At 62.5% G+C, this 57,671-nt stretch carries 49 protein-coding genes (2 of these 49 cut by a window edge); 28 read left to right on the top strand and 21 right to left on the bottom strand.

The window, feature by feature from the left end; genetic code table 11:
* A protein-coding gene (locus ACFC20_RS01530; protein WP_375191457.1) for a methyl-accepting chemotaxis protein crosses the window boundary here: on the bottom strand, window positions 1-1,618 show its 5' portion. The gene continues 59 nt to the left of window position 1, outside the view; the window shows 1,618 of its 1,677 coding nt (coding positions 1-1,618); it begins with the start codon at window positions 1,616-1,618; the stop codon falls past the left edge of the window.
* Between the two features lie 118 nt (window positions 1,619-1,736).
* Between ACFC20_RS01530 and ACFC20_RS01525 the strand changes: the two genes are divergently transcribed.
* The gene (locus ACFC20_RS01525; protein ID WP_375183141.1) at window positions 1,737-2,108 is read left to right on the top strand and encodes a thiol-disulfide oxidoreductase DCC family protein; all 372 of its coding nucleotides are present in this window, start codon (window positions 1,737-1,739) and stop codon (window positions 2,106-2,108) included.
* 13 nt (window positions 2,109-2,121) lie between these two features.
* On the opposite strand, the gene ACFC20_RS01520 is transcribed toward ACFC20_RS01525, so the two are convergent.
* Entirely contained in the window at window positions 2,122-2,580 is a 459-nt protein-coding gene (locus ACFC20_RS01520) for a YchJ family protein (protein ID WP_375183140.1), read from the bottom strand.
* Between the two features lie 98 nt (window positions 2,581-2,678).
* Here ACFC20_RS01520 and ACFC20_RS01515 point away from each other — a divergent pair, with 98 nt between their 5' ends.
* Complete coding sequence (locus tag ACFC20_RS01515; protein WP_375183139.1) at window positions 2,679-3,410, top strand: sulfite exporter TauE/SafE family protein; 732 nt, start codon at window positions 2,679-2,681, stop codon at window positions 3,408-3,410.
* Between the two features lie 8 nt (window positions 3,411-3,418).
* On the opposite strand, the gene ACFC20_RS01510 is transcribed toward ACFC20_RS01515, so the two are convergent.
* A complete protein-coding gene (locus ACFC20_RS01510) occupies window positions 3,419-4,096 on the bottom strand; it encodes a hypothetical protein (protein WP_375183138.1) in 678 nt (225 codons plus the stop codon).
* A 149-nt stretch (window positions 4,097-4,245) separates the two neighbouring features.
* Between ACFC20_RS01510 and ACFC20_RS01505 the strand changes: the two genes are divergently transcribed.
* The 8 genes from ACFC20_RS01505 to pelG all read left to right on the top strand — a co-directional run bounded on the left by ACFC20_RS01505 (window position 4,246) and on the right by pelG (window position 17,482).
* Window positions 4,246-5,646, top strand: a complete 1,401-nt coding sequence (locus ACFC20_RS01505; RefSeq protein ID WP_375183137.1) for an HD-GYP domain-containing protein — start codon at window positions 4,246-4,248, stop codon at window positions 5,644-5,646.
* Between the two features lie 99 nt (window positions 5,647-5,745).
* Window positions 5,746-8,505 carry an endo alpha-1,4 polygalactosaminidase gene (locus ACFC20_RS01500; RefSeq protein WP_375183136.1) on the top strand — a complete coding sequence of 920 codons (2,760 nt, stop codon included), beginning with the start codon at window positions 5,746-5,748 and terminating at the stop codon, window positions 8,503-8,505.
* 3 nt (window positions 8,506-8,508) lie between these two features.
* Complete coding sequence (locus ACFC20_RS01495; RefSeq protein ID WP_375191456.1) at window positions 8,509-11,682, top strand: tetratricopeptide repeat protein; 3,174 nt, start codon at window positions 8,509-8,511, stop codon at window positions 11,680-11,682.
* Window positions 11,683-11,694: 12 nt separating this feature from the next.
* Window positions 11,695-12,270 (top strand): hypothetical protein, encoded by a 576-nt coding sequence (locus tag ACFC20_RS01490; protein WP_375191455.1) that lies wholly within the window; start codon window positions 11,695-11,697, stop codon window positions 12,268-12,270.
* 4 nt (window positions 12,271-12,274) lie between these two features.
* A complete protein-coding gene (locus ACFC20_RS01485; protein ID WP_375191454.1) occupies window positions 12,275-13,618 on the top strand; it encodes a PelD GGDEF domain-containing protein in 1,344 nt (447 codons plus the stop codon).
* Complete coding sequence (locus ACFC20_RS01480; RefSeq protein ID WP_375191453.1) at window positions 13,615-14,601, top strand: polysaccharide biosynthesis protein; 987 nt, start codon at window positions 13,615-13,617, stop codon at window positions 14,599-14,601. Before ACFC20_RS01485 ends, ACFC20_RS01480 begins: the two co-directional genes overlap by 4 nt.
* A complete protein-coding gene (gene pelF / locus ACFC20_RS01475) occupies window positions 14,598-16,106 on the top strand; it encodes a GT4 family glycosyltransferase PelF (protein ID WP_375191452.1) in 1,509 nt (502 codons plus the stop codon). The genes ACFC20_RS01480 and pelF overlap by 4 nt, the downstream gene beginning before the upstream one ends.
* On the top strand, window positions 16,106-17,482 hold the full coding sequence (pelG, locus tag ACFC20_RS01470) for an exopolysaccharide Pel transporter PelG (protein WP_375191451.1): 1,377 nt from the start codon (window positions 16,106-16,108) through the stop codon (window positions 17,480-17,482). Before pelF ends, pelG begins: the two co-directional genes overlap by 1 nt.
* Window positions 17,483-17,492: 10 nt before the next feature.
* On the opposite strand, the gene ACFC20_RS01465 is transcribed toward pelG, so the two are convergent.
* The 4 genes from ACFC20_RS01465 to ACFC20_RS01450 all read right to left on the bottom strand — a co-directional run bounded on the left by ACFC20_RS01465 (window position 17,493) and on the right by ACFC20_RS01450 (window position 22,430).
* Complete coding sequence (locus ACFC20_RS01465; protein WP_375191450.1) at window positions 17,493-17,918, bottom strand: hotdog fold thioesterase; 426 nt, start codon at window positions 17,916-17,918, stop codon at window positions 17,493-17,495.
* A 70-nt stretch (window positions 17,919-17,988) separates the two neighbouring features.
* Window positions 17,989-20,253: a putative bifunctional diguanylate cyclase/phosphodiesterase gene (locus ACFC20_RS01460; protein WP_375191449.1), complete on the bottom strand. Its 2,265-nt coding sequence runs from the start codon at window positions 20,251-20,253 to the stop codon at window positions 17,989-17,991.
* Window positions 20,254-20,298: 45 nt separating this feature from the next.
* Window positions 20,299-21,681, bottom strand: a complete 1,383-nt coding sequence (locus tag ACFC20_RS01455) for a ribonuclease J (RefSeq protein ID WP_375191448.1) — start codon at window positions 21,679-21,681, stop codon at window positions 20,299-20,301.
* Window positions 21,678-22,430 (bottom strand): substrate-binding periplasmic protein, encoded by a 753-nt coding sequence (locus ACFC20_RS01450; protein WP_375191447.1) that lies wholly within the window; start codon window positions 22,428-22,430, stop codon window positions 21,678-21,680. The genes ACFC20_RS01455 and ACFC20_RS01450 overlap by 4 nt, the downstream gene beginning before the upstream one ends.
* A 191-nt stretch (window positions 22,431-22,621) precedes the next feature.
* Between ACFC20_RS01450 and ACFC20_RS01445 the strand changes: the two genes are divergently transcribed.
* The 3 genes from ACFC20_RS01445 to ACFC20_RS01435 all read left to right on the top strand — a co-directional run bounded on the left by ACFC20_RS01445 (window position 22,622) and on the right by ACFC20_RS01435 (window position 25,238).
* Window positions 22,622-23,305 (top strand): type 1 glutamine amidotransferase domain-containing protein, encoded by a 684-nt coding sequence (locus ACFC20_RS01445; protein ID WP_375191446.1) that lies wholly within the window; start codon window positions 22,622-22,624, stop codon window positions 23,303-23,305.
* A gap of 182 nt (window positions 23,306-23,487) precedes the next feature.
* Window positions 23,488-24,216 carry a MotA/TolQ/ExbB proton channel family protein gene (locus tag ACFC20_RS01440; protein ID WP_375191445.1) on the top strand — a complete coding sequence of 243 codons (729 nt, stop codon included), beginning with the start codon at window positions 23,488-23,490 and terminating at the stop codon, window positions 24,214-24,216.
* On the top strand, window positions 24,213-25,238 hold the full coding sequence (locus ACFC20_RS01435) for a peptidoglycan -binding protein (protein ID WP_375191444.1): 1,026 nt from the start codon (window positions 24,213-24,215) through the stop codon (window positions 25,236-25,238). Before ACFC20_RS01440 ends, ACFC20_RS01435 begins: the two co-directional genes overlap by 4 nt.
* Window positions 25,239-25,266: 28 nt before the next feature.
* Here ACFC20_RS01435 and ACFC20_RS01430 read toward each other — a convergent pair whose 3' ends face one another.
* Complete coding sequence (locus ACFC20_RS01430; RefSeq protein WP_375183151.1) at window positions 25,267-26,379, bottom strand: S-(hydroxymethyl)glutathione dehydrogenase/class III alcohol dehydrogenase; 1,113 nt, start codon at window positions 26,377-26,379, stop codon at window positions 25,267-25,269.
* 115 nt (window positions 26,380-26,494) lie between these two features.
* On the opposite strand from ACFC20_RS01430, the gene ACFC20_RS01425 reads away from it, so the two are divergent.
* The 12 genes from ACFC20_RS01425 to ACFC20_RS01370 all read left to right on the top strand — a co-directional run bounded on the left by ACFC20_RS01425 (window position 26,495) and on the right by ACFC20_RS01370 (window position 37,446).
* Window positions 26,495-27,082 carry a TetR family transcriptional regulator C-terminal domain-containing protein gene (locus ACFC20_RS01425; RefSeq protein ID WP_375183150.1) on the top strand — a complete coding sequence of 196 codons (588 nt, stop codon included), beginning with the start codon at window positions 26,495-26,497 and terminating at the stop codon, window positions 27,080-27,082.
* Window positions 27,083-27,151: 69 nt separating this feature from the next.
* Entirely contained in the window at window positions 27,152-28,273 is a 1,122-nt protein-coding gene (locus tag ACFC20_RS01420) for an alkene reductase (protein ID WP_069182656.1), read from the top strand.
* A 31-nt stretch (window positions 28,274-28,304) separates the two neighbouring features.
* Entirely contained in the window at window positions 28,305-29,054 is a 750-nt protein-coding gene (locus ACFC20_RS01415; RefSeq protein ID WP_069182655.1) for an SDR family oxidoreductase, read from the top strand.
* A gap of 215 nt (window positions 29,055-29,269) precedes the next feature.
* Window positions 29,270-30,592, top strand: a complete 1,323-nt coding sequence (locus tag ACFC20_RS01410; protein ID WP_375183149.1) for a DASH family cryptochrome — start codon at window positions 29,270-29,272, stop codon at window positions 30,590-30,592.
* Between the two features lie 27 nt (window positions 30,593-30,619).
* Complete coding sequence (locus ACFC20_RS01405; RefSeq protein ID WP_375183148.1) at window positions 30,620-31,117, top strand: DUF6231 family protein; 498 nt, start codon at window positions 30,620-30,622, stop codon at window positions 31,115-31,117.
* Between the two features lie 68 nt (window positions 31,118-31,185).
* Entirely contained in the window at window positions 31,186-32,823 is a 1,638-nt protein-coding gene (locus ACFC20_RS01400; protein ID WP_375191443.1) for a phytoene desaturase family protein, read from the top strand.
* 6 nt (window positions 32,824-32,829) lie between these two features.
* On the top strand, window positions 32,830-33,423 hold the full coding sequence (locus tag ACFC20_RS01395; RefSeq protein WP_375183323.1) for a tRNA-uridine aminocarboxypropyltransferase: 594 nt from the start codon (window positions 32,830-32,832) through the stop codon (window positions 33,421-33,423).
* Window positions 33,424-33,491: 68 nt separating this feature from the next.
* A complete protein-coding gene (locus tag ACFC20_RS01390; protein ID WP_375183322.1) occupies window positions 33,492-33,749 on the top strand; it encodes a TIGR03643 family protein in 258 nt (85 codons plus the stop codon).
* Window positions 33,750-33,836: 87 nt separating this feature from the next.
* The gene (locus tag ACFC20_RS01385; protein WP_375183321.1) at window positions 33,837-34,256 is read left to right on the top strand and encodes a YkvA family protein; all 420 of its coding nucleotides are present in this window, start codon (window positions 33,837-33,839) and stop codon (window positions 34,254-34,256) included.
* Between the two features lie 67 nt (window positions 34,257-34,323).
* Entirely contained in the window at window positions 34,324-35,100 is a 777-nt protein-coding gene (gene pomA, locus ACFC20_RS01380) for a flagellar motor protein PomA (RefSeq protein WP_375183320.1), read from the top strand.
* 2 nt (window positions 35,101-35,102) lie between these two features.
* Complete coding sequence (locus ACFC20_RS01375) at window positions 35,103-36,017, top strand: flagellar motor protein MotB (RefSeq protein WP_375183319.1); 915 nt, start codon at window positions 35,103-35,105, stop codon at window positions 36,015-36,017.
* A 220-nt stretch (window positions 36,018-36,237) separates the two neighbouring features.
* Window positions 36,238-37,446 carry an ammonium transporter gene (locus ACFC20_RS01370; RefSeq protein WP_375191442.1) on the top strand — a complete coding sequence of 403 codons (1,209 nt, stop codon included), beginning with the start codon at window positions 36,238-36,240 and terminating at the stop codon, window positions 37,444-37,446.
* 11 nt (window positions 37,447-37,457) lie between these two features.
* On the opposite strand, the gene ACFC20_RS01365 is transcribed toward ACFC20_RS01370, so the two are convergent.
* The 13 genes from ACFC20_RS01365 to ACFC20_RS01305 all read right to left on the bottom strand — a co-directional run bounded on the left by ACFC20_RS01365 (window position 37,458) and on the right by ACFC20_RS01305 (window position 55,627).
* Window positions 37,458-38,549, bottom strand: a complete 1,092-nt coding sequence (locus ACFC20_RS01365) for a lipocalin-like domain-containing protein (RefSeq protein ID WP_375191441.1) — start codon at window positions 38,547-38,549, stop codon at window positions 37,458-37,460.
* Window positions 38,546-40,810 carry an FtsX-like permease family protein gene (locus ACFC20_RS01360; protein ID WP_375183418.1) on the bottom strand — a complete coding sequence of 755 codons (2,265 nt, stop codon included), beginning with the start codon at window positions 40,808-40,810 and terminating at the stop codon, window positions 38,546-38,548. Before ACFC20_RS01360 ends, ACFC20_RS01365 begins: the two co-directional genes overlap by 4 nt.
* Window positions 40,811-40,817: 7 nt before the next feature.
* Window positions 40,818-41,498 (bottom strand): ABC transporter ATP-binding protein, encoded by a 681-nt coding sequence (locus ACFC20_RS01355; RefSeq protein WP_375183417.1) that lies wholly within the window; start codon window positions 41,496-41,498, stop codon window positions 40,818-40,820.
* Entirely contained in the window at window positions 41,495-44,656 is a 3,162-nt protein-coding gene (locus tag ACFC20_RS01350) for an efflux RND transporter permease subunit (protein ID WP_375191440.1), read from the bottom strand. Before ACFC20_RS01350 ends, ACFC20_RS01355 begins: the two co-directional genes overlap by 4 nt.
* The gene (locus tag ACFC20_RS01345; RefSeq protein WP_375183191.1) at window positions 44,653-45,891 is read right to left on the bottom strand and encodes an efflux RND transporter periplasmic adaptor subunit; all 1,239 of its coding nucleotides are present in this window, start codon (window positions 45,889-45,891) and stop codon (window positions 44,653-44,655) included. Before ACFC20_RS01345 ends, ACFC20_RS01350 begins: the two co-directional genes overlap by 4 nt.
* Before the next feature lie 442 nt (window positions 45,892-46,333).
* Window positions 46,334-46,993 carry an energy-coupling factor ABC transporter permease gene (locus ACFC20_RS01340; protein ID WP_375183192.1) on the bottom strand — a complete coding sequence of 220 codons (660 nt, stop codon included), beginning with the start codon at window positions 46,991-46,993 and terminating at the stop codon, window positions 46,334-46,336.
* 81 nt (window positions 46,994-47,074) lie between these two features.
* Window positions 47,075-48,808: a SulP family inorganic anion transporter gene (locus ACFC20_RS01335; RefSeq protein ID WP_375191439.1), complete on the bottom strand. Its 1,734-nt coding sequence runs from the start codon at window positions 48,806-48,808 to the stop codon at window positions 47,075-47,077.
* 8 nt (window positions 48,809-48,816) lie between these two features.
* Entirely contained in the window at window positions 48,817-49,683 is an 867-nt protein-coding gene (locus ACFC20_RS01330) for an MBL fold metallo-hydrolase (RefSeq protein WP_375191438.1), read from the bottom strand.
* Window positions 49,684-49,774: 91 nt separating this feature from the next.
* Window positions 49,775-51,253: a diguanylate cyclase gene (locus tag ACFC20_RS01325; RefSeq protein ID WP_375191437.1), complete on the bottom strand. Its 1,479-nt coding sequence runs from the start codon at window positions 51,251-51,253 to the stop codon at window positions 49,775-49,777.
* Between the two features lie 122 nt (window positions 51,254-51,375).
* Window positions 51,376-51,996: a tetratricopeptide repeat protein gene (locus tag ACFC20_RS01320; protein WP_375191436.1), complete on the bottom strand. Its 621-nt coding sequence runs from the start codon at window positions 51,994-51,996 to the stop codon at window positions 51,376-51,378.
* Window positions 51,993-52,775: an SDR family oxidoreductase gene (locus ACFC20_RS01315; protein WP_375191435.1), complete on the bottom strand. Its 783-nt coding sequence runs from the start codon at window positions 52,773-52,775 to the stop codon at window positions 51,993-51,995. The genes ACFC20_RS01320 and ACFC20_RS01315 overlap by 4 nt, the downstream gene beginning before the upstream one ends.
* Window positions 52,762-54,936, bottom strand: a complete 2,175-nt coding sequence (locus ACFC20_RS01310) for an AMP-binding protein (protein WP_375191434.1) — start codon at window positions 54,934-54,936, stop codon at window positions 52,762-52,764. The genes ACFC20_RS01315 and ACFC20_RS01310 overlap by 14 nt, the downstream gene beginning before the upstream one ends.
* Entirely contained in the window at window positions 54,920-55,627 is a 708-nt protein-coding gene (locus ACFC20_RS01305) for a thermostable hemolysin (protein WP_375183295.1), read from the bottom strand. Before ACFC20_RS01305 ends, ACFC20_RS01310 begins: the two co-directional genes overlap by 17 nt.
* A gap of 264 nt (window positions 55,628-55,891) precedes the next feature.
* Here ACFC20_RS01305 and ACFC20_RS01300 point away from each other — a divergent pair, with 264 nt between their 5' ends.
* The 3 genes in view from ACFC20_RS01300 to ACFC20_RS01290 are tightly spaced (each overlapping or abutting the next) and all read left to right on the top strand, a layout consistent with a single transcriptional unit that may run on beyond the window.
* The gene (locus ACFC20_RS01300) at window positions 55,892-56,293 is read left to right on the top strand and encodes a GtrA family protein (RefSeq protein ID WP_375191433.1); all 402 of its coding nucleotides are present in this window, start codon (window positions 55,892-55,894) and stop codon (window positions 56,291-56,293) included.
* Window positions 56,265-57,272, top strand: coding sequence for a glycosyltransferase family 2 protein (locus ACFC20_RS01295; RefSeq protein WP_375183297.1), 1,008 nt, complete (start codon window positions 56,265-56,267; stop codon window positions 57,270-57,272). The genes ACFC20_RS01300 and ACFC20_RS01295 overlap by 29 nt, the downstream gene beginning before the upstream one ends.
* On the top strand, window positions 57,256-57,671 hold the 5' portion of the coding sequence (locus ACFC20_RS01290) for an ArnT family glycosyltransferase (RefSeq protein ID WP_375191432.1). It continues 1,132 nt past the right edge of the window; the window shows 416 of its 1,548 coding nt (coding positions 1-416); its start codon is at window positions 57,256-57,258; the stop codon falls past the right edge of the window. The genes ACFC20_RS01295 and ACFC20_RS01290 overlap by 17 nt, the downstream gene beginning before the upstream one ends.

The following is a 57,671-nucleotide window of genomic DNA, read 5'->3' as shown; positions in this document are numbered from 1 at the left end:
GGCTGGCCTCATTGGTCTGGTTAACGCCCGTGTCGCTGCGCTGAGCGGCATCGACAATACGAATCACGTTCTGGTTGATCTCTTCGGCCACCTGGCTCTGCTGCTCGGCGGCCGTAGCAATCTGGGTGACCTGATCATGGATCTGGCCCACCGAGGTTTCAATGGTGCGCAGGGCGTCCGTGGCGTGATTGATCCGCTCAACGGTGGCGTCGGAGCTCTTGCGGGAGTTATTCATCCGATCGACCGCCGAACGGGATTCAGACACAAAGCCGTTGATCATTTCCCGGATCTGGTCCGCGGATTCGGCGCTGCGCTTGGCCAGCTGGCGAACCTCGTCGGCCACCACCGAGAAGCCGCGACCATGTTCGCCCGCACGGGCCGCCTCAATGGCTGCGTTGAGCGCCAACAGGTTGGTCTGCTCGGTTACCGCGTGAATCACGTCCAGTACCTGTTGGATGTCGTCAGATTTCTCCGCCAGTGCGTCGATGCTCCCGGCCGTGCTCTTGATTTCTTCAGACAGCTGGTTAACAGCACCCTGGGCGCTGCCGATGGTCTCGCCACCTTCCCGGGCCATGCGATCTGCGTCTGAGGCGGCACTTTCCACTTCATTGGCGTTGCCGGAAATCTGCTGGATGGTGGCCGCCATTTCGTTGATGGCCGAGGCAATCTGATCGGTCTCCGAGCCCTGCTCCTGCACTGACGCCCGGGTTTCATTCGCCACCCGGCTCAGTTCCTCCGCCGCGGAGGCCACCTGATCGGTGGTGGCTCCCACCTCACGGATGGTGTTCTGGATCTTGATAACAAAGGCGTTGAATCGCTTACCCATTTCAGAGAGTTCATCGGTACCCTCATCCGGCAGGCGCTGGCGCAGATCGCCCTCGCCTTCCGCGATTTCCCGCATCATGTCACTCACATTCTTCAGAGGCACGGTCACACTGCGCCCGACGAGCACACCAATCACCAGTGCAATCGCCACGACGACACAGGTCACCAGCAGGATAAAGCCGAGCGTCTTGGCCATGCTGCTTTCCAGCTTTTCCCTGGCGGCAGCCACCTGTCGGTCGATGTCGGTAATGTAAACCCCGGCACCAATCATCCAGTCCCAGTCCGGGATGAGAGTGGAGTACGACAGTTTGGGCTCCTCATTGCCTGAGGCCGGATTCATCCAGGTGTACCCATAAAAACCGTCGTTCTCGGCCGCAGCAAACAGGTCTCCCACCAGGCGCTTCAGAGTGGGGTTATTGGTGGGACCTTCCTTGGAGGGATCGGGCGCGTAGGCCAGATTGTAAACATCGCGGGTGTAGGCGAAGACATAATTGGTCTTGTCAAACCGGATGGATCTGAGGCGCTCGGCAGCCGCCTCCTTGGCCTCTTCCTCGGTCAGCGTGGGGTCGTTCTTGGCCTCGAGCACGACTGCCCTGGCGGCGTCAATCAGGTTCTGCAGACCCGCTTTGCGCGCCTCCAGCAGGCTCTGCTCCAGCCGCTCAAGCTCCTCTTCCCCGTTCGCCTGAATCTGGCTTGCTGTGATCCACGCAAGCGTGGCCGCCGTAATCAGAACCGGTACAATCACGGCCAGAAGCAGGCGGGTGCGTATTTTTAGATTTGTAAGAACATTCATTGACCGCGGCTCCAGACATTATCTCATGCCGCGAATTATCCACAGACCTTCCGGGTGGATCTGTTCCAGTTTGTTAACAAAGATTTCAATAGAAGGTTTTTAGCCGGCGGAGAATCCCATGGAATCCCGATACGATACGCTGTTCTACGATGGACAATGCCCCCTGTGTGCCCGCGAAATCTCGACGCTGAGAAAGCTGCAACGGGGCCACCTGATCTTTGCCGACATTCATGACCAGCGGCACAGCAGTAACAATCTGCCCAGTCGCGAGGCATTGCTCAGGCGGTTACATCTCATGACCTGGACCGGTGAGTGGGTCACCGGCCTGCACGCCAACGTTCGGGCGTGGTCCCATACGCCTTTCGGGTTCCTGTTCAAACCTCTGCTCTGGCCCGGCATTCACACCATCGCCTCCCGGATTTATGAACGCTGGGCAGACCGGCGCTACGAGCGCAAATACGCTTGCGCCGTAGGACGAAAAGCCGCCTGAACCGGGGCAGAGCTCAAAGACAGCACGCTTTGAATTTTCGGCCGCTGCCACAGGGGCAGGGTTCATTCCTTCCGGGTTTCAGTTGCCCTTCACGGGTATCGCCTCGCAGGTAGAACCAGCGGCCATCCTCCCAGGCAAACCGGGATTCTTCTTCCAGGAAACCCCAGCCCTGGCCAAGGCGATAGACAGCGCGAAAATGCACCGTTCCGGTGTCATCGTTTTCACCGGAGCTCAGGATGTTCAGGGCCGTCCACTCCGGGCTGCTGTCGAGCGACAGGTCCGCAGGGCGCGCACTTTCGTGCCAGGTGTCCCGCAGGTAATCCGGTAGCCCCAGCACAAACGCCGAGTACCGGGAGCGCATCAGGGCCTCGGGCGAGGGCGCAGGCTTGCCAAGATGGAATGGCTGACAGCATTCGTTGTAGGCTTTGCCACTGCCACAGGGGCACGGCCGGGTGTCTGAGTTCTGGGTCATCACGCCTCGGCGGGTTTCAGCTATGCTCGTTGCTGGCAGTGTACCAAGATCAACCCGGCGGCGCTCAAACCCCGCTTTCCAACCCATTGGTGATGTTGTTGACAGATGTAAGTCTGATACAGCTTGTGCTGGCCAATCTGGCGCTAATGGCAGGTGCCTGCCTGCAAGGGGTTGCCGGTTACGGCATCGGCACCCTGGCCGCTCCCCTGCTGTTCCTGATCAGCCCCCTGCTGATTCCGGCGCCGCTGGTGCTGAACGCCACCCTGCTGACGGTGTTCATGCTGGTGCGCAATCGCAGCGCCCTGCAGATCCGGCAGGTGCGTTTCGCCATTGGCGGGGGTGTCGGCGGCGCCATCCTGGCGGCATTAACCTTATTGGTTATCTCCACCCAGGGCTTCGATGTGATTTTCGGCGTTCTGATTCTGCTGGCTGTGGCCCTGAGCGTCGGAGGGCTGAGACCAACCCTGAACGCCCGCAACAGCATTCTCGCTGGCGCCGCTTCCACCTACATGGGCACCATCACCGCGGTGGGAGGACCGCCAATCGCGCTGATTTACCAGAACGAGAAAGGGCCGCTGGTGCGGGCCAACATGTCCGCGTTCTTTCTGGCCGCCAGTTTCCTCAGCCTGTCCGCGCTCTTTACCTCCGGTTACCTGGGGCAGACAGAGCTTATGCTGTTTGTGGCTACATTCCCGGGGGTACTGATCGGTTTCTGGTTGTCTGGCAAGCTGGTCAACCGCATGCCGTTCGAGGGGTTACGCCCGGTCATCCTGGGCGTGGCCGCAGTCGCCGGGCTGGCAGCGCTGGTCAGGGGCCTGCTCGCCCTGTGACAGCTGCTCTATCCGGCCCAGAGACGGAACCGGAAACGGCTTTTGCGCCAGAGCAGGGCAATCCACAAGGCATGGGCGTTGATCAGGAACGCAAGAATCCATTCGAAAGCATCATCCTTGCGGCTGTAAAACTCCGATACCACGCCATTGAGAATTACAGACAGGATGCCCACTCCCAGGGTCAGCTGGCAAAGGTTCAACAAACGCGAACCCGGGTTCGACCAGCGTGGATGGCCGCGGAGCGCGGCGCTCACCAGCAGTTCACAAATAAAGGTCAGGGAAAAATACAGAACCACACCCACACGGCGGATCAGATTGAAACCGTCACCGGCGTGGCCCAGTGCAAGTGTATACGCGGCCAGTGAAACACAGGCAATCAGGCCGAGCCATGGAATCCAGGCAACGCCTGCGGAATGGATGCCCAGCTGTCTCAGCCAGCGCCCGTTCAGCCACCAGAAAAGGATGCCAAGAAGCGCCGCCGGCAGCATGGTGCCCTTGAAGATGAAGTAGGAGGTGCCATGCCGACCGGTCCGGCTGATGCTGGTGCAGCTGTCCCAGTAGGGCACGCACAGGTCAACGTGGCCCTCGAGCACCGAGACCAGAAACGTGGTATGTATGGTCAACAGCGGTATCAGGGCGGCGGCCAGCGCCAGCCACCAGAGATGGAAAAAACGATAATCCATCATTCGCTACCCCCCGGAACAACATTGGCACGCTGGGGCGTACGAGCGCCCGCTATCCGAATGAACAACATTTGACCAGATTTTGCAATTGAGTCCATCCTGATCGGTGTATTTTGCACCAGAATGGTGTGGCAGGGCGCACGGGTGAGGACATGAGCGAACCCCATAAGGAAATCATAGAAAGCCAGATTGACGTGGCAGAGCTTGCCATTGGCATGCACGTTATCCGTCTCGATCGGCCGTGGGAGGATACCGACTTTCTCCTTCAGGGCTTTGTGATCCGGGATCAGACCGAGATCGACGCGCTGCGGGCACAGTGTGATTTTGTGGTTATCGAGGGGCGGGTCACCGGCTCGCCACGGCCCGAACAGGAGCGGATCAAGGCACCCCAACGCTCCGGGTTCATGGACCTGTTCCGAAGGAAAACCCGCGCCACTCTCAACCCCAACTCCAACCCCAACTCCAACCCCAACTCCAACCCCACCCAGAGCCAGCCGGAATCTTCGTTGCCCCGCAAACGGGTGAGCTACATCAACAAGGTGGATGTTGGCCAGGAGATGGAAACGGCGGTGCTCCGGTTTGAGGACGCTCAGCAAACCGCCAAAGCCATCATGTCCGGGCTGCGAGTCGGTCGGGCGCTGGACCTGAACAACGCACGCAACGTGGTTAACCAGTGCGTGGAAAGCGTGCTTAGAAACGAGAGCGCGCTTCTGCTCCTGACCAAGATCAAGCACCAGGATGAGTACACCGCCGAGCACTGCATCAATGTGTCGATTCTCGCAGCAGCCTTTGGCAAGCACCTGGGGCTACTGGAAGGCGAGATCCGGACGCTGGCCCTGTGCGGTCTGTTGCACGACGTGGGCAAGACCCGGATCCCGGACAATGTGCTGAACAAACCGGGCGCGCTAACGCCGCAGGAGTTCGACGTGATGCGGCACCACACGACCCATGGCCGGGACATCCTGATGGCGACAGCACGGTCACTCAGCGCTGCCGTGGACGTTGCCTTCAGCCATCATGAACGGATGGACGGCTCCGGGTATCCCCGTGGCCTCAGGGCCGAGCAAATCCCTTACTTTGCCAAGATCATCGGGCTGGTGGACACCTACGACGCCATCACCAGCAACCGGGTCTACGACAAGGGCCGCGCCTCCATGCAGGCGCTGGATATCATCCACAAACACCGCGGTGCCCAGTTCGACGAGGAACTCGCCAACGCCTTCATCCAGATGATCGGCATCTACCCGCCCGGTTCCATTGTGGAAATGGTGAACGGCGAGGTTGGCATCGTGATTCAGAGCCACCCGAAGCACAAGCTCAAGCCCAGGGTGCTGATGGTGCGGGAGGCGGACAAATCCCCCATGTCGCCTTTCCGGGTTCTGGACCTGAAGACCGGCCCTGTTGATAACGCGGGTACCGTTTACCGCATTGCGCGGGAGGTACCGGACGGCACCCATGGCATCGTGCTTCAGGAATTCGTCGAGCAGGGCCTGATCGTATCGGCACCCGCCGAGCCGGACAGCGACGATCCGGACACCGAATCCGCACCCTGACGAAACTTTCCGGGCGGAACTTCCGTAAAGGACTATACTTGCGGAGCCGTCGCCGTCCGACCTGGCCGGCTTGTTCCATTTACAGCATCGTCCCGGTAAATGATTCGAATCCACCTGCTGATCGTCACTCTGCTTCTCAGTTTTCACGCAGTTCCGGCCCGCGCGTCCGCACCTGACAACGTTGCCTTCTACTACGGCAACGAGGCGCCCATCGGAGCCCTGTATGCCTACGACTGGGTGGTTTTGCAGCAGGGTCAGGCGTCCGATGCCCGTATCCAGTTACTCAGGCAGGGCGGCACCCGACCGCTCAGCTACATCAGCGTGGGTGAGATTGCCCGATCCCACCGCCTGTTCAGGACAGTTCCGGAGCACTGGATCCTGGGCCGCAACACCGCCTGGAAAAGCTCCGTGCTGGATCTGCGACTGCCGGAGGTGCGCCAGTTCATTCTTGAGCAGCTGATCGCGCCCGCCATGGCCCGTGGGTTTCAGGGCCTGTTCCTGGACACCCTCGACAGCCACCTGCTTACCGAGGTAGGAAGAGCCGATGAAGCCGCCTTTGCCGAGGGGCAGGCCAGGCTTCTGGAGCGCATTCGCGACCGCTGGCCGGATTCAACCATCGTGATCAACCGTGGCTTTCATTTGCCACCAGCCAGCCATCAGCTGGTGGACGCGGTGGCCTTTGAATCCTGGCGGGGCGGCTACGACGCCGCCAAAGACCGATATACCCGGCTCTCCAATGCTGACCGTGACTGGCTTCGCGAACAGCTCAACCGGTTCCAGCTCAGTCGCCCTGGCCTGCCGCTGATTGCCATCGATTACCTGCCGGACGGCGCCCCGGCTGACGACCATGCCCGGCAGCTACGGTCCGAGGGTTTCATTCCCTACATTTCCAATGGCGACCTGACCCGGCTTGGGCCGGCGAGTCCCGGCGTCGTAAAACGGCATGTTCTGGTGGTTCACGACCTGGCGCCTGCCGATATGGCCCAGAGCGCTGCCCACCGGCGGCTCGGCATTGTGCTGGAACGCCTGGGTCTGGTGCCGGTATACCGCTCGGCCCAGGCGCCGCCGCCCACAGAACCACTGGATGACCGCTACGCCGGCGTGGTGATCTGGTGGGAAACCGGCACCCGCCAGCCAGGCTTCTGCCAATGGCTCCAGGACCGCCAATCGGAAACCCTGCCAGTGGTCACCTTCGGATTGCCGCCGGTGCAGCAGGCGTGTCAGGCCCTGCTGGCAACCCGGACCATGGCTGTCCCTGAGCCACCGCTCGCCTTTGGTGAACGGCACGCGTCTGTCGGCAAATACGAGGGCGGTCGTCTGCCTCTGGCGCCCCTGAACCCGCTGCCCACGATGACCAACGGCACCGCCTGGCTGACCGCCAGCAGCAATGGCCACCAATACCACCCCATTTACACCTTTGCCGGCGGCGGTGCCGCGCTCGCGCCTTTCGTGCTGGAGACTGGCCCGGATGACGAAGCCTTCTGGCTGTTCAACCCGTTCGAGTTCCTGAGGGAAGCGCTGAGCCTTGATCACTTTCCGGCAGCCGACAGCACCACGGAGGCCGGTCGACGAATCCTCACCGCTCACATTGATGGCGACGGCCTGGTCTCACGGGCCGAACTGCCGGGCAGCCCATTGAGTGCCGAGGTGATCCTGAATCGCATAATCGCCCGCTACAACGTTCCGCACACGGTATCGGTGATTGAGGCAGAAACCGCCCCTGAGGGGCTCTATCCGGCCATCAGTGGAGAAGCCGAGGCACTGGCACGGCGTGTGTTTCGGCAGGGCAATGTGGAGATTGCCTCCCACACCTACAGCCATCCGTTTTTCTGGTCTGCCGTCGACGGTGGCAAAGCGCCCAGGGCCGAAAACACACTGTATGGCTATGCCCTCGACATCCCGGGCTACACGCCGTCACTTGAGCGCGAGATTGTCGGGTCCGTTGCCTATGTGGACCGCAGGCTTGCACCGCCGGACAAGCCGGTTTCCGTTTTCCTCTGGACCGGTGACGCCCGGCCTGGGGAAAAGGCCCTGGCCATGGTCCGGGAACTGGGGCTGGTCAATGTCAACGGCGGCGACACCCATCCCATGCCCTACGAATCGGGACTGGCCGGTACCTGGCCCGACGCACGACCTGTCGGCGACGAGCTCCAGATTTACGCGCCCGTGATGAACGAGAACGTCTATACCAACCTGTGGACGGGCCCCTTCTATGGCTTCCGCAACGTGATCGACACGTTTGAAATACTGGAAGCCCGGGGCCGACTCAAGCCCGTGGGGATCTATTACCATTTCTATTCCGGAACCAAGCCCGAGGCCATATCCACGCTTGAGGAGATCTACCGCTACGCCCTGGATCAACCGGTCACGCCGCTGTTCCTGAGCGATTATGCCCACCGCGTGCAGGCGCAGTACTATTCAGCCCTCACCGTTGACGACGACGGCGGCTTCGCATGGCGCGGCCTGCAGATACCCCGGACGGTGCGACTGACCGGCAACCTCTATCCGGACCTGGAGCGCAGCGTCGGCGTGGCGGGCTACAACGACGTGGCCGGGCAGCGCTTTGTGCACCTGGCTGGCCCTGAGCCCCGGCTCCACCTGACGCCCTCGCCGGCCGCCGGACCTTATCTGCAGAGCGCAAACGCCACGGTCGACCATTGGCAACGCCGCCGCGAAGGCAACGCCTGGCGTTTGAGCGGGCAGTTTACCGGTCATCGCCCCCTGGAGCTGGTCGTGGCCGGCACCGCGCAATGCCGGGTACTCGGTGGCCCGGGCATGACCCAGAAGAGCGCATCCGGAACCGTGACCCTGACCACCAAATCGGCGACAGCCGGCCAGGTTGAGCTGGAGTGCCGGTAACCGATGCAGCAACGTCGACCGTCCTTTTTCAGTCTGCCGGCCCTGTTGGTGATGGGGGTGTTGCTGTCCCTGGTACTGTACATTCTGTTTCCCAGGCAGGCGGCCTTCGATGACCTGCGTTACCTGGAAAACCCGGACGCGGTTTCCATTGCTTACCTGGAAACCCTGCTGAAATCCGACCAGGACAACATTCCCCTTCGCATAAACCTCGGCCGCATGCAGCGCCAGGCCGGGCAGCTGGACAAGGCCAGGAAGACGCTTGCGCCCTTGCTTGATGAGGCCCGGGTGCCCTCGAGAGCCATGGAGACCTACCTGGAACTGCTCGTTGACCAGTACAACGCGGCATCCAAAGAAGAGCTCCGTGGAGAGGTGCGCAACGAACTCGAGCGGGCCCTGCAACGGCTGGTCGAATCCGATTACCCGTTGGAGCGTAAGCTGTCGCTGGCCAAACGCCCGTTGACACTACTGGCGGCCGAGCAACAGCTGGCTATCCGGGAACGGCTGTTCGAGCAGGCCTCGGGCAGGAACCGCGTGGCCCTGGCCCAAGAGCTGGCGCAGCTGTACGAAGCCAGGGGCGAGCCGGCACGGGCCGTTGCCACCCTAGAATCGGTACTTGGCCAGGTGCCTGCCGCGCAGCAGGACCGGTTTGCCGACAACCTTATACGTCTGGAGCTCGCCGCCGGCCGACCCGGCCGGGCCCTGGACCTGTTTCGTCAGCGCTTCCCCTCGGGCCCCACGACCTCCGAACAGTTGCGGGAAGGTATCCGGCTGGCGAACCTGGCCGGCGACGACAATCTCAGCCGTCAGTGGCTTGGCGCACTTGCCCGCGCCGAGCCCGGTGATCTCGAGGTTCAACGCCGGTGGCTGCGTACCCAGCTCGGCACCGGCGACATCAAGGGGGCACTGGTAACCCTCCGTGTCATGGAGCGTCAGCCCAACCAGCTGACCACCGAAGACCGCGTTTTGGCGGCCCAGATTCTCGAGTGGAACGGCAAACCCACCGAGGCCCTGGCCTACTGGCGCGACGTCTACCGCACCAGCGGTTCCGACCAGGCGTTTGCCCGGGCCACGGCGCTGGCCCGGGAGCTCTTCCTGTGGGAGCCGCTGGTATCGATTCTCGACCGGGCCCGTGAACGCAGGCAACTGGGCGCCGACGGATACCGGCAGTTGGCCGACAGCCTGGTGCGGCTGGGCCAGCTGGACCAGGCCGAGGCACGTCTGCGGGAGGGCATGAGCCGTTACAGGGGGGATCAACCCCTGCGAGAGCGCCTGCTGACCCTGCTGATCAACCGTCGCAAACTGCCCGAGGCCATCAGCCTGATCGAATCGGCGCCCTCGCTTTCGCCCCGGGAGCAGGTGGAACTGGCCAGACTCTACTGGCGAACCCGCGACCCGGAAAGCGCATTCGAGCGGCTACGCTCGCTGGAAACGGACGACCCGGAGCTGCAGGCCGAGGCGGCGACCCTGCGCCTTGAGCTGGCCACGCTTCTTGGCCGAACCGACTTCCTGCAGGCCGAATACCGCCGGCTCGCCAATCTGCCGGTAGCGTCGCTGACGCCCGCTCAGCAGGAGCAGTTGCTGAACCTTGCGGTGATGTTCAACGACTACCCTGAAGCCCTGCGGCTGTCCCGCGGGCGCTTCGAAACCACCGGCGAGCCGCGCTATCTGGCGGCCATGGCGGAATATCAGTTCGCGCTTGGCGACTGGGACGGCCTGGCAGACACCCTTGAGCGCTGGCAACAGCGCCCGGGCGCCGCCAGCAATCCCCGCTACTGGACCCTGAAGGCGCTACTGCACCAGGAGCGCAATGAAGACGATGCCGCCGCAGCCGCGTTCGAGACGGCGGCGACACTGGCTCCGGAGAACACCGAGGCGTTGATCAGTTGGGGCTGGTTTCTTGCCGGGCATCCGGAGCGCCAGCCCGGGGTACTGCCAGACCTGCTGGCCCGGCTCTCAAACAACCCCTCACCCGAGGCTTACGGCCTGCTGGCCTGGGGCTATCAGGCTCTGGGTGATGAAAAACGGGCCCTGGCCTGGCTGGGCCAGGGCAGGGATGCCCACGGTAATAACGGCGAATGGCTGCTGGCGATGGCGCCCCTTGCCGAGCAGAACGGAGCCATGGCCGAAGGCAGCGCGATGCGACGGCAGGCGGTTGCCCTGGGTGAATACCCCAGGAAACGCTCTGTCACCGACATTCTGTACCCGCCCCCCTCACCGACTGGCGAAGTCTCAGGGCCTCTCTATCGCTTCAACAACCGGGCGTTACAGGCCGGCTTCTCGGCCCGGGACCTTGGCAACTTCTCGGTCCACGGTACCGGCGTTCGGGGGCAGTTCAGCCACGACCGGCTGAGCTGGCTGTTCAGCGCAGAAAGCCTGAAAGCAAGGAGCCAGGGTTTGCTGAGGGCCACGCCGAACACCGGCCAGGATGTGCGGCTTCAGGTTCAGAACAACAGCGCCAATACGCTGCTGACCTTCAGCCTTGCCCAACTCACCGGCTATGGCGGCACCCGTACCGCTGGCAGTGCCGAGATCACCGGCCAGCCCGGGGACCGGTTCTCCCTGAGCGCGGGTGTGGCCGTGGCCGAACGCGCCTACGACAGCGCCGAAGCCTGGTGGCTGAGCAACCGGGATGCCCTGTATGCAGGCTTGCAGTACCGTCCCTTTCCCCGGCTGGAACTGACTGGCCGGCTCGAGCAGCTCGGATATCAAAGCAATACCGGCGGCTCTCTGGGCGAGGGCCTGGGATTTGATGCCACCGGCACCTATACGCTGTTTCATCAGGATCCGGCCTGGCAGGTTTCGCTGGGCTATCGGCGCCAGACCCTCGACCTTGCCAGCGAACTGGATGCCCGAACCGCCGGCGCCTTTGCCGGGGGAGCGTCGCCCGGCACTTTTCTGGCCGAAAACTACGAGCGCATCGGCCTGACGACGAGATGGCAGCATGGCGAGCCCGGCGCCCTCTACCGGACAACGCCGGAGCCGCGATATTTTGTCGGACTGGGCGCCGGTTATGTACTATCCACCTCAAGTCCCGATTTTGGCATCGACATCGGAGTCGGCTGGCGAGTGGTGGGTGACGACGATCTGGCGCTCTCGCTCGGTTACACCTCGGACGGTCTGGACGGCAACAGCCGAACGGATCTCAACCTCACTTACACTCTGTACTTCGGTCGCTGAAGGAGACCCGTGATGACCCCTCGACTCGCTCTGAACCTTCCACTCACCGGTCGTTGCACCCGCCTGGCACTGGTATCGCTGCTGGCCCTGGTGTGGCTCTCGGGCTGCTCGGTCATGCACAGCCAGCAGGGCACCACGCCGATTGAACTGGACAGCCAGTTTGCAGTGATCCCCCTCACCAACCTCTCCCAGACACCCCAGGCCGGCGACCAGGCAGCCAGCATCCTGAGCGCGCTGCTGCGGGCCCGCGGGGCGTCGGAGGTGGAACTGTACCTGCCAGCGGACGAGAACCCGCTGGCCTATGACAACCGGGCACGCCAGCAGCAGGCCACGGCACAGGCACTGGAAAGTGGCGCCGACCTGATTGTGGCCGGCACGGTGGACGAGTGGCGTTACAAGAACGGCCTGGACGGGGAACCTGCGGTGAGCATCACCCTGGAAATCCGAGATCCGGCCGACAGTACCGTGGTCTGGTCGGGCACCGCAGCCCGCACCGGCTGGGGCCACGAAGGTCTGGGTGTGGCCGGTCACAAAGTGCTCCAGTCGTTGATAGAAGCAGCACCGTTCACCGCTGGCAGCGGACAGTAAACCCATGAGCGAAGTGCCGGCGAACCAGTTTGAGCCAGAGGATAGCCAGAGCCAGCCGGCGCCGGCATGGCTGCGCTGGCTTGAAACGCTGGCGGTCACCGCACTGTTTCTGGGCCTTGGGGCCTGGAACCGGCCGGAAGATCCCTTTTACCTGACCGGCAATTTCCCCTGGCCAGCCCTGGCACCAGTGCTGGCAGGCCTGCGCTACGGTTTTTTCACTGCCCTGGTGTCCGCCCTTCTGGTGCTCGGCGCCCTGGGCATGAGTTACCGGACGGGGCTGGTCCCCGTTGCGGACTTCCCCTACGTCTGGTGCATCGGCGTGCTGGCCTTCAGCCTGCTGGCGGGTGAATTCCGGGATTTCTGGGGACGGCGGCTCGAGAAGCTCGAGGCCAGCAACCGTTACCGGGAGGTGCGCCTCGAGGAATTCACACGCAACTTCTACCTGCTGAAGGTCTCCCATGACCGCCTCGAGCAGCAGATTGCCGGCAGCACCGGCAGTCTTCGGGAAGCATTGCGAAGGCTGTACCAGGAAACGGCCTACGCCCGGGGCGCCGGGCTCACCCAGGAAACCGGTGAGCTGCTCCTGAACATGCTGATCCGCTACGGCCAGTTGCAGAGCGCGGCCATCTATCCGGTGGTTGGCCCGGGACTGGCAGACACCCCGATTGCCCACATCGGCGCCTATCACGACGTTCGGCCAGACGACCCGCTGCTCTTGCACGCAGTGGAAGAGAAGAAGCTGGTATCCATACAGACCGAATACCGTGACAAGCTGTCGGATCTGGACACCGATCTTCTTCTGGCGCTGCCGCTAATAGATTCCCGCCAGACCCTGATCGGCATGGTCGCGATCAAGGCGATGCCGTTCTTCAATTTCCAGCCCCGCACACTCCGGCTGCTGGCCATCCTGACAGGACACATGGCCGACATGATTCAGGAGCAGCAACAGCAACCGGATGCCGCCACCGCCGAATGGCGTCATTTCCTGTTCCAGTTGAGCCGATCCAGCCACGATGCCGCCCAACACGGCCTGCCCGCGTCGCTGATTCGCCTGGGCTTTGCTCAGGATGGCCCGTTTGAGCGGGTCGCTGAACGGGTACAACGGCTTCGCAGGGGGCTGGATGTGATCGCCGAGCTGCCCGCAGAGCTCGGTAAAGGCCTCGCCCTGCTGCTGCCGCTGACCGACGAACTTGGACAGGCAGCCTATCTGCAGCGACTGGACGAGGATCTCCGGGAGCACACCGGCCAGACTCTCGCCGAACAGGCCGAGGTGCGCACCGGCATGGTCAGCGGCAACCCCGGTGACAACGCCTGGCTGACGACCGCCAGGGGAGTGGACACACCGTGACCAGCACCTGGCTCACCCTGCTGGCGCTGGCCCTCGAAGCCGGCGGCATAGCCGCACTGGCCTCGGCGTTGCCGGCGGCTCCGGCTTTGGCCGGCTACCTGTTCGCCCACGCCCTGGCCTGCGGCCTGCTGACCCTGGTTCTTCTGCCCCTGCTGCCACCACGGTATCGGGGCCGGGTTCTCAGGCCGGCCCTATTCCTGTTCACCCTGCAGTTTGCCATTCCGTTTATCGGCAGCCTTGGCGTGTTCACCGGCGTTCTGATGGCCCTGTATCTGCCCCGGGTTGAACGGGACGTGCCCTGGCAGAAACTGGCCATACCCGAGCTGCCGTTTCAGCCGGTCAATATGGATCAGCAGGTCATATACAGTGAAGGCGGGCTGCGCCAGATCCTCCGGGAGGCGGGCAGTATCGACAAACGCCTCAAGGCCCTGCTGGCAACGCGGCAAATGGCGGAGCGGGATGCCGTGGAACTGCTGCGCGAAGCCCTGAAAGACCCGGCGGATGACGTCCGGCTGCTGGCCTACTCGATGCTGGAGCAGAAGGAAAAGGCCCTGGCCAGCCAGTCCCGTCGCCTGCAACTGGAGCTGGAATCGCCTGAGGTGGACGAGGAACCCAGACTGAAACGTCGGCTGGCCCAGGTGTGGTGGGAAATGGCCTACCTCGGGCTCGCCCAGGGAAGCCTGCGAAGCTATTACCTGACGAGCGCCCGCCGCCTGCTGCAGGAGTTGACCGACCGATTCTCCATGCACAACGACTGGCGGCTTCTTGGACGCATTGAGCTGGATATGGGCAACATTATTGCCGCCAAACGCGCCTTCGACTTCGCGGTGGAGAAAGGCGCGCCCCAGGAACTGATTCTCCCGTACCTGGCAGAAGTGGCCTTTCTGGAGCGAGACTTCCAGCGGGTTCGTTACTTTCTCGCCAGCCTGGCACGCCATCGTCCACACCCGAGGCTCCGGACGCTGATCGAGGGCTGGCTATGAAGACGGACATTACCCTGCTGCTGGAAGGTACCTACCCGTTCATCCGGGGTGGTGTGTCGTCCTGGGTTCACCAGATCATTACCGGATTGCCCGACTACAGTTTCTCACTGGTTTTTCTGGGCGGCGACCCGGCCCACTACGGCGAGCAGCAGTACCGCTTGCCGGAGAACGTAAAGCACCTGGAATGCCACTACCTCATGGATACCCGGGCGCCACACAAGCCCACCGCCCGCCGTGGCAATGCCGAGGCGTTTCGCCACCAGCGCGCGCTCCATGACAAGTTCCGGGCGGGCACGCCGGTGCCGCCGGATGTTCTGCACGAGGTGTTCCGAAGCCTCGGTACTCGCAAGGGCATCAGCCACGAGGACTTCCTGTACAGCGAAGAAAGCTGGGCAATGATTGGTGACAGTTACCAGAAATTCTGCACCGAACCCTCGTTCGTCGATTACTTCTGGACCATCCGGATCATGCATTCGCCGCTGTTCCAGCTGGCTGACATTGCCCGCAAACTGCCCGACACCGGCATGGTGCATAGCATATCCACCGGCTACGCCGGGCTTCTGGGAGCCATGGTCAGCGAGCAGCGGAGCATTCCCTTCGCGCTGAGCGAACATGGCATCTACACAAAGGAGCGCAAGATTGACCTGTCGCAGGCCGAGTGGATTCGCGATCCCAGCGACCAGGTCAGTGCCAACATCAACGACCAGCTGGGCTACATACGCCGACTCTGGATCCGGTTTTTCGAGGCCCTGGGCCGACTCACCTATCAGCAGGCAGACCCTATTGTGTCCCTCTACCGGGGCAATCGCGACCGCCAGCTGGCCGACGGCGCGGAACCGGAGCGCACCCGGATCATTCCCAACGGTATTGACCCCACGCGTTTCGAGGCCGCCAGGGCCGCGCGCCCAGAGGCCATCCCGAAGGTCCTCGGACTGGTGGGCCGGGTGGTGCCGATCAAGGACATCAAAACCTTCATTCGGGCCATGCGCTCCGTGTGCGAGGTGGTGCCGGATGCCGAGGGCTGGATTGTAGGGCCTGAGGATGAGGACCCGGTGTACGTGTCCGAGTGCCGCGAGCTGGTTGAAAGCCTGGGCCTTGAAGGGCAGGTGCGGTTTCTGGGGTTCCAGAACGTCAACGATATCCTGCCAAAGCTGGGCCTGATGGTACTGACGTCGATTTCCGAGGCACTGCCGCTGGTGATCCTGGAAGCCCACGCCGCCGGCCTGCCCTGCCTGGCCACCGACGTAGGCGCGTGCCGCGAACTGCTGGAGGGCATGTCACCGGAAGACCAGGCCCTGGGCCGCAGCGGCTCGGTGGTGCCCATTGCAGACCCCGAGGCCACCGCCAGAGAAGCCATCCGCCTGCTGCTGGATGAACGGCTCTGGTACCAGGCCCAGAAGGCCGGCCTGGAACGGGTGCAGCGTTACTACACCCTGGAGAGTATGTTTGGCGCCTACCGGGAGGTTTATGACGAGGCACTTCGGGCAACGGAGGATCGTCACTGATGGCGGGCATTGGCTTTGAACTGCGCCGGATCCTCAAGCGCGACAGCTTTACCGGACTGCTCGGCGCCTATGGTCTGGCCGGCGTGATCAGCTCGGGACCCTGGGTGCTGTCGGTGCTGGGCGTCATGCTCATCGGTATCGTCAGCTTCAATCTCGCGGTGGCCGGATCCGATGTCGTGCAGTTCCTGGTCTCGGTGACCTATCTGATGGCGGTGTCGCTGACGCTGTCGGGCCTGTTCCAGCATGTCTTCACCCGCTGGGTGGCAGATCGGCTCTATGAGCAGAACCGGGGGCGGATCCTGCCCAACCTGATGGGCGTCATCTGGGTGTCGACGTTGCTTGCGCTGGCCGTGGGCCTACCAGCGGTACTGTTGCTTTTTCCCGGCACCAGCAACCTATACAAACTGCTGATGCTCGCCAACTTCGTGGTGCTCTGTAACCTGTGGCCGGTGACCATCTTCCTTTCCAGCATGAAGTCCTACCGCCGGATCGTGGTGATCTTCGCACTGGGCTACGCCACCGCCATCACGGCGTCGCTGCTGTTTGCCCGGTTTGGCCTGGAAGGCCTGCTGGCGGGACTGCTCCTGGGCCACAGCCTGCTGTTCTTCAGTTTTTTCTACACCATTATCCGCCAGTACCCCGGCGACGAACTGATACACTTCGACTTCACCCGCCGCCGGCAGATCTTTCCCACGCTGATCTTCACCGGCCTGCTGTTCAATGCCGCGGTGTGGGCGGACAAATTCATTTTCTGGTTTCACCCGGACACCTCCCAGCCGATCATCGGCGCCCTGCGCGCGTCGGTCATCTACGACCTGCCCATCTTTCTCGCCTACCTGGCCATTATTCCGGGCATGGCGGTGTTTCTGGTGCGCATGGAAACGGACTTTTCGGAAGCCTACGACCGTTTCTACAACGCCGTTCGGGACGGCGACACCCTGGCGCGGATCAGCGGGTTTCGCAATGACATGGTACTGGTGGCACGCAATGGGATTTACGAGATCTGCAAGGTTCAGGGGCTGACGGTGATCATCCTGTTCCTCTGGGGCGAACAGCTCCTCGCCGCCATCGGCATTTCTACGCTCTATCTGCCGCTGTTCTACATCGACCTGGTGGCGGTGAGCATCCAGCTCATCCTGCTGGCCATACAGAACGTGCTGTTCTACCTGGATGCCCGGGGCATCAACGTCAGCCTCTGCGTGCTGTTCTTTGCCACCAACATCCTGTTTACCTTCACCACCATAGAGCTGGGGGCGGCCTTCTACGGCTACGGCTACGCCGGCGCAACTCTGGTGTCCGCCCTCGCAGGCCTGGCCCTGCTATCCCGAAAGTTTGACCGGCTGGAGTACGAGACCTTCATGCTGCAGGGCCGGTGAGGCTCCCGCCTCAGGGTCGCTTGGTGACCGCCATGGTGAGGCGGGAAATGCAGGTGGTCTTGCCGGCTTCGTTTTCCAGCAGGATTTCCCAGACCTGGGTGGCACTGCCAATGTGGATGGGCCTGGCGGTGCCGTACACCCAGCCTTTCGTCACCGGCCGGATGTGGTTGGCGTTGATATCCAGGCCCACGGCCACGGTCTCGGGATCTTTCAGGCAGCAGTTAGCGGCCATACTGCCCAGGGTTTCAGCGAGCAACACCGAGGCGCCACCGTGCAGGATGCCAAAGGGTTGCACCGTTCGCTCATCCACCGGCATGCGGCCCTTCACGAAGTCGTCGCCAATCTCAAGATACTCGATGCCCAGGTGGTTGACGGCGGTGTTCTCGCTGGCTTTTGCCAGTTGCTCCAGGTTCGGGGTTCGGGTCCAGATCGCCATTCAGAAGCTGCCTCATTGTTGGTTGAAACGAACGCTGTCTGTTGGCGAGTGTATACAGGTAGGATGCGAACTACCAAGACTTTTTCTGTCGCGCTGACGCCGCTTTTGTTACCTGCTGCTCGAACTCCTGGGCCGGCACCGGTCGACCGAAAAAATACCCCTGGAAGTGTCGGCACCCCATGGCGACCAGTCGCTCGAGTTGCCCCCGGCTCTCGACGCCCTCGGCAACCGCAGACAGTTTCAGGGCGGAAGCGAGGGCGAGGATGGTTTCGGCGATGGCGGCATCGTTGGGATCGTCCAGGATGTCCCGGACAAACCCCTGGTCTATTTTGAGCTCGTCCAGCGACAGGCGTTTGAGATAGCCCAGCGAGGAATAGCCGGTACCAAAATCGTCCAGGGATATGCGCAGCCCCATGCTCCGGAGCGTTCTCAGCGTCTGCTCCACCAACTCGAGGTCGTAGGCCAGTGCGCTCTCGGTGATCTCGATTTTCAACCTGCGCGGTGATGCACCGGTTTTACGGAGCAGCCCCATCACCGTTGTGCAGAAGGAAGGAAGATGAAACTGCCGGGCGCTGACATTGATGGACACCTGCATACAGGCGAAGGGCTCTCCGAGAGCCTGCCAGCGGGCAACCTGGGCCATCACCTCCGCCATTACCCAGTAACCAATCTGTTCGATCAGGCCGGTTTCCTCAGCCAGCGGAATGAATTCGGCCGGAGACACCGGACCCTTGCCGGGCCGCGTCCAGCGAAGCAGCGCTTCGGCACCCTCGGGTACACCTTTCTGATCAACCAGTATCTGATAATACACCTCCAGCTGGTTTTTCCGGATGGCGCTGCGAAGATCCGACTCCATGGCCAGTCGCTCCGCCACCTTTTTCTGCATCATGCCATCGTAGAAGCGGATACGGTCCCGGCCATCCGCCTTGGCCCGGAACATGGCCATATCCGCCTGGCTCAGCAACTCTTCCAGGGAGGTGTCGTGGTTGAAGAACAGCGTCACCCCCATGCTGGCTGAGCCGGTGTAATCGCATCCATCAAGCCGGTAAGGTTGGCTGAGTACGTCCCGGACCTTCTCGCAGACCTTCTCCACTTTGGTGGCCGCGTCTGCCGGGTCTTCGGAAAAACCCTTCAGGATGAGCACGAACTCGTCGCCGCCCAGGCGGGCAACGGTATCCCACTCCCGTACCACGCCTTCCAGGCGCCGGGCCACCTGCACCAGCAGCCCGTCGCCCACCTGGTGCCCGGCGGTGTCGTTGATGTCCTTGAAATTGTCCAGATCTATGAACACCAGCGCGCCATGCTCGCTGTCCCGGTTGCTGCCCGAGAGCGCCTGGGCCAGCCGGTCCCGCAGCAGCCGGCGGTTGGGCAGGTTCGTCAAGGGATCGTAGAAGGCCAGCTGCTCGATCTCGGTTTCCGAGCGTTTGCGGTCGGTTACGTCGTAGAAATAGCCATGCCAGACGATGCTCTGATCCGCCAGCATCGCCGGAACGGAGCGGGCCTCGATCCAGGCCACGCTGCCGTCCTTCTTGATGGCGCGGAAATCCGTCTCGAACGGGCTCATGTCCCGACGGGAGTGCTGCACCTGCGCGAAGAAGTCCGCCTTGTCGTCGGCGGCGATCAATTCCAGCAAGGCCCGGGCATCCGGACGCAGGGCTTCCACCGACAGGCCGAACATGTCCTCCACCTTGCGGCTGATGAAGGGGAAACACACCCGGCCATCCGGGTACATGCGGAACTGGAAGATCACCCCGGGGAACTGGCCGGAGTATCGGTACAGACTGTGCTCGAAGCGCTCATTCCTGTGCGCCAGGATCTGCCGGTGAAGGGAGGCGCCGAGCACTGCCGCCAGCGGTCCGAGTATGGCGTGATCTCGCTTCCCGGGTACTTGCTGGCCGGCATCCAGGTAATCCAGGCCCAGAACCGCGGCCAGTTTGCCTTCCAGGGCGATAGCCACTCGTACCAGCGTATTCGACGCTACGGAATCCTCGCCTCGGCTGTCTCCCGGGCTACTGACGAACCCATCGGGCGTGTCGGTGGAGACAATGCTATGGGATTCGAGGGCCTGCCACAGCGGCGCAAATTCGTCCCAGGGGCGGTTGCGGACGCTGTCGCCAAGGGAGGCAATGCCCTCGCCGCAGACTTCATGGGTGACCGACACCGTCTGGGTGGCATCGTCCAGCACCAGCAGAAAACCTCGATCAGCAAGGAAGTCCCTGGTGATCTCGCCAATAACCTGATCGAACGCTTGGCCCAGCTTTTCCGTGGGGGCCTGCGCTAACGCCAGTGCCATCCGGCAAACCAGATCAGATCGATTCGCTTTTCGCTGTGCCATGCCTTCGGACTCCTTCCGCAAGTGCTGTCCTTTTGATACTCCGGGCTAGTCAACTCGTATCAGTTCTTCTTTTTGCCAGCCGAGCCGGCCAGTCTCGACGACCTGCCGCCGGATACCCGGCACCGGGCGGATCATGAACAGGTCGCCGTTGCGACCGACCATGGCCCGGGGCACACCCTGGGACCGGGCAATGTCCGCGTGGGCCTCCATGTGCTCGGCTTCACCATGAACCGGAATGGCAATGCGCGGCTCAATCCACTGGTACATTAACGCCAGTTCCGCCTGCGCGGGGTGACCGGATGCATGAATCGGCCAATCGGCCTCTTCCGCGGTAACGACCTTCACACCCAGGGCATTCAGGTTGCTGATCAGGGCCTCGATCGATTCCTCGTTACCGGGAATGGCCCGGGCGCTGAAGATGACGGTGTCGCCCGCCTCCAGCTCAAAATCCGGATGATTGCCTGCGGCCAGCCGACGCAGGGCGGTTCTCGGCTCACCCTGGCTGCCTGTGGCGACGGCCAGCACCTCATGTCGGGGCAGATAGCCCAGGTGCGAGGGCTGGATCAGCTGGTCCGAACTGTCCCAGAGTCCCGCCGCCCGGGCCGCGTTGGTCATGTTGACCAGCGATCGGCCGAGCAGCCCCATGTACCGCCCGGTCTGCCGGGCAATCCGCGCGAGCGTGTGCAACCGGGCAATGTTGCTGCCAAAGCAGGTGACCACCACGCGGCCCTCCGCCCCGGCGACCGCCTCCAGCAGGCCCCGTTGCAAGGTCGCCTCGGAGACCGAGTGGCCCGGAACCGTGGCATTGGTGGAATCACACACCATGGCGGCCACACCCTCGCGGGCCAGCGCCGTGAAGGTGTCCGGAGAATATCCGTGGCCCACCAGGGGCTCGTCGTCGAGTTTCCAGTCGCCGCTGTGGAAGATGTTCCCCTGCCCGGTGCGAATCATCAGGGCATTGGGATCGGGAATGGAGTGGGTCAGGGCCAGCCACTGCACATTGAAAGGGCCGATCTGGCGGCACTCGCCGGTGTCCACTTCGATGATGGGCACCCGGTGCAGCAGATCGAATTCCGCCAGTTTGCGTTTGAGAATCTCGGCCGTGAATCGGCTGGTGTAAATGGGACATTGCAACAGCGGCCAGAGGTAGGGCACCGCACCCACATGATCTTCATGGCCGTGCGTGATGATCAGTCCCGCCAGGCGGTCGCGGCGATCCGCGATGAACGCCGGATCGGCCATCTGTACGGACGGCTCACCCCGGTGGTGGACGGTGCCATCCGCCGAGACGCGACCCGGTTTGGGAAAGGTGACGCCGCAGTCCACCATCAGCCAGGCTCCGTCGTGGCCATACAGATTGAGATTCATGCCAATTTCGCCGGTACCCCCTAACGGCAGGAACCAGAGATCTGTTTGTTCCGGAGTCATTTGATCGGGTTTTCCAGGTATTTCAGCACCAGGTCTTCGTGGATGCCTTCCATTTCGATGAGTTTCAGAGCAGCCCGGATATCGTCTGCATAACGGAGGGCCGGTGAGGTCTTGCTCACCGCGATGTAGGAACGCTCGCCCGGTACGAAGAAAGGCGAGACGCTCACATCCATGCCCAGCTTCTGGACGGTGTACAGACCCACGAGTTCGGGCGCAATCACCACGTCCACCCGGCCCTTCTGCATCATGAGCATGAGGTTTTCGTAGCGGGGCGCCGACTCCTTGAGCAGCTCCGGATCGTCGTCAAAACGCGGAAAATAGGAAGCGCCTTCCAGCACGCCGATCGCCCGGCCATAGAGATCGGAGTAGCCATCGATACGGTGACGCTCATCCATATAGAAGAACAGTCTTCTCTCGGGCGGGAAGGCCGGCGCCACAAACTCCATCATGCGGGTCCGGTCCTCGGTTTCCAGCGGGCCCAGCATGATATCCACCTGGCCCTGCTGGACCATCCGAAGGACACGACGGAACGGCGCCTCCCGGTAGTTCACGTCCCAGCCCAGGCGATCGGCAATTTCCTCGAAAATATCAATGTACAGACCGGTAGCCTTGCCGCCTTCCAGGATCCGGTAAGGAGGGGCATGGTTGGCACCCACGGTGACCGTCAGCGCCTCCACTGTTTCCGTACCCTGCTGGGCCCATCCCGGCAGGCCCAGAGCAAAGATCAGGGCACCCATTAACACTCGCATGCACGCCATCCTTGTTCGAGTTCTTGATGTATTGTTAGCAAGACCGACCCGACGCCTCAAGTATAGCCGCTTCAAGATCCGTCGCTCCCGGATTTACGTAACCACGGTTGAATTCAGTCACCGGCGACACAAGGTTTTTCACATCAAGAGCCTTGCAAGTCATCCACTGTTTAGCCAAGAGGACGGAACACATGAAGATTCTGATGGTTCTCACATCCCACGACCAGATGGGCGATACCGGCCACAAGACCGGCTTCTGGCTTGAGGAATTCACATCTCCGTATTACGTGTTCAAGGACGCGGGTGCCGACATCACCATCGCGAGCCCGAAGGGTGGTCAACCACCGGTGGACCCGAACAGCGAGGCGGACGACGCGCTGACCGAATCCACTCGCCGCTTCCAGGAAGACGCCCACGCCAAAGAATCCCTCGCCAGCACCAAAAAACTGGCGGACGTGGACATGAACGATTTCGACGCCATCTTTTACCCCGGCGGCCACGGCCCGCTCTGGGACCTGGCGAACGACCAGAAGTCCATTGCCCTGATCAAGACCGCCTACGAGCAGGACAAGGTCATCGGTGCCGTGTGCCACGCGCCGGCCGTGTTCAAGAACGTGGAAGTGAAGCCGGGCCAGAACATCGTGGGTGGCCGCGAAGTGACCGGCTTCAGCAACAGCGAGGAAGAAGCCGTTGGCCTAAGCAAGGTGGTGCCGTTCCTGCTGGAAGACATGCTCAAGCAGAACACCGCCACCTATACCCGGGGCGATGACTGGGCACCGCACATTGTGGTGGACGGCAAGCTGATTACCGGGCAGAACCCGGCCTCATCCGAGGGCACAGCGAAAGCCGTCGTTCAGGCCCTCCAAGGCGCCTGATGCCGGCCTGAGACTGCCCGCAACCAGGGACAGGCCGACACATCGGTCTGTCCCTCCCTCAGTTTTGCATCCTGCAAACCAGCCCCCCCACGTTCTGCAATTAAACTTCCGTTACTGCCCCGACGCCCCGTGGTATCTGTGCTAACGTTTTGAGGAACCTCTCAAAAAAACGGGCCACAGGCATGAGCAACCCCAAACATACCCTGTTCTGGATGACACTGTTTCTGGGCGTCGTCGTGGTTGTCGGCGCGCTGATTCACAAGCCGTTGATTGAGGCCTTCATGGCCAACTGGGTGTTCAACCTGCTGATCGTGTGCGTGCTGATCGTGGGAATCGCCCTGACGTACCGGCAGGTGTTTGTATTGTTTCCCGAACTCAAGTGGATTGCCCAGTTCCGAACCGGCCACGCCGGGCTGTCGGTGGTTCAGGAGCCCCGACTGCTCAAACCCCTGGCCCGCCAGCTGGGCGAAGACGCCAAGCGCGACCGCTTCACGCTCTCCACTCTTTCACTGCGCACGGTGCTCGACGGCATTCACTCGCGCATGGACGAGCAACGGGAGATCACCCGCTATTTCATCAGTCTGCTGGTGTTCCTGGGCCTGCTGGGCACCTTCTGGGGATTACTGGGCACCATCAACTCCGTAGGCCAGGTGATTACCGGCCTGGACATGAGCCAGGAAGATTTCGGCAAGGTGTTCGCCGAACTCCAGCAAGGGTTGCTGACCCCTCTGCAGGGCATGGGCACGGCCTTCAGTTCCTCTCTGCTGGGCCTGGGCGGATCACTGATCCTGGGTTTTCTGGACATCCAGGCCGGGCATGCCCAGAACCGGTTCTACGACGGCCTGGAGGAGTGGCTGACCGGCGTCACCAACCTGGTTGACCGCGTCGACACAGAGAAAGACCTGTCATGATCGGATCCCGCCGCCGCTCCCGCAGCACCACCAACGTCTGGCCCGGGTATGTGGATGCCCTTTCGGCCCTGCTGATGCTGGTGATCTTCATGCTGCTGGTGTACGTGGTGAGCCAGCTGTACCTGTCCCAGACCCTGTCCGACCGGGACACCCAGCTGGCACGGCTGAACGCCCAGCTGGATGAGCTTTCCGAGCTGCTGGGGCTGGAGGAAAACCGGAGCGAGGCGCTTGAGGACCAGCTAACCAGCCTGCAGGAGCGCAACAGCAGCCTGGTGAATCAGCTGGAATCCACCCGCGAACAGTTGATGCGCCAGACCGCCATGGCCGATGCCCAAACCGAGCGCATCGCCAGCCTGGAAGAGTCCATGGATGAGCAGGACGAAGTGTCGGCCAGCCAGCAGGCGATGATACTGAGGCTGTCGAACCAGATCGCCTCACTGCGCGAACAGCTGCGCCAGATTGCCTCTGCGCTCAAGCTGCAGGAGCAGATGACGGCCGAGAAAGAACAGGAACTGGAGCAAGTGAGCCGGCGCCTGAACACGCTGCTGGCCGAAAGGGTCAACCAGCTGGAAAAATACCAGTCCGAATTCTTTGCACGCCTGCGGGATATCCTCGCAGGCAACGAGAACGTTCGGATCGTCGGCGACCGCTTCCTGCTGCCCTCGGAGCTGCTGTTTGCATCCGGCTCGGCGGATCTGGGCGAGGCAGGCCGGCGCGAGCTGGACAAACTGGCTGGCATCCTCCTCGATGTGGCCGACCGGATTCCTGACGACGTGGACTGGATTCTGCGGGTGGACGGCCACACCGACAAAATTCCCATCAACACTCCCCGGTTCCCCTCCAACTGGGAGCTTTCCACGGCCCGCGCTGTGGCCGTGGTCCGCTATCTCGCCGCCCAGGGCGTGCCGGAGCGACGCATGGTCGCGGCAGGCTTTGGCGAATTCTTCCCGGTGGCGGAGGGCAACTCGCCCGAGGCCTTACGGAAGAACCGGCGGATTGAGCTTAAGTTGACGGATAGGTAGGGGCCCTGGTTCCGGGCCCCTCTGGCCATCAGAAATGAATAACCGACCGGATACTCTTGCCCTCATGCATCAGATCAAACGCCTTGTTGATGTCTTCCAGAGGCATCTCATGGGTAATGAACACGTCCAGTGGTATCTCGCCTTTCTCGGCCTTTTCCACATAGCCCGGCAGCTCGGTACGGCCTTTCACGCCACCGAACGCTGAGCCTTTCCACACCCGGCCGGTCACCAGCTGGAAGGGGCGGGTACTGATCTCTTCGCCGGCACCGGCCACGCCAATGATGATGGACTCGCCCCAGCCCTTGTGGCAGCACTCCAGGGCCGCGCGCATAACTTTCACGTTGCCGATGCACTCGAAGGAGTAGTCCACGCCGCCGTCGGTCATCTCGATGATCACTTCCTGGATCGGCTTGTCGTAGTCGTTCGGGTTGACCACGTCGGTGGCGCCCAGCTGTTTGGCGATGTCGAATTTGCTGGGGTTGATATCAATGGCGATGATCCGGCCAGCCTTGGCCATGGTGGCGCCAATGATCGCCGCCAGACCGATTCCGCCCAGACCAAAGATCGCGACGGTTGCGCCCTCTTCCACCTTGGCCGTGTTCATCACCGCACCGATGCCGGTGGTCACGCCGCAACCGAGCAGACACACCTTCTCAAGGGGCGCTTCCTTGGGGATCTTGGCCAGGGAGATCTCGGGCAACACGGTGTACTCGGAGAAGGTGGAGCAACCCATGTAGTGGTACAGCGGCTTGCCCTGGTAGGAGAAGCGGGAGGTGCCGTCCGGCATCACGCCCTTGCCCTGGGTAGCCCGAACCGCGCCGCACAGGTTGGTCTTGCCGGAGGTACAGAACTTACACTCCCCGCACTCGGCGGTGTAGAGCGGAATCACGTGGTCGCCCACTTCCAGATTCTTCACGCCCGGGCCCACGGCTTCGACAATGCCGCCGCCCTCATGGCCGAGGATGGTCGGGAACAGGCCCTCCGGGTCGGCACCGGAGAGGGTGTAGGCATCAGTATGGCAGACGCCGGTGGCAACGATGCGCACCAGCACTTCACCTTTTTGCGGCGGGGCGACATCCACTTCAACGATCTCAAGCGGCTTGTTGGCTTCAAAGGCCACCGCGGCACGGGATTTGATCACTGGCATGCTCCTCTGGTTCTGTCAGGAATCTCGGGCATTGCTGATTCCCTTTGTATGATGAATTGACAGATTGACGGTTTGACGATTACTAGACGACTGGTCTAATATAGCAAATATGACGTCAACCGACACCCGCACTCACATTATTCACACCGGCGCCGACCTGATCGGCCATAAAGGCTTTGGTGCGACAGGCATCAACGCCGTGCTGACCGCAGCTGGCGTACCCAAGGGGTCGTTCTACCACTACTTTAGCAGCAAGAATGATTTCGGCCTGGCGGTCATTGATACCTTCGCGGAGGAATACGACGCCAAACTGGATCGGATTCTCAATGACACCAGCCGCTCCTGCGTCGACCGGCTGCGCGCCTACTTCGACACCGGCTTTGAAACCATAACCAGCTGCGAGTACACCCGGGGCTGTCTGATCGGCAACCTGGGCCAGGAACTGGCGGGACAGAACGAAGCCTTCCGGCAGAGGCTGGACTCGGTCTTCGCCAGCTGGGAAAGACGCTTTGAGCATTGCATCCGTGCTGCCCAGCAGGCCGGAGACATCAGCGCCGACATCGACGCGGCAGACGCCGCCAGTTTTCTTCTGTCCGGCTGGGAAGGCGCCATCCTGCGTTCGAAGGTCCTCAAGTCCACCGAACCCATGGAGAGGTTCGTGCGAGTCTTTTTCAAACACTGCCTGAACATCGGCTGAAATTTTTTTCGATTGCCGACTAGTAGACTGGTCTAATTAATATCATTTGATCCTGAAGGAGGATGCCCGATGAGCAACCAGAACGATCCACTTTTTCAACCGCACCATCTGGGCGAACTGGCCCTGCCCAACCGGATTCTGATGTCACCACTGACACGTTCCCGCTCAAGCCAGCCCGGGGATATCCCCAACGACATGAACGCCCGCTACTATCAGCAGCGGGCCAGCGCTGGCCTGATTCTCAGTGAAGCCACCCAGGTTTCGCCGCAAGGCAAGGGCTATGCCTTTACCCCCGGCATTCATTCGCAGGAACAGATTGAAGGCTGGAAGAAAGTAACCGGGGCGGTGCACATGGCCGGCGGCCGAATTCACATGCAACTGTGGCACGTGGGCCGGATTTCCCATCCGGACCTGCAACCGAACGGTGAAAAGCCCGTTGCGCCTTCTGCCATCAAGCCCGAAGGTGCCAAGACCTTCATCAGTGCCGACTCCGGCATGGTGGATATCCCGGAGCCCCGGGCCCTGGAAACCGCGGAAATGACCGACATCGTCGAGCAGTACCGCCAGGGTGCGCTGAACGCAAAAGAAGCCGGCTTTGACGGCGTTGAAGTCCATGCGGCCAACGGCTATCTGCTGGACCAGTTCATCAAGAGCGGCAGTAACCATCGCACTGACGAATACGGTGGCTCGGTGGAAAACCGTCTGCGCCTGCCATTGATGGTCGTCGAAGCGGTTATCGACGTCTGGGGCAAGGACAAGGTCGGCGTCCGCGTCAGCCCCACGGGTAGTTTCAATGCCATGGACGACGACAACCCGGCCGAAACCTTCGGTACCTTCGCCCGGCACCTGAACGACCTGGGCATTGCCTACATCGAAGTGGTGGAAGACTCCTTCCAGGGCAATCACGCGAACGGCCGCCCGGAAGAAGTCATCGACGCGATCCGCGCCGGCTTCAAGGGCACCTACATTGCCAATGGCGCCTACACCGCCGACGAGGCCCGAAAGCGTATCGACGAAGGCCGGTGCGATCTGGTCACCTTCGGCCGCCCGTTTATCGCCAACCCGGATCTGCCGGAGCGCTTCCGCCAGAACGCGCCCCTGAACGACTGGGACGACAGCACCTTCTATGGCGGTGATGAACACGGTTACACCGACTACCCGACACTGATAGAACTCGAAAAAAGCGCCTGAACAGCGCTTTCATTCCCAAAGGAGACAAACCATGAGCAACACCAATGACCCGATCAACAGCAAAGTAGTGATTATTACCGGCGCCAGCAGTGGTCTCGGTGAAGCCACGGCCCGCCGCCTGGCAGACCGGGGCGCCAAGCTGGTACTCGCAGCACGCCGGGAGGACCGCCTGAAAGACCTGACGGAAGATCTCAAATCCCGGGGCGCCGAAGCCATCTGGCAGGTCACCGACGTGACCGACCGCAATCAGGTTGAGTCTCTGGCCGCTGCGGCAAAAGAGGCGTTTGGCAGGATCGATGTGCTGGTCAACAACGCCGGGCTGATGCCCCTGGCACCGCTGGACGCCCTCAAGGTTGATGAGTGGGAACAGATGGTAGACGTCAACATCAAGGGCGTGATGTATGGTATCGCCGCTGTACTGCCGACCATGCGGGAACAGCACAGCGGGCACATCCTCAACCTGTCGTCGGTCGCCGGGCACAAGGTCTTCCCCGGTGCCGCCGTCTACTGCGCCACCAAATATGCGGTGAAGGCGCTGTCCGAAGGCGTTCGTATGGAAGGCGGCGACGAGATCCGCAGCACCAACATCTCGCCGGGTGCCGTCGCCACCGAGCTCACCAGCACCATCACCGATCCCGACGCGAAAAAGGCGGCGGATGAGCTCTACGAAGTCGCCATTGATTCCGATGCCGTGGCCCGGGCAGTTGTCTATGCCATCGAGCAGCCGGCGGATGTCGATATCAATGAAATCATCCTGCGGCCGACGGCTCAGGAGCTGTAGAACTTCTCTCGATCCTCGAACCCTGCACCATGCTGCCCCGCAAGGGCAGCGTTGGTGCAAGAGATCCACGGCCAGTCTCATCAAAATCCTCGAAAGATCACCACCTACCTGCGAAGTTCCCACGCACATCACATATCATTGTTGCGCCCCCAAAAACTTTTCCGAATCTGGTACGTATCTAAAGGGTTGAATCAAAAGGCCAAGGAGCATCAACCTTGCATACGCTTTACTGGTTTACCCGGGATCTTCGCCTGCACGACAACGCCGCGTTGCTGGCGGCCTCGAAGTCCGACGTGCTTTTATGTGTCTACGTTGTTGATCCCCGCTGGTTCGCACCGGGGCCACTGCAAAGCAAAGCCATGGGCGATCATCGCTGGCGCTTCCTCTGGCAGAGCCTGATGACGCTGGAGCGAACCCTGCGGACGCTTGGCCAGCGCCTGCATATTGCCTATGGCGAGCCGGAAGCCGTGGTCCCCGAGCTGGTGCATGCCCACCGTATTGCCCGGGTTGTCCGGTCGCGGTTGCCGGGCACCCGGGAAGCTGGCCAGTGGCGCGCGATCAAGGACAAACTGCCACAGACCCTGTTCCAGCAATTCGAAACCCTGAGCCTGTTTACCGAGGGCTCCCTGCCCATGACCCTGCAGGATCTGCCGGACACCTTTTCCCAGTTCCGCAAGCAAGTAGACAAAACCGGCGAACGCTGCTCCGAACGGCTGAGAATCCGGACCCTCACGGCCCTGCCCCCGCCACCGGGCTTTCCGGAAGACAACCGGGGCGACTGCCCGGCCATCGCCGAACCGGTGCACCCCCTGCAGTTCATGGGCGGGGAGGCCGCTGGCCTGGAGCGGTTGCAGCAGTTCACCTTCGAGAGCCACTGCATCGATCGCTACAAGGAAACCCGCAACGCGCTGGACACCTGGGATGCGTCCTCCAAGTTCTCGCCCTGGCTGGCCAACGGCTGCCTGTCGGTGCGGGAGGTGGCGGAAACCATCACAGAGTACGAGGCCAGGGAGACGAAAAACGAGTCCACCTACTGGCTCTGGTTCGAGCTGCTGTGGCGCGAATATTTCTATTGGTACGCGCTACGGCACGGCGCCAACCTGTTCCGCCGGGACGGCGTGCAGCGAAAACACCGCCACGGCACCTTCTACGGCCATCGTTTCAAAGCCTGGTGCCAGGGCAACACCGAATACCCCCTCGTGAACGCTGCCATGAATCAGCTTCGGGAAACCGGTTACATGAGCAACCGCGCCCGCCAACTGGTGGCCAGCTGTTTTGTGAATGAGCTCGGCCTGGACTGGCGCTATGGCGCCGCATGGTTTGAAGAGCAATTGATCGACTATGATGTAGCAAGCAACTACGGCAACTGGCAGTACCTGGCCGGCGTGGGTGCCGACCCGAGGGGCCTGCGGCAGTTCAACCTGGAAAAGCAGGCGCAACAGTACGATCCCGCAGGCACGTTTGTGGACCGGTGGGGCGGGCATTCGGACCAGCCCGTTGGCCTGCACACCGTGGACGCCGCCGACTGGCCCCTCTAAACCGATCAGCAGAATGGAACGATCGTTATGGCGGAAATCGAATCAGTCCCCACGGCACGGGAGACCCTTGCCCGCATCATTGACACCTGCGCACCGGGCGCGGTGCTGAGCTGCGGCTGGCTAGCCAACGAGGTGGCGAGCGTATGGCAGGATCACCGCCCGGACGTGCGACGGCACATCCTCGACAGCCACGATCCGAACGCCCATCTGCCCCTGCCGCACGTGGTCGACCTGGCCCTGATTACCGGAACCCTGGAACACCTGCCCCACGACGAAGGCGCCCTGCTCCTTGGCCAGCTCAGGAACTACGGCACCCACCAGATCGCCGTGCTGGTGGCGGAAACGCCGGACTGGGCCTTTACCGACTTTATCGGCCTGGGCTTCCGGCGCCATGCGGAACTGGACAACGATCACGGACCGCTGACGCTCTACACCTATAATCTGGATTCCTACAACCACAAGCGGGCCTGGAACAACCCCGAGAACTGGGCCAACCCGGAAATGTGGGGCAAGGCCTGGTGGTAAAAAAGCGAGTTGGAACCAAACTGGGCGCGGCCTTGAAGCGACTTTGAAGCGAACCTTAAGAGAACAGCGTGGCAACAAACCCGAAAACCCTGAAACCCAGCACCCTCCGCATTGGCACCCGCTATCGGGCCAACCGCCTCAAAGGCCCCTACGACGCCATCGTGATCGGCTCTGGCATTGGCGGCCTTACCACCGCCGCCTGCCTGGCCAAAGCGGGTAAGAAGGTGCTGGTGCTGGAACAGCACTACACCGCCGGCGGCTATACCCACAGTTACGCCCGAAACGGCTACGAGTGGGACGTGGGCGTTCACTACATTGGCGACATGGGCTCGCCCCACACCCTGGGCCGCCGCCTGTTCGACTACATCACGGATGGCAAGCTCGAATGGGCGCCCATGGATGAAAACTACGACCGGTTCTTCCTGGGTGAGAAAGTGGTCAACCTGCGTGCCGGTAAAGAAGGCCTGAGGCATTCGCTGATCTCTGCCTTCCCCGAGGAGCGGGAGGCCATAGATCAGTACCTGGCCTTGCTGGGCAAGGTGGCCGATGGCATGCAGTGGTACACCCTCTCAAAGCTGACACCCGGGATCCTCAGCCCGGTGGTCCGCAAGGGGCTGGACCTGGCCCTGCCGGATTGCTTCAACAGAACCACCTGGGACGTGCTGAGCGAACTCACCGATAATGAGGAGCTGATTGGCGCCATCACTGGCCAGTGGGGCGACTGCGGGGTAACACCGAAGCAGTCCAGCTTTATGGTGCACGCACTGATCGCCAAGCACTACCTCTACGGCGGCTTTTACCCGGTGGGCGGTGCCTCGGAAATCGCCAACACCATCATTCCGGTGATCCAGCAGCCCGGCGGCGAGGTGTTGACCTACGCCGATGTCACCGACATCCTGGTGGAGGACGGCCAGGCCACCGGCGTGCGCATGGCCGACGGCGAGGAGATCCGGGCCCCGCTGGTAATCAGCAACGCCGGGGTGATCAACACCTTTGAAAACCTGCTGCCCGCAGACGTGGCGGCGCAGGCTGGCTACCAAGAGAAACGTCGGCACATCGTTCCATCGATGCCACACATCGGCCTGTACATCGGTCTGGAGGGAACTCCGGAGCAACTGGGGCTGCCCCGAACCAATTTCTGGATTTACCCCAGCGCCGACCACGACGGCAACGTGCAGCGCTTTCTCGCCGACCCGCACCACGCCGAGTTCCCGGTGGTGTATATCTCCTTCCCGGCCGCCAAGGACCCGGACTACCAGAACCGCTGGCCGGGCACCTCCACCATCGAGATCGTGGCACCCACCACCTGGGAGATGTTCGAGCCCTGGCAGGGCACCACCTGGGGCAAGCGGGGCGAAGATTATGAGGCGCTGAAAGAGACCATCACCAACCAGCTCCTGGACGTCATGTACCAGAAGCTGCCCCAGCTGCGGGGCAAGGTGGATTACGTGGAAACCTCCACCCCTCTTTCCACCGCCTGGTTCTGTCGTTACGGCCGGGGCGAACTCTACGGCCTGGACCACAACCCCGAGCGCTTCGAACAGGACTGGCTGCGGCCAAAAACCGACATACCCGGTCTCTACCTGACCGGTCAGGACGTGCTCACCTGCGGTGTAGTGGGCGCCATGATCGGCGGCCTGGTAACCACCCTGGCGATCCGGGGCTGGCGCGGCGCTGGTCTGGCCAAACGCATTTTCGTGGGGTAGTCGGCCTTGCCAAGACCGATCTGTCTCCGCTGCGGCGTACATGCGGCGATCTGTGTCTGCGCCGATTGCGCGCCGGTTGCCAACAGGACCGAGCTCACAGTGCTGCAACATCCGTCCGAAGTGGCTCACGCCAAAGGCACCGTGCGCATACTCAGACAATGCCTGAGCCGCCTGGAGGTGTTTGTGGGCGAAACGCCGGACGACTTCCGCCAGGTGGGGTTTGATCCGATCAATGACTCGCGTGCCTCGGCGCTGCTGTTCCCCGGCCCCGACAGCCAGGATCTGGAAACGGCCGATACCGGCGAACTCCGGCGCTGGATCCTGCTTGATGGCACCTGGCGCAAGGCGGCCAGAATCCTTCACCAGAATCCGGCGCTGGCAGCGCTGCCCCGCTTCCACTTTGCCAGCCCTCCCACCTCCGTGTATGCGATCCGGAAGGCCCCCGGGGAAGGTCATCTGGCCACGGCCGAAGCCGCCGCCTACCTGCTTAACCGGGTGGAGCCGGGGCTGGATACCCGTCCCTTATCCCGGGCCATGCAGGCGCTCGTCGACCGCCAGCTCGCGCAGATTCCAGAACGACTGCACAAATACTATCGATAACCCTTGCCGGTGAGACGACGGCCCGGTTACGGCGTAAAAGTCCACGAGTAATACACGGGGACCAGCCGATGACCACAGACTTCGACCCAGCCGACCTCTCCCGCATCATCGAGATGGCCTGGGAAGATCGAACGCCCTTCGAGGCAATCGAACAGCTTTACGGCTTGCCGGAGAAATCGGTAATCCAGCTCATGCGACGGGAACTCAAGCCCTCCAGCTTCCGGCTCTGGCGTAAACGGGTGACCGGCCGTTCCACCAAGCACAGGCAGCTGCGCCCGGCGGGGGTCAGTCGGGGCTACTGCCCCACCCAGTACAAGCACCGCTAGCGCGCCGCTGTTGGCAAATGCTGCGCCAGTGCGCGATCATGGCGATTGATATCCGCAGGCCAAGAGAACGAGAAGGAACCTTCATCCATGGCATTGTTCAGCCGTAAGAACGCCGAAAAGCAGCTCAAGGCAGAAGCCGACCGGGTGCACCGGCAAGACCTGGAGAAACTGCTGGAGCGCCAGCGCGCCATTGAGGAAAAGGTGAAGGGCAGCGGCAAGCTCAAGCGCTTCGGGGCCGATATCCGGCTCATGTTTTCGATGATCCGGGATTACTGGTACGGCGACTACCGGAGCGTTCCCTGGAAAACCATCGCCGCGGTGGCGGGTGCGCTGCTGTATGTTCTGAATCCTCTGGATTTCATTCCCGACCTGATTCTTGGATTCGGCTTTATCGACGATGCCGGCGTGGTAGCCCTGTGCCTGAAGCTGGTGGAATCCGATTTGCACCGATACGCGGCCTGGAAAGAGCATCAGGAAGAACCGAAGCCGGTGGCCAGCACGGATTGATTAATTTCTGAACTGGCGGTAATCTCAGCCGCCTCACCGAAACCCCCGTTCAGCCCCTGGAGTTCCTGTGGATTTTGCCACTCTCATAGGCCTTGTCGGCGCCATTCTGATCATCGCATCGGCGGTTATTCTAGGCACGTCTCCGTCCGTGTTTATCAATCCGCCCTCGCTGCTGATCGTGGTCGGCGGCACGCTGCTTGTGGTTCTCGCCAAGTTCAGCTTTGCCCAGTTTTTCGGCGCTTTCAAAGCGGCTGCCCGGGCCTTCAAATTCAAACTTCCGGAAACCCAGGCGAGCATCGAGGAACTGGTGGACGTGGCGCAGGTCGCCCGCAAACAGGGCGTGCTCGGGCTTGAAGGCCGGGAAGTCAGCACCCCGTTCCTGGGCCAGGGCATCCAGATGCTGGTGGACGGCCAGACGGGCAAAACCATCAAGCAGTTGTTGAGCAAAGAGCGGCTGATGACCCTCGACCATAACCGATCCGGCGCCAAGGTGTTCCAGGCCATGGCCGATGTAGCTCCGGCCATGGGTATGATCGGCACCCTGGTCGGCCTGGTGCAGATGCTCTCCAACATGGACGATCCGAAATCCATCGGCCCGGCCATGGCGGTGGCGCTACTGACCACTCTCTACGGTGCCATGATCGCCACCATGATCGCCACACCGATCGCCGACAAACTGTCCCTGCGCATGACTGAGGAAGCGCGACTGCAGTCCCTGTACATCGACGCTCTCGTGGCCATCCAGGAAGGCACCAACCCCCGAATCATCGAACAGATGCTCTCCAGTTATCTGCCGCCCAAAGAACGTGAGAAAAACGGAGAGGCGGAAACCGCCAGCGGCTAGCCATGGACGAACTGCCAGAAGAGGAAAAACCGGGCATCCCGGCCTGGGTGGTCACCTTTGCCGACCTGATGTCGCTGCTGATGTGCTTCTTCGTGCTGCTGCTGTCCTTTTCGGAGATCGACGCCCAGAAGTTCAAGCAGATTGCCGGCGAGCTCTCCAAGGCATTCGGCGTGCAACGTGATGTGCCTGCCCTGGAAATCCCCAAAGGCACCAGCCCGATCTTCGACAAATTCTCGCCCGCGCCACCGGAGCCGACGGTGGTCAACGAGGTCAAGCAGACCACCACCGAGGAAGCTCCGGAGCTGCAGACCCTCAAAAGCCCCACCGATGTTGCGGTAGAGGCGGCCATGGACGAGCAGATGCAGGAAACCATGGATGAGATCCTCCAGGTGCTGGAGCCGGCCATTGCCGACGGTCGCATCAATGTCAGCGAAGATCAGCGGCGGATCGTGATCCGGGTGGAAGAGAAAGGCTCGTTCCCCTCCGGTTCCGCAGACCTGACCTGGGAGTTCGAAGGTCTGCTGCTGGATATGGCGGAAGTGATCGAAGGCATTCCCGGGGATCTGACCATCGAGGGCCACACGGATAACGTGCCGATCCGCACCGACCGGTTCTACAGCAACTGGGATCTCTCGGCCGCCCGCGCGGCTGCAGTCGCCAATGTCCTCGTGGCCCGGGATCAGGTTGAACCCACCCGGCTGAAGGTGACCGGCCTGGCCGATACCGAGCCCCGGGTACCCAACACGTCACCGGAAAATCGCGCCAGGAACCGCCGGGTGGAAATCATCATCGACCTGTCCGGCCCGCTTCAGGAACGGGAAATTCAGCTACGCGAGTTGATTGATGCCGAAGCGACCAACGGGGCGTCCGAGATTCAAATTGAGTCGGCGCCGGCCTCCGGCGACATCAACTGGTAAAGCCAACCATTTTGGTGCGCACCGACCTGTGACGCACCTGTTTAGTGCATAAAAACCACAGAAACTGCCCCGGCGGCCTCCACCGTTTCCTCCAAAGCCCTTCCCGCTCTTGAAATGCATTGTTTTGGAACAGCTCTTGCTTTGCATGCCCTCCAACAATGCACAACCCAATCAAAAGGCCCGAAAGAGGCCGAAAACACAACATCAGGAGCGAAAACCCGTGGACATCACGAGTGCAGTACATACCCTGACCGAAAGCGCCAACACGCTGTTCATCCTCATCGGCGCCATCATGGTGCTGGCCATGCATGCCGGCTTTGCCTTTCTGGAAGTGGGCACTGTCCGTCACAAGAACCAGGTCAATGCCCTGGTGAAGATCATGACCGACTTTGGCGTTTCCGCCTTAGCCTACTTTTTCATTGGCTACTACATTGCCTACGGCAGCCATTTCATGACCGGAGCGGCCGAGCTCACCGCATCGAACGGCTATGAACTGGTCAAGTTCTTCTTCCTCATGACCTTCGCGGCGGCCATTCCGGCCATCGTTTCCGGCGGTATTGCGGAACGAGCCAAGTTCTACCCCATGCTGATTGCCTCCGGACTGATCGTGGCCTTCGTGTACCCGTTCTTTGAAGGTCTGATCTGGAATGGCAACTACGGCTTCCAGTCCTGGCTGGAGAACCAGTTTGGTGCATCCTTCCACGACTTCGCCGGCTCTGTTGTGGTGCACGCCGTCGGTGGCTGGATTGCCCTGGCCGCGGTGCTCATGCTGGGCGCCCGCAATGGCCGTTATCGGAATGGCCGTGTGGTCGCATTTGCGCCCTCCAACATTCCGTTCCTGGCTCTCGGCGCCTGGATCCTCACGGTCGGCTGGTTTGGCTTCAACGTGATGTCCGCGCAAACCCTCGACGGCATCAGCGGTCTGGTGGCGGTCAACAGCCTGATGGCGATGGTCGGCGGTATCCTGGTATCCATGCTGCTGGGCCGCAAGGACCCGGGCTTTATCCACAACGGCCCCCTGGCCGGGTTGGTGGCGGTATGCGCGGGCTCCGATCTGATGCACCCGGTCGGTGCGCTGATCACCGGCGGCGTGGCCGGCGCCATTTTTGTGTACCTGTTTGAATGGGCCCAGGCCAAGATCGAACGCCTGGACGACGTGCTCGGTGTGTGGCCGCTGCACGGTGTCTGCGGCGTCTGGGGCGCCATCGCCTGCGGTATCTTCGGTCAGGAAGCCCTGGGCGGCCTCGGCGGGGTCAGCCTGATGTCCCAGATCGTCGGCTCCATTGCCGGTGTGTTGGTGGCCTTCGTGGGTGGCCTGATCGTATACGGCGTAATCAGCGCAATCTCAGGCCTGCGTCTGACCGAAGAGGAAGAGTTCAACGGCGCCGATCTGAGTATTCACCGCATTGGTGCCAACGCGGTCGAGTAAGCGCCCACCGCTCACTCGCGGTAGCCGGTGAGCTCCATGTAGCCAACCCCGGTGTGGCTGCCGGTAACACTCACCGGGCTCTCCCAGTAGGGATAGAGCCCGGTGTTCATATAATCTCCCTCAGGCACCGAGACCGTCAGCCCCACTCCAAGATCCGGCACCGCCAGACGCCAACTTCGGGGCACACCCTCGTCGTCAGAATCCATTGGCGCGATGCGCAACTGGTCGCCCTGCAGCGCCACGGGCTCGCCTTCCGCCGGAACCCAGGTGCCCGCCTGAAAAGCACCCTCATTCTGCCTCAACCGGAAGGCCATCAGCTTGTCGCCCGAGTCCAGATGCAGGGCAAACCAGTCCCAGCCCTGCTGGCCGGCCTTGAGAAACTGGCTGCTCCATTCCCGGTCGAACCAGCCCTGGCCGGATACCTCGAAGTCCTGATCCCCCAGCCTTACCCGGCCCTCTATGGCCAGATCCACCAGGCTGAAATACATGGAGCCTTCGCCACTGTCGGATTTGGCACTGAAGCCCTGGTTACCGTGGGCCACCGGCGCCCGGTTCTGGTTGAGCGTGAGGTCGTACGACCATTTCCCTGCGTCCACCTGCAGTCGCCAGCGCTTGTCGTCGAGGGCGGTCAACTGCCAGTCGTCCAGCCACACCGACATGGGCGCTGCCCGGGCCCCCGCCTGGCCAATATCACCCCGGGCCAGTTTTTCGGCGAAAACGTGGTTACCGGAATAACTCACCGCCGCGTGGGCCATCCAGGCGGCGTCCAGGGGCCAACCGGTGGCCGGTGGCGGTTCGGCTCCGGCGGGCCGGGGTCGCAGGGCCTGGCGGAACTGCGTCCATTGCAACCCCAGCGGCTCGCCGGCTGCCGTTTTCAGATTGGCGGTGAGATACCACCACTCGATCCGGTGCTGGGGGTGCGGGCCAAAATCCCGCGGAAAGCTCAGGCGATCTCCCGGCCCCGGCTGCAGGAACGGCACCTCATGCTCCGATTCGGCAACGCCGGCCAAGCCGGCGAAACCTTCGGATCCAGGGCGCTCTGAGCAGCCTGCGAGCACCCAGGCCAATGCGCCGAAAACGAGCCAAAGGTGAGCACGATTCATCGTTCACCCCCGATTGATGCATTGGCATGGGCGGGTGCCGGATTTCCATGCAGCAGTTGCCGGCGCATGAGCCATGCGATGCTCAGGCCAATGGCCAGGCTCAGCACGCCCAGCTCCAGCCAGAAGCCGGGGTACACGGCCATCGGCAGGGACCAGCCGAAAGCCAGCGGGTTGATGCGGTGCACCAGCACCCAGGTCAGCCATACGCCCAGCGGCAGCGCCAGCAGCGCGACGAGGCCGGTCAGGGCAACGGAGAGCCGGGTGAGTTGGCGCGCGGCCTGGCCACGGGACATACCCCACACCACAAGCAGCCGGAAATACCCGGCCCGGGTGGAGAAGAACACCCAGCCCATCAGCAGCAAGGCCGTGGCCGCAAGTACCAGGGTGAGTAGCGTCATCGCCCGGGTGAGCAGGAAGGTCTGGTCGAAGATCGCTGTCGCCAGTGCCTTGACCGAGCGATTATCCCTGACGGTAAGTTGCCCCTGTTGCCAGATCCCGCGCAGTTGGCTGGTTACTCCATCGATGGACATCGCCCCCGGGGACACCGACAGGCTGCGAAACGTCGGTGAAAACTCCGTTGGCAAGATGGCGGCGCCCAGCAACAGCTCGCCCGCAGGCCGACCGTAATCCGGATAGATCGCCAGTATCGGCAGCTCGACGGTCTGCCCCGCCAGTCTCACCGTCAAGCTCTCTCCGATGTCCAGCGCCTGTCGCCGGGCCAGTTGCTCGTTCACCATCAGACCGTTGCCGGCCGCCAGTTTCGGCCAGGCGTCGCCGGTGGCTTCGAGCAGTCGCCAGTCGGTCACCAGCGGCCCCACGGGCGCGATTGCCAGAACATCTACCTGAGTATCGGACCCCTCAGTACCACCGGCGAGGGTGGCGGTGCCACGAATCACACGGTGCCATTGGCCGCCGGCGTCCGGTATCCGTTCGGCCAGCCAAGCGCCGGCCGGGTCGATATCCGCCTGTGGTGGCACCTCAATGTAGAAATCCGCCGCCAGCCGCTGGGCCAGCCAACGATCGAAGGTACTCTCGAAGGTCGTGACAAGGGCCTGCACTGCCAACACCATGGCCATGGCAAACTGCAAAGCCACCAGCGGCAAGGCCAGACGCCGCACCAGCACCGAGAGTTCCAGGTATCGCCAGCGCGCGAGGGGGTCCCGGGTGCGTCCGGCCCGCGCCTCGGCAAATCCGCCAATCAGCCCGGGCAGCCACAGACCCACGGCCACAAACACCAGCGCCACGCCCAGGAACAGCGCCGGCAGGGACTCAACGAGCATCGACAGCCCAAGACCTGCGCCCATCAGTGCCGGCGGCCACCAGCGGCGACTTTTCTCACGGGGCAACAGACCACGCAGCGTCGGCCCGAGAAAATCCATCAGGCAGGCCGCCAGTACCACCGCCAGCATGATGCCCACGGGCATCAGCCAGCCACCGCCCTGCCCGGCGTAGAGGGGCGCGTCGAACAGGCCCTCCAGCGCCCGGCCAAAGCCATCACCGAGCATGGCGGCCAGGAGCCGGCCCAACCACACGCCCGGAAGAATGCACACCAGCGCCAGCAGCGATAGCTCCAGAACCAGCAACCGCCGGATACGCCGGGGGGGAACACCAAAACGCCGCAGCAGCGCCAGGCTGTCCCGACGCTGTGCCAGCCCGAGCAGATACACGCTGCGCACGAGCAGCGCGGTGATCAGCAACACAAGGACCCCGAGGGCATCGAGGTTCAGCAGGAAGCTTTCACCCAGTTCGCCGGTATCCGGCCCCACGGAAAAGGGTGCTGTCCGGTAACCCGCGGGCATCGGCTCAGCCGATTCGGATCGATCAATCAGCAGGGAAAGCGAGGCCTGGCCGCCGGCCCGCCCTGTGGCCTCGCTGATGTCCACAAAGGGCTGGCCATTCAGTTCACCCTGCCAGGGCGCCTCGGCGTCGGTGTCCGTGCCAAAGCAGGCCGCCGCCAGGGGGTCGATGCCAACCACCCGCCCGGTGTCCGGCCCGGACACCTCCAACCAGGGCATCACACACAGACCTTCACGTCGCAGGTAGGCAAAGTCAGTCACCGAGACCGGCTGGCCGTCGGCCCGCACCACCTGCCGACGCTCGGCCACGGCGGCCTCGCTCTGGTCCAGACTGGCCCGGGCCTGGCTGGTGAGGTGATGCACGCCGGTCCAGAGCATGGTGGCCAGCAGGATCATAACGGCCAGCGCAAACAATTGAAGAGGGTGGCGTCGATAGTGGCTGGTGAGGGCGGAAAAAACCGTCATGGCAGATTCACCGGGCCTGGCGATGGCCAAGATCCAGGGTACGGTCACAGCGTTCGGCCAGCTCGGTATCGTGGGTGGCCAGAATCAGGCCACAACCATGGCGGGACTGGAGATTGAACAGAACCTCGGCAACCTCCTCGGCGGTGCGACGATCCAGGCTTCCCGTGGGCTCATCGGCGAGAATGAGGTCCGGCTGCATGGCGAACACCATGGCCAGGGCGGCCCTCTGGCGCTGGCCGCCGGACACCTGGTCCGGATAGCGATCGGCCAGTTCGCCAATACCCAGGCGCTCCAGCCAGTCCCGACAGGGCGTTTCGTCCCTGTTGGCCAGTCGCGAGCGCAGACGCACGTTATCAAGCAACGACAGCGCCGGCATCAGGTTGGTTTCCTGAAACACCACGCCCACACGGCGACGCCGGAGTTCTCCCCACAGGGTTTCAGCCCGCCCGTGGGGGTGCGATTGTGCTTCGAACGACTCGCCGAGTATGCGGAGGCTGCCGGCATCCGGCCACTCCAGACCACACAGCACATTGAGCAGGGTGCTCTTGCCCGAGCCCGAGCGGCCAATCAACGCCAGGGACTCGCCCCGGCCAAGGTCCAGCGACAGCCCGTCGAAAACAGTGACCGGCTCGTTGCCGCTTCTGAACTGCTTGCGCAGGCCCTGGGCCGAGATCAACAGATCACTCATTCCGATGCTCCCAGGGGCTCTGCGGTCGAGCCGTGGCGCTGCGCCCGCCACTCTCGGAACTGCTCGAGCCAGGAGAGCAGGGCCGGTATCACCACCAGCACCAGCAGGGTCGACAGCCCCAGCCCGAAGGCGATGGACGTTGCCATGGGAATCAGGAACTGGGCCTGCAGCGAGGTCTCGAACATCAGTGGCAGAAGGCCGCCAATGGTGGTCAGGGAGGTGAGCAGCACCGCGCGAACCCGCTGAACCGCTGCCTCATTGAGGGCATCGGTAATACCCAGACCCTTCTTCCGCTGCTGGTTGTAGAAAGCTACGAGGATAATCGCGTTATTGACCACAATGCCGGACAGCCCGAACAGGCCAAACAGCGACAGGATGGTCAGTTGCAGCCCCATCACCCAGTGGCCCAGTAACGCCCCCACCAGCGCAAACGGAATGATCGCCATCACGATCAACGGCAGGCTCCAGGAGGCGAAAACCCAGGCCAGTACCACGTACATCAGACCCAGCCCGATCACCAGGCCGGTCTGCATGTCGCCCAGGGTTTCCCTCTGGTCGGCCGCCCGGCCCTCGAAGCTGTATCGCACGTTGTAGCGGCTGGCGATGTCCGGCAGGGCTTCGGCCTGCAGGCTTTCCAGGATCTGGTCGGTAGTGCTCACCCGGGTGTTCAGGCCTGATGTCACTTCCACCGCCAGCTTGCCGTCGGCGTGGCGCAGGGCCTGGAAGCCCTGCCGGTGGTCCAGGTTCATCACCTGGGTCAGTGGCACGAAACGGCCATCCGGCACCCGGACGGTCACCCTCGACAGTGTGGAAAGCCGTTCACGCTGATCCTTCGGCAACTGTACCCGCACCTCGATTTCATCCCGACCGTCCTGGTAGATCTGGGCAATCCGGCCGTCAAACGCCGCCCGCAGTTGTCGCCCGAGATCCGCCGTGGTCAGCCCCAGGGCCTGGCCGTGGGCGCTTACCTGGTAAATCAGCTGCTCACGGCCCCAGGGCATGTCGTCCTCAACATCCAGCACTCCGGGTAAGGTCGACAGCGCCTGGCTGAGCTCGTCCGCCGCCCGCTTGAGCTGTTCGGCGTCCTCCCCGGTCAGGCGCACGTTCACATCACGGCCCGGCGGCCCGGCCTGGCGCTCGGAAATGGTCAGGTTATCCAGACCCGCCGGCAACGCCAGGCGTTCGCGCCACTCGGTGATGAACTCCGGGTTGCGCACCGAGCGCCGATCGGACGGTACCAGCTCAATCATCATGGATCCCAGCTCATCACCGCTTCGTGAGCTGCCCTCGGCACCCTGGGTGGCGCCCACGGTGGTAACCGCATGCAGGATGAAATCGCCACCCAGGGCCTGCTCGGTCTCGTTCAGCGTTCGCTGCATCTGATGCAGAAAATCCTCCACGGTGCCCCGGTCGGTGCCGGCCACAAAACTGGCGTTGGCATAGAACACCGAAGGCTCCGGCGTGGGGAAGAAATTGAACCCGAGCCGGCCACCGGCCAGGAGGCCTACCGTGACGATGGCCAGTGCCACGGCACCGGCCACGGTCGCGCCCCGGTGCTGCAGACTGTACCGGGAGAATCGCCGGAACGGCCCCTCACGGAAATGGTCGAAACGCTGTTCAAAGCCCTGGCGGAAACGCTCCACCCGACCGGGCCGGGCGGGCTCGGCAACGGCACATCGGCTTTTCCGGCGAGGTACGAAGGCATGGCGCAAGTGGGCGGGCAGCACGATAAAGCACTCCAGCAGGGAGGCCACCAGCACGCAGATCATCACCAGGGGAATGTCCCCGAGGATATTGCCAATCACGCCCCCCACCACCAGCAACGGCATGAAGGCAGCAACCGTGGTCAGGGACGACGCCAGTACCGGCCACACCATACGTTTGGCGGCGCCCTCGGAGGCGTATATGGATTCCTCACCCATGCGGGCATGGGCGTCGGCGTCCTCGCCCACCACGATGGCATCGTCGACAATCACCCCCAGGGCCATGATCAGGGCAAACAGGGAGATCATGTTGATGGAGCCACCGATCAGCCAGAGCACCGCCATCGCCGCCAGGAAAGCAGTGGGAATGCCCACCGCCACCCACAGTGCCACCCGCCCGGGCAGGAACAGGTACAGCAGGCAGATCACCAGCACCAGGCCGCCCAGGCCGTTGTTCACCAGCAGCGAAATCCGGTCGTCCAGCAGTTGCCAGGTTTCGTCGTACACCTCCAGTTGCACGGTCGGCGGCAGGGCCGGGCGGGTGTCCGCCAGCCAGCGCTCCAGTATCCGCGCGGCGGCCAGGGAATTGCCGTTCTCCGCCCGCTGCAGCTGCAATTCCACCGCCGGCTGACCGTCCTTTTCCAGGGTCACCTGGCTCTCACGGGCCTGCTGCCGAATGATGGCAACGTCACCCAGGTTGAGCTGAATGCGCTCACCACTGAGCACGGGAATGTTCTCGAACGCCTGGGGACTGCGCCGCTGCTCCACCGCCCGCAGTTCGCGGGTGGCGTCCTGCTGGGCCATCATGCCGGCGGGCAGATCCCGGGAAATGGCCGCCACCCGCTCTGCAATCTGCTCCAGGGACAACCCGAGGGTCTCAAGGCGCTCCACCGGCACGTCAATACTGATCTGCTGTTCAGGCAGCCCCCGGATGGACACCCGGTCTATGCCCCGCTGCAGCAGCTCGTCTTCGAACCGGTACGCCAGTTGCCGCAGCTCATCCCGCGCCACCGGGCCCGACACCAGCAGGCGCGCCACTGGCTCGTAGCGCTCCACCCGGGTTACCTGGGGTTCTTCCGCCTCCGCCGGGAAATTGGTGAACTCGTCCACCTGCTGCTGCACATCGTCCAGAGCCTGGATCGGATTGGTGCCCTCCTCGAATTCCAGAGTGATGGACGACACCCCCTGGGCGGAGGTGGACGTCATCTTCTTCAGGCCATCAATGCTCCGCAGCCGCTGCTCCAGCGGGTTGGTGATGCCCTGTTCGATGTCCTCGGCAGAGGCGCCACTCCACACCACCCGAACGCTGACAATATCCAGGGCAAAGGTGGGGAAAAACTGAATATTCATCCGGGTCAGCGCCAGCACACCGCCCAGCAGCATCACCAGCATCACCAGGTTGGCCGCAACCCGATGATGGACGAAGAAGCCGATCACGCCCTTGTTGCGTCTCATTGGGCCGGGGCCTCCGTGCCGGCCGCATCCACCTTGAGACCGGTGAGCGCATTGGGCAGATGAGTGGTGATCAACCGGGCGCCGGAGACCAGGGCATCACCCGACACCAGCAGGCGTCGCTCACCGTCATCGGCCCGGGCTTCGCCAATCCGGTTCACGCTGACCTGCCGCATGCGGCCTTCATCCGTCATCAGGTACACCCGATCCGCGCCGTACAGGGCACTGAACGGAATGGCCACGGTCTGTTCCCTGGGCGCGCGCTCCAGGGTTACCGGCAGCAGGCCACCTGGCCGCAGCCCGCCCGGATCGCCCGACAGCCGCAATATGGCCTCGGTACCCGAGGCATCGCTGGTGCCGGCAAAACGCACCAGGCGGAAGCTGTGCTGGCCGTCAGCGCTGGTGGCGGTCAGGGTCTCGCCTCGGGCCAGGGAGTCGAGCAGTTCGGCCCGGAACATGTCGGGCACACGGGCCCGGAGTTCAAGGCCCCGGGCAGGGTACAGCGACAGCACCACCTGGTTACGGCTGACCTGGTCGCCTTCGGCTACCCGGATATCGGTCACCACGCCGTCAAAGGGCGCCACCATGCGTGCTCGTTCGGCGTCCCGCTCGGTGTTGGCCAGGCTGGCCTGCGCCTGGGCCAGCTTTGATTCCAGGCTTTGCAGCCGCGACGGGTGTTCATCAATCGAGCGTTGCCGGGCGCTGACCGTCAGTTCTGCCCGGGCGGCCGCATCGTTCGCCGCCTCCAGGGCTTCACGTGAGGCCAGGTTGCGTTCCACCAGCGATCGCGTGCGTTCAAGCTGTCGCCGGGCATTCTCGAGAATGGTTTTTTCGCTCGCCAGGGCCGCCTGGTCGTTGCGGTAACGCACCTGCTCGGACCGGATCTGCGCTTCCAGATCCCGGACCTGAGCCCGGACCTGGGCGAGGGCCGGCTCAATGTCGGCCTCAGACAGCGCCACCAGCAGATCCCCGGCGTTCACCCGCTCACCCTCGGTCACCGGCCGAGCACCGATCCGGCCCGGCAATGTGGCGGTCACGGTAACCTGTTCCGGTGCCACCAGTTCACCGTATAGCGGAAGTACGGGAGTATGGGTACCAGGCTCCAGGGTCTGAACCTGAACGCGCCAGCTTCGCTCGGTGGCGGTTACTTCGGCGGGTTCCGGGCGGGTCATTTTCAGGAACGCAAATCCGGCAATGCCGATGGCAATGATCAGGGCGGGTATCAATCGTTTCAGCATAGGGTCCGGGCCAACCAGAGATTAAAGCGCCGTTCAGGCGGTCAAATTCCGACTACTATACAATCAACAGAATTTCAGACTCAGCTCCGATTTCTGTCATCACAGGGAACCATAGAGCAGCGGAACACCTCCTGCACACCCTGAATGCCATTAGTTCGGCCAGTAACGCACTTCGATAGAGGAACAACGAGAGAGCCAACAAAAGTCTGATGGTCGAAAAAAGCCCCGAATGGAGGAGTGGGGTCCACCCGGGGCAGAATGTCACCCGCTGGCTGTGGGACGCGGGTAACCGCCATGCACTTAAACTCTGGCAGCGAGCGCGGCACGCAGGGTCCGGCCAGAGTCACCGAGGAATACGACTCCCGCCAGAAACGGATCACCCGGAGCTGCAACACTCGCCCATCAGGGACGGGCTCTCGTGAGCGGTGAGACAAACCTGAGGTTAACGGTACCTACGCTGGTCGAGGGTAGTGAGGCGGTCCGGATGGAACACCATCAGGCCGGTGACGAAGGTGCCGTTCACAAAGCCTTCGGGAATCATGAACAATGGCAGGTAGCGGAGGTATTCGTGCACCAGCTCGTCGAAGGTGTAGACCCCGCTGCTCCAGAGCATCAGGCACATGACGATGCCGGCCGCGGCTACCGCAAGACCCGCCCCGAAAAAGCCGCAGAAGAAAATATAGGCGAAAAAATTCCGGAAATTGCGACGCCGCTCCCAGAGCATGATGCCGTGGCTCACAATGGCCGGCACCATAACCGTGATCAGGCCATTGGCGGCAAACATGACCAGGGGTTCACGACCGGTGATCACGGTAATCACCAGCGCCAGCAGCCCGGCCATGACCGCCAGTGCCCAGCCCAGCATGAGCGTGATCACGGTGATGCCGAACACATGAATGGCCAGGCCCGGTGAGAGGCCCGCCCGCAGTTGCCAGACAAACCCCAGCACAACCGCCGCGCCAAAGAACGAATGCTGCAGTGCGTTGTCCCGCCGGAAACCCTGCCAGTCGATGGTCCGGGCCGCACGAACCAGAATGGCCAGGAAAATCAACAGGGTGAGAATCCACTGGCTGGTGGATAACAGGTTTTCGGTCATGCCCATAGGGAATCTACCGGAGCGATCGCGTCAAGGTGTCCATCATATAGGCTTGCCCCACCCCGGGCGCAAGCCGGCTTTGTAAGCCTAGGCGGGTTGGCCGTCGAGTCGGCTCCGGTCGGTCAGGCGCTGCCAGGCTTCGTAAGTGCTCAGGAACACCTGGCCGCCCAGGTGCGACAGCAGTTCGGTGCCCTGCAGGCGGTCCATCACCGGCCCTTTCACCTCAGAGAGGTGGAGCCGAACGCCCGCGTCTTTCATACGTTCGTTGATGGCTTCCAGGCTTTCCAGGGCGGAAGCATCCACCAGATTCACCGCCGGGCACACCAGTACCAGATCCCGCAGTTCCGGCTGCCGGGTCACCAGATCCATCACCGTTTCTTCCAGGAACCGGGCGTTGGCAAAGTAAAGGCTCTCGTCCACCCGCAGGAAAGTCACCCGGGGGCACAGCTCCACCTGGTGTCGAAGCACATTGCGGAAGTGCTCGGTGCCCGGAACGCGACCCACCACGGCACTGTGGGGCCGGCTGGTGCGGTACAGGAACAGCCCGATCGACAGCGCCACCCCGGCAACGATGCCCGCTTCCACGCTGTGCACCAGGGTCAGCACGATGGTGGCGAGCATGGCACCGAAATCCGGCCGGGAATAGCGCCAGGTGCGCCCCAACGCGGGCAGGTCAATCAAGGTGGACACCGCCACAATGATGGTGGCCGCCAGAGTGGCCTGGGGCAGATAGGCGATGGCCGGCGTCAGGTACAGCGTGGCCAGGGCAATACCCACGGCGGCATAGGCGCCGGCCGCAGGTGTTTCTGCACCCGCATCGAAGTTCACCACCGACCTGGAAAATCCACCGGTTACCGGCAGCCCGCCGGACAGGCCGGCGCTCAGGTTGGCTGTACCCAGGCCGATCAGCTCCTGGTCCGGGTCAATGGTCTGGCGGCGCTTGGCCGCGAGGGTCTGCCCCACCGACACCGATTCCACAAATCCGACAACGCCGATCAGCAGGGCGCTGACTGCCAGCTGCTGCCACAGCCCCGGGTCCAGGCTTGGCAGGGTCAGCTCCGGCAACCCCCGGGGCACCTCGCCCACCAGCCTCACGCCGGCGCTTTCCAGGTTCAGCTGCCAGGCTAGCAGGGTGGTGACTACCACCGCCACAATGGGGGCGGTCCGGCTCAGGATATCCGCCACCCTGGGCAACAAACCGAGGGTCACCAGCAAGGGTTTGAGGCCCTTACGAGCGAAGACGAGGAACACCAGGGTTCCGCCGCCCAGCAGCAGGGTAACGCCATTGAACTGGCTGATCGTAAGCCACAGGGACCGGCCAATCTCCAGCAGATTATGGCCGGAGGCCTGAACGCCAAACAGGTGCTTGAGCTGACTGGCGGCGATCACCAGTCCGGACGCGGTGATAAAGCCGGAAATCACCGGATGGCTGAGAAAGTTGGCCAGAAAGCCTAGCCGCAGGACGCCCATCATCGTGAGCATCAGCCCTGACATCACCGCCAGCAATACCGCACCGGCAAGGTATTCCGGGCTGCCCACCTCCGCCAGCGGCGCCAGGGCGGCTGCGGTCATCAGCGAGGCCACCGCCACCGGGCCCACAGACAGCGTACGGCTGGTGCCAAAGACCGCGTACACCATCAGCGGCAGGATGCTCGCGTACAGCCCCACGTAGGCCGGCAGCCCCGCCAGCAGGGCGTAGGCAAGCGACTGAGGAATGAGCATCACGGTCACGATGATCGCGGCCACCAGATCGCTGGTGGCCTGGTCCCGGCCATACCCCGGCGCCCACTGCAGAATGGGCAGGTAACGTTTGAGGCCCATGGTCGGTGTCAGAACCGGTTGATCGGCACTTTCAGGTACACCTGGCCGTTACTCTCCGCCGACGGCATGTGCCCTGCACGCATGTTGACCTGGACCGAGGGAATGATCAGGCGCGGCATGCCCAGGGTGGCGTCGCGCTCGGTGCGCATCTTCACAAACGCATCCTCGGAGATGCCCTCGTGCACGTGGACATTGCCCCGCCGCTGCTCGGCCACGGTGGTCATGCACTGGTATTCCTCACGGTCCGGGCCCTTGTAGTCGTGACAGAGGAACAGGCGGGTTTCCGGCGGCAGCGCCAGCACTTTGCCAATGGACCGGTACAGGGTTCGGGCATCGCCGCCGGGGAAGTCGCAGCGTGCGGTCCCGTAATCGGGCATGAACAGGGTGTCGCCCACAAAGGCGGCGTCACCGATCACGTAGGTGAGACAGGCCGGGGTGTGTCCTGGGGTATGCAGCACACGCGCGGTCAGGCCACCAATGTTGAAGCTGTCACCCTCCTCGAACAGCCGGTCAAACTGGCTGCCATCGCGCTGGAACTCGGTACCTGCATTGAAAGCCTTGCCAAAGATTTCCTGAACATCTCGGATATGGGCACCAATGCCGGTTCTACCGCCCAGTTGCTCATGCAGGTAAGGCGCCGCCGACAGGTGATCGGCATGGACGTGGGTTTCCAGAATCCACTCGACCTTCAGGTTGTTGCGTTGAACAAACTCGATGATGGCATCGGCCGAGCGCACGTCGGTGCGACCGGCGGCGTAATCGAAGTCCAGCACGGAATCGAGGATGGCGCAGGAGTGACTGTCCGGATCGCGCACCACGTAGCTGAAGGTGTTGGTCGGTTCATCAAAGAACGGCTGCACGGTGGGATTGCTCATGACGTTCACCTCTCTGAATCTGTCGCAAAGCCAGAATTACTTTTGATCTAAGGATATATCATTAAGTAATATGAGGTGAAATCATCTTTTTTCATATGCGCACTGTCCCTGATGCATCCACCAGGCAGTTCCGACCGCTCTCCTTGGCCAGGTAGAGCCGATGGTCCGCCAGGCCTATCAGCGCCTCCGGAGTGGCCGGCGTGGCCGTAAACTCATCAATGCCGGCAACGCCGGCGCTGAGCGTTACCGGCACAGGCCGGCGTTCAAACACGAACTGCTCATCACGTACCGATTGCAGAATCCGCATTACCAGCTGCGGCACGTCGGTCTGTTCCAGGGCATTGAACACCACCAGGAACTCTTCCCCGCCAAAGCGCGCAATCACGTCCATGGTGCGGGTCTGGCTGGTCAGGATCGCCGCGATTCTCTGTAGTATGTAGTCGCCCCCCAGGTGGCCGATGGAGTCGTTGATTTCCTTGAAGTGGTCAACATCGAACATCGCCAGGGCAAACTTCTCGCCCCGACGGTTGCTGCGCCCCAGGAGCTCCTCAAGGCGGGGCATCAGGTAGCGGCGATTATGCAGGCCCGTCAGCGGATCACGGATGGACTGGTTGAGCAATTCCTCTTCCAGTCGGTGCCTTTCCAGGGCGCCGGACAACAGGCCCGAAACAATGATCAGCAAGTCTGCCTGATCCCGCCGCCAGGATCGTCGCCGCAGGGAATCCACACCAAAAAAGCCGATGACCCGGCCCCGCACCCGAATGGGCACCGAAAACATGGACGATACGCCCTGCGCCTGCAGCAAGGCGCGCTCGGAGGCGGCTTCCGGTGGTAACCGGTCGACGTCTTCGATAAACACCACCCGGTTATCGCTCACCATCGCTTCGATTTGGTCCTGCCACCAGTGAAAGTGCTCTATCGTTACGTCCTTTTGACTGTCTTTCAGGGCGGGCACGCCTGCACGGCACCACTCATGGGTGTTGGTCATCCGCTGGTAATCGTCAGAAAATTCGTACAAATAGGCACGATCCACATCAAAAAACTCGCCAATGGTTCGCAACAGCTCATCAAGGCACTGGTCTATGTTGCCAAACCCGAGGTTGATGAATTCGGTGGAGAGCCGGGCGATCAGCCTCTGAAATCCAGCCTGGAACGAGAATTCGGCCTCGCTTTCACGCAGACTTTGTTCCAGAACTTTGTAGGGCTGGATGTTGTGGAACTGGCCATACCACAGGGTGCTTCCATCGGTCTGGCGCTCCGGAACCGAATGTGCCTCGAACCACTGATACTGCCCGTCGGCGAGCCTCAGTCGCGCACGGTAGCGCCAGGGCTCCAGCGTAGCGGCGGATTGCCGGATGCTTTCGATGATGGCACCGGTGTCCTCGGGATGGATCATTGAGAAGATGGCATCGGCATTGGCGTTGAGCGCGGCGGGAGCAACGCCAAACAGGGTCTGTACCTGGTTGCTGACGAAGGGGTACCGGTGGGACTGACCATCGGCACTCAGCCAATAGGTGAACAGGACGCCCGGGACGCCAGAAGCCAGTTTCTGGAAAAAATGGGCAGGCATCTCGCTTGCCTGCCCATCGTCAGACCTGCTCACCATGGACTACGTTTCCCTCTCCCGACGTGTTCAACCCCACAACAGAGAGTGTAGCTCACGCGGACAAACCAGGAACGGACGCGGGTCCTTTACAGGCTTTCCAGGCGCTGCCTGGCTTCGGCACGACGGCCGGCGTCGGCGACCTCCCTTCCGGGCCGTCCCGGGGCGTCGAGTACTTTCTGCAGATAGACGCGGGCCCGTTCCGGCTCACCCTGATCGAGCAGGAAGTCACCGAAAAAGAAATTCGCATCCAGACCCTCAGGATTGATCGCGAGGGCTTTCTGAAGGTACTGCCGGGCCTTGTCGTCGTCTCCGAATCCCAGCGGCCAGCCTGGCACCTGGTAATACAGGCTGCCCAGCGAGGTATAGGCAGAGCCATCCAGCGCCTCGCCGTTAATGGCCAGCGCTGCCTCCAGCGACTTGCGGGCATCCTTGACCAGACCCAGGGCGCCGAGACCGCCCTTGGCACCGGCATAGGTGCTGAGCACGATGCCCTGCCAGATCAGGGGTTCGGCGCGATCGGGATAATGCGCCACAAAGTCTTCTGCCTCGCCGGCCAGGGCCTCGAAGGCCTTTTCCTTCTGGTCGTCAGGCATCTGATACTGGATCTCCGCCCAGCGATGCTGGATGGCGGAAAGCTCGGTTTCAAGATCCGCGGACCAGACCGGCTGGGCGAGCAGGACAAGAAAAGCCAATAGCACAGGTTTCATGACAGAGCCCTCGAATCCAGGAATCGCCGGATCACCGGCAGCTGTTTGAGCATCGCCTTGTCGACTATTCGGGGCAGGATGCCGTTGATCACCACGAACAGACGCTCCGGCCAGCCCAGGAACCGGCGCCGCTGGTCCGTCTCCATGGCCCGGAGTATCTCCGAGGCCACCTTTTCCGGTGGATCCATGGTGTTGCCCAGCGCCTGGTTGAGCTGGTTCACCGCTTCGGGATTCATCGCCGTGGCGGTTGCCCGTGGGGCCACATACACCACCTGCACCGGCGTATCTGCCAGCTCCCGCCGCAGCGACTCGGTAAAGCCTCGCAGCCCGAACTTGCTGGCGCAGTAGGCGGTGTAGCCGGGAAAGCCGATACTGCCGAACGTGGATCCCACGAACACCAGCGCGCCCTGGCCGGCTTTCTCGAACCGAGGCGCGAAGTGCCGTGCCACCAGCAGCGCCGAACGCAGGTTAACCATCAACTGGGCATCGAGCTCGGCCACCGGCATCTTGCCAAGGCTGGCAAACCGGTTCTGGCCGGCGCAGTGAATCACGCCGTCGATGTCGGGGTAGGCCTCGTTCAGGCGCATCAGCTGTTGGTCGAGATCCGCCGATGCCAGGTCCAGATACACCGGGGACACCCCTTCCCGGTGTTCCAGGCGCTCCGGGTGCCGTGAGGCCACGATGACCCGGGCGCCTGCGCCTACCAGGGGCGCGATCAGGGCCTTGCCGATACCACCGGAGCCGCCCAGCAGCAGAAACACCCGATCATGCAACCGCATGGCTTTGCTCCTTGCGCCTGGTCGGCAGCGGAATGCTGTGCAGCATATCGCCGTACAGGCGGTAAACCATGCGCGCGGCCTCAACAATGGCCTGCTGATCGTCCGGATCGGTGATGCTGTTCATCAGGTTACGGAAGAACTCGAAATGCTCCTGGTCCAGGGCACCGTGGGAATACAGGTAGCTGAAGGCCTGGTTGGGCAGCTTCAGCTGCTTCTGGATCTCCTCGCCCAGCGGCGTGGCCAGTTCGATGGAGGTGCCCTCAAGCACCTGGACCATGCCGAAAAAGGCCGCGGGGTTGCCTCGGTTGATCCGGTCGTACAGGTAGGCCACCATCAGTTCGATGGAGATGTCCGGTGAGCCGTGTCGAATGGCTTCCTTGTCCTCACCGCAGGCGGCAAGATCGTTCAGGATCCACTCATGATGGCCGTACTCCTCCTCGATATATTCCACCAGTGCCTTGCGCACGAATTCCAGGCGCTCGGGCAAACGGCCGCCACAGGCCATCATCAGCGGAACCGTGTGTTTGACATGGTGGTAAGCCTGAGTCAGGAACCAGGTGTAGCCATCAAGATCAAAACGACCCTCGCGAATGGCGGCAATGACGGGTGCACCGGTGACGTGGGCGCGGGCCTCGGCAGTCTCGGACTGCAGTCGATCGAAAAATGCCATGAAAGATCCTCCTGGCGGGTGTGAAGAATGGTCAGGGTCAATAGTGAGTGAGCAAGCGCCGGCGACGAGTGTCGGCAGGTCCGCCTGGATGCGCTGTCGCATGGGGCGCCCGTTGGCGGTCAGGTAGCCATCGGCATGGGTAAGTGGCTGGCGCCGGACATGCACCCGGGCGAGCCGGGCGTAATCCGGCAGGCGTTCATTGAGGGACGCAAGCTGCTCCCCCAGAGCGTCTGACGAGCGATCATCCTGCACCACCAGCAAGGCCGAGGGATGCGGGTCGCCGTCGCCATACACCACGGCCTGACGCGCGCCCAGGGCCTGAATCAGCTCACTCTCCAGCCACTCGGGGCTGATGTTACGACCAAAGCTGGTGATCAGCAGGTTCTTGGCGCGGCCGTTGACCGACAGGAACCCGTCGGAAAGACTGGCGCCGAGATCTCCGGTATCCAGCCACCCATCCTCGACAGCGCGGTCGCCCAGATAGCCCAGGTGGGTGTTACCGGCAACCCGGATGTGGCCGCGGTCATCCACCCGAACGCGCACGTGGCCCAGCGGCTGGCCGACGGAGCCCTCGCGCTCGGCGCCGGGCACGTTCAGGGCCACCACGGAACCGCACTCCGACAGGCCGTAGCCTTCGTAAAGCGGAAGCCCGACGGCGCGCCCCCTGGCCAGCAAATCGGCAGACACCCGTCCGCCGCCCACCGCCAGGAACCGGAAGCCATCACCGCTCAGTTGCTGCTGCTCGGCCGCGGCCACCAGGGCCTGCGCCAGTTCCGGAACCAGTATCAGCGAGTGGGGCCGATGGTGATGAATCGCCTCTACCAGCCATTTGACGTCCAGGCCGCTGCTGCCCGTCATACCCAGGCTGTGCAGGGGTGCCACGGTGACCGTGCCGCCCATCAACAGGGGCAGATAAACACCGGCGATGTTCTCCAGCAGGGTGGCCAGGGGCAGAATGCACAGGTGATGCTCCAGGGATACACCGGCCAAACGCTCTTTCAGGGCCAGGGTGGTCGCGGTCATCTGGGCGATGGACAGGCACACACCCTTGGGGGTGCCCGTGCTGCCCGAGGTGAAGGTGATTTTCGCCGTCTGCTCGTGCATCCATGCCTCGCCGTGGGCTTCGGGCAATCGCGTCAACCAGACGCCATGCCCCAGGTGTTCGCCGCCGTCTGACGCCTCCGCCGACAGCAGGCAATCCAGGCCCGCGCGCTCAGTCAGGTGAGCGGTTTGCGAGGGGGAGAAAAACACCGGTACCGGCACACACACCACCTCGGCCAGCAGGCATGCCAGATCGGCCAGAACCCAGGCCATGGAGTTGTCGCCACACAGCCCGGCCCGGCGTACACCCGAAAGGGTCAGTTGATCGGCCAGGGCCTGCGCCGCCTGCATCATCTGGGCGTAGGTAAAGGCAGCCTCCGGCCCCTGCAAAGCCGTTCGCGACGGATGCATGCCGGCCTGGAGTGCCAGCATGTCAGGCAATGTGGCCATAGGAACCTCCGGCTGCGGTGCCGTCTGAACAATCGGCATCGACGGATTGAATCAGCCGCAGAAGACCTGCGCTGCGAAGGGCGGACATCCCATCCGCCACCCGAATGGCCATGACCACCGGGTGATGATCGTAATAGTGGCCCCAGCCGGCACCGCCATCGGGCAAGCGGGCCGGATCGGCGTCACCCAGGACGTTTGTCGCAATACCGAGCCGGTGAAAGCTGTTGCGCAACTGGTCGGTGCCGGTACAGACCACCCAGTCGTATCCGGCACCATCGAGCCACACCGACAGCGACGCAAACAGGAACCGGCTGACGCCGGCTTCCACACCGGCCAGATGAGCAATCTCGGCAATCCGGTGACGCTCAACGCCCGGCTCCGGCAGCACCGATTCCACCGGCACCGACAGATAGTCCTCCAGAAACAGTCTCTCCAGCGCGGCATTGCGTACCCCCACGGCGGCCAGCAGGCTGCCCTGGGCAGTGGTCAGCGCCAGCAGGGCCGGTATCCGCAGGGTGGGCTCGGCACCGTAGGCATGGAGGAAGCGACGGCGGATGAAACCCGCGACGGTTCCGGCCATGGCGGTCTCGGGACGGATTTCGTTAAACCAGCGACCGGCACAACGGAAGACCGGAACCACCTCCCCGGAATCCGGGGGACAATACGTGGACATCATCAGCGGGTCTGTCATCTGGGCTCTCCTGGTTTGCGCCTCGCCAGCACTCTCATCTTGGAAGCCAGATTAGGAAGGAAGCCTTAAAGCAGCCTTAACACCCTGCCCCTGAAACCTTAAGCCGCCCTTAAGGTTTTGCCACTGAGACCGTTAAGGCTCGCTTAAGAATGACTGCGTAGAGTGCCTCGCCATGGAGAGTGCCCGGCGATGGAGAGTGCCCGGCCATATCCGGAATTCTCTGAAAACGCTCGGTGTTTTAAGTGAGGCTGTATGAAACTCCCGTTGTCACGAGCAACAGCCCGGGGAAGCATACCCAGGTTTCTGATGGCCGGCGGCCTGGCCACGCTGTGCCACTGGCTGGTTATGCTGTGCCTCCTTCGTCTGGGCCTTGACGCAATGCTCGCCACCGGGGTTGGCGCCACCGCAGGACTGTTGGTGAACTACCTGCTCCAGCACCGCTACGCGTTCCGTTCCGACCTGCCACACCCGGTTGCCTTCCCACGCTACCTTCTCGGATCAGGGCTGGGCTGGATCCTGAACCTCGCCGGGTTTTCGCTGCTGCTGATGGCAGGGGCAGGCATTGCACCGTCTCAGATTATTGCGACCGGCCTGGTGGCCCTCGCCAACTATCTCTTCGCCAAGAGGTTTGTTTTTCATGAAGCGCCGACAGCCAATGTTCAGTAATCCCATGCTCAGCCTGATTATTCCGGTTCACAACGAGGCGGAGGTGATTCCTGCCCTTCTGAAACGGCTCAACCGGGTATGCCGGCAGATCCCCGGTTCGGTGGAACTGCTATTCGTTGACGATGGCAGCCACGACGATTCGGTTGCGCTGCTGTTGCGTGCCAGAACCCATGAGTCTGGAATCCGCGTGGTACAGCTGTCCCGGAACTTCGGCAAAGAAGCGGCCGTCACGGCAGGTCTGGAGCACGCCCGCGGTGAGGCCGTTGTCTTGATCGACGCCGATCTCCAGGACCCTCCAGAGCTGATTCCGGCCATGGTCCGGGAATGGCAGAGGGGCGCCGATGTGGTCCTGATGAAGCGCCGGTCGCGGGCCGGAGAGAGCTGGCTGAAACGAACCACCGCAAGGCTTTTCTATCGGGTGATCAACCGGCTGAGCGACGCCCCCATACCGGTGGACACGGGCGACTTCCGACTCATGAGCCGCCGCACAGTGGATGCCTTGAACCGGTTACCGGAGCGCAACCGCTACCTGAAGGGAATGTTCGCCTGGGTCGGCATGCCGACTGTGACGCTGGAATTCGACCGGGATGCGAGGGCGGCCGGATCCACCAAGTGGAACTACCTCAGGCTGCTGCATCTGGCCATGGAGGGCATCACGTCCTTCTCGACCCGCCCGCTGCGACTGGCCCTGGTTCTTGGCCTGCTGGCCGCCGGTGCCGGTGGCCTGTTCGGCACCTGGGAAGTTCTCCGGGCCCTGGTGTTCGGCATATCCACCCCCGGTTATGCCTCGATGATCGCCATAATCACCTTCCTTTCCGGCGTTCAGCTGCTCTGCGTCGGACTGCTGGGGGAATACGTGGGTCGTATCTACATGGAAACCAAGCAACGTCCTGTCTATATCGTTTCCGAAGACAGCGATGACCCCGCCCGAACTGTCCTTCCGCAACTGCGAGTCGCCGGAAATGACCAGAAACATTAACACCCTGTTGTGGCTGGTGTTTGGCGTATTGGCCTTCCGACTGGGGCTGACCGCCATACTGCCGTTCGCCGATACCACCGAACCCCGCTACGCCGAAATCGCCCGGATCATGGCCGAAACCGGCGACTGGATTACGCCCTGGTTTGATTACAACGTGCCCTTCTGGGGCAAACCGCCGCTGTCCTTCTGGACCCAGGCGCTGGCGTTCAAGCTGCTGGGGGTGTCGGAATTTGCCGGCCGATTGCCGTCCTGGCTGGCCAACCTGGCCATCGTGTATCTGGTATTCACCGCGCGCCGATACCTGCACCCCGAGCGTAACAGCGAGGCGGCCATCGCTGCCGGGCTGTGGGCCGCGCTGATTTACGCCACCACGGCGCTGGGATTCCTGACTGCCGGCAC

Source organism: Marinobacter sp., from assembly GCF_041984545.1.
Classification (GTDB): domain Bacteria; phylum Pseudomonadota; class Gammaproteobacteria; order Pseudomonadales; family Oleiphilaceae; genus Marinobacter.
The sequence above is the reverse complement of the archived record's forward strand: the minus strand, read 5'-3'. Positions and strand labels throughout refer to the sequence as shown.

Coding starts and splice junctions, on each gene's coding strand:
- ACFC20_RS01420 (WP_069182656.1), top strand. CDS start 27,152: ATGAGCAACCAGAACGATCCACTTTTTCAACCGCACCATCTGGGCGAA.
- ACFC20_RS01445 (WP_375191446.1), top strand. CDS start 22,622: ATGAAGATTCTGATGGTTCTCACATCCCACGACCAGATGGGCGATACC.
- ACFC20_RS01455 (WP_375191448.1), bottom strand. CDS start 21,681: ATGACTCCGGAACAAACAGATCTCTGGTTCCTGCCGTTAGGGGGTACC.
- ACFC20_RS01295 (WP_375183297.1), top strand. CDS start 56,265: ATGAAGCGCCGACAGCCAATGTTCAGTAATCCCATGCTCAGCCTGATT.
- ACFC20_RS01495 (WP_375191456.1), top strand. CDS start 8,509: ATGCAGCAACGTCGACCGTCCTTTTTCAGTCTGCCGGCCCTGTTGGTG.
- ACFC20_RS01305 (WP_375183295.1), bottom strand. CDS start 55,627: ATGACAGACCCGCTGATGATGTCCACGTATTGTCCCCCGGATTCCGGG.
- ACFC20_RS01350 (WP_375191440.1), bottom strand. CDS start 44,656: ATGAGACGCAACAAGGGCGTGATCGGCTTCTTCGTCCATCATCGGGTT.
- ACFC20_RS01450 (WP_375191447.1), bottom strand. CDS start 22,430: ATGCGAGTGTTAATGGGTGCCCTGATCTTTGCTCTGGGCCTGCCGGGA.
- pelG (WP_375191451.1), top strand. CDS start 16,106: ATGGCGGGCATTGGCTTTGAACTGCGCCGGATCCTCAAGCGCGACAGC.
- ACFC20_RS01385 (WP_375183321.1), top strand. CDS start 33,837: ATGGCATTGTTCAGCCGTAAGAACGCCGAAAAGCAGCTCAAGGCAGAA.
- ACFC20_RS01485 (WP_375191454.1), top strand. CDS start 12,275: ATGAGCGAAGTGCCGGCGAACCAGTTTGAGCCAGAGGATAGCCAGAGC.
- ACFC20_RS01525 (WP_375183141.1), top strand. CDS start 1,737: ATGGAATCCCGATACGATACGCTGTTCTACGATGGACAATGCCCCCTG.
- pelF (WP_375191452.1), top strand. CDS start 14,598: ATGAAGACGGACATTACCCTGCTGCTGGAAGGTACCTACCCGTTCATC.
- ACFC20_RS01345 (WP_375183191.1), bottom strand. CDS start 45,891: ATGCTGAAACGATTGATACCCGCCCTGATCATTGCCATCGGCATTGCC.
- ACFC20_RS01335 (WP_375191439.1), bottom strand. CDS start 48,808: ATGGGCCTCAAACGTTACCTGCCCATTCTGCAGTGGGCGCCGGGGTAT.
- ACFC20_RS01340 (WP_375183192.1), bottom strand. CDS start 46,993: ATGGGCATGACCGAAAACCTGTTATCCACCAGCCAGTGGATTCTCACC.
- ACFC20_RS01320 (WP_375191436.1), bottom strand. CDS start 51,996: ATGAAACCTGTGCTATTGGCTTTTCTTGTCCTGCTCGCCCAGCCGGTC.
- ACFC20_RS01465 (WP_375191450.1), bottom strand. CDS start 17,918: ATGGCGATCTGGACCCGAACCCCGAACCTGGAGCAACTGGCAAAAGCC.
- ACFC20_RS01405 (WP_375183148.1), top strand. CDS start 30,620: ATGGCGGAAATCGAATCAGTCCCCACGGCACGGGAGACCCTTGCCCGC.
- ACFC20_RS01325 (WP_375191437.1), bottom strand. CDS start 51,253: ATGCCTGCCCATTTTTTCCAGAAACTGGCTTCTGGCGTCCCGGGCGTC.
- ACFC20_RS01425 (WP_375183150.1), top strand. CDS start 26,495: ATGACGTCAACCGACACCCGCACTCACATTATTCACACCGGCGCCGAC.
- ACFC20_RS01440 (WP_375191445.1), top strand. CDS start 23,488: ATGAGCAACCCCAAACATACCCTGTTCTGGATGACACTGTTTCTGGGC.
- ACFC20_RS01355 (WP_375183417.1), bottom strand. CDS start 41,498: ATGAGTGATCTGTTGATCTCGGCCCAGGGCCTGCGCAAGCAGTTCAGA.
- ACFC20_RS01500 (WP_375183136.1), top strand. CDS start 5,746: ATGATTCGAATCCACCTGCTGATCGTCACTCTGCTTCTCAGTTTTCAC.
- ACFC20_RS01490 (WP_375191455.1), top strand. CDS start 11,695: ATGACCCCTCGACTCGCTCTGAACCTTCCACTCACCGGTCGTTGCACC.
- ACFC20_RS01310 (WP_375191434.1), bottom strand. CDS start 54,936: ATGGCCACATTGCCTGACATGCTGGCACTCCAGGCCGGCATGCATCCG.
- ACFC20_RS01520 (WP_375183140.1), bottom strand. CDS start 2,580: ATGACCCAGAACTCAGACACCCGGCCGTGCCCCTGTGGCAGTGGCAAA.
- ACFC20_RS01390 (WP_375183322.1), top strand. CDS start 33,492: ATGACCACAGACTTCGACCCAGCCGACCTCTCCCGCATCATCGAGATG.
- ACFC20_RS01330 (WP_375191438.1), bottom strand. CDS start 49,683: ATGAGCAATCCCACCGTGCAGCCGTTCTTTGATGAACCGACCAACACC.
- ACFC20_RS01460 (WP_375191449.1), bottom strand. CDS start 20,253: ATGGCACAGCGAAAAGCGAATCGATCTGATCTGGTTTGCCGGATGGCA.
- ACFC20_RS01315 (WP_375191435.1), bottom strand. CDS start 52,775: ATGCGGTTGCATGATCGGGTGTTTCTGCTGCTGGGCGGCTCCGGTGGT.
- ACFC20_RS01365 (WP_375191441.1), bottom strand. CDS start 38,549: ATGAATCGTGCTCACCTTTGGCTCGTTTTCGGCGCATTGGCCTGGGTG.
- ACFC20_RS01435 (WP_375191444.1), top strand. CDS start 24,213: ATGATCGGATCCCGCCGCCGCTCCCGCAGCACCACCAACGTCTGGCCC.
- ACFC20_RS01375 (WP_375183319.1), top strand. CDS start 35,103: ATGGACGAACTGCCAGAAGAGGAAAAACCGGGCATCCCGGCCTGGGTG.
- ACFC20_RS01360 (WP_375183418.1), bottom strand. CDS start 40,810: ATGACGGTTTTTTCCGCCCTCACCAGCCACTATCGACGCCACCCTCTT.
- ACFC20_RS01505 (WP_375183137.1), top strand. CDS start 4,246: ATGAGCGAACCCCATAAGGAAATCATAGAAAGCCAGATTGACGTGGCA.
- ACFC20_RS01415 (WP_069182655.1), top strand. CDS start 28,305: ATGAGCAACACCAATGACCCGATCAACAGCAAAGTAGTGATTATTACC.
- ACFC20_RS01510 (WP_375183138.1), bottom strand. CDS start 4,096: ATGATGGATTATCGTTTTTTCCATCTCTGGTGGCTGGCGCTGGCCGCC.